At 46.2% G+C, this 44,829-nt stretch carries 40 protein-coding genes, 5 tRNA genes, 1 other RNA gene and 1 pseudogene; 42 read left to right on the plus strand and 5 right to left on the minus strand.

The window, feature by feature from the left end:
• Positions 1-333: 333 nt before the first annotated feature.
• The 3 genes from DW835_RS15670 to DW835_RS17830 form a co-directional block, all read right to left on the minus strand.
• A complete protein-coding gene (locus tag DW835_RS15670) occupies positions 334-954 on the minus strand; it encodes an NUDIX hydrolase (protein WP_118669786.1) in 621 nt (206 codons plus the stop codon).
• Positions 955-1,024: 70 nt separating this feature from the next.
• The gene (locus tag DW835_RS15675) at positions 1,025-1,801 is read right to left on the minus strand and encodes a hypothetical protein (RefSeq protein WP_147353734.1); all 777 of its coding nucleotides are present in this window, start codon (positions 1,799-1,801) and stop codon (positions 1,025-1,027) included.
• Between the two features lie 31 nt (positions 1,802-1,832).
• Positions 1,833-2,033 carry a hypothetical protein gene (locus DW835_RS17830; RefSeq protein WP_147353735.1) on the minus strand — a complete coding sequence of 67 codons (201 nt, stop codon included), beginning with the start codon at positions 2,031-2,033 and terminating at the stop codon, positions 1,833-1,835.
• An 82-nt stretch (positions 2,034-2,115) separates the two neighbouring features.
• Here DW835_RS17830 and DW835_RS18110 point away from each other — a divergent pair, with 82 nt between their 5' ends.
• From DW835_RS18110 to DW835_RS15685, 3 genes are all read left to right on the plus strand, one after another.
• Positions 2,116-2,286: a hypothetical protein gene (locus tag DW835_RS18110; protein WP_182430335.1), complete on the plus strand. Its 171-nt coding sequence runs from the start codon at positions 2,116-2,118 to the stop codon at positions 2,284-2,286.
• 100 nt (positions 2,287-2,386) lie between these two features.
• Positions 2,387-3,130, plus strand: a complete 744-nt coding sequence (locus tag DW835_RS15680; RefSeq protein WP_118669784.1) for a plasmid recombination protein — start codon at positions 2,387-2,389, stop codon at positions 3,128-3,130.
• Positions 3,131-3,481: 351 nt separating this feature from the next.
• Positions 3,482-4,801 carry a tyrosine-type recombinase/integrase gene (locus tag DW835_RS15685; RefSeq protein ID WP_118669783.1) on the plus strand — a complete coding sequence of 440 codons (1,320 nt, stop codon included), beginning with the start codon at positions 3,482-3,484 and terminating at the stop codon, positions 4,799-4,801.
• 67 nt (positions 4,802-4,868) lie between these two features.
• Here DW835_RS15685 and DW835_RS15690 read toward each other — a convergent pair.
• Positions 4,869-4,952: transfer RNA gene (locus DW835_RS15690), tRNA-Leu, on the minus strand.
• Between the two features lie 245 nt (positions 4,953-5,197).
• On the opposite strand from DW835_RS15690, the gene DW835_RS15695 reads away from it, so the two are divergent.
• From DW835_RS15695 to DW835_RS15715, 5 genes are all read left to right on the plus strand, one after another.
• Entirely contained in the window at positions 5,198-5,614 is a 417-nt protein-coding gene (locus tag DW835_RS15695) for a C-GCAxxG-C-C family protein (RefSeq protein ID WP_118669532.1), read from the plus strand.
• A gap of 12 nt (positions 5,615-5,626) precedes the next feature.
• Positions 5,627-6,199: a TetR/AcrR family transcriptional regulator C-terminal domain-containing protein gene (locus DW835_RS15700; RefSeq protein ID WP_118669533.1), complete on the plus strand. Its 573-nt coding sequence runs from the start codon at positions 5,627-5,629 to the stop codon at positions 6,197-6,199.
• Between the two features lie 172 nt (positions 6,200-6,371).
• Positions 6,372-7,517, plus strand: a complete 1,146-nt coding sequence (gene fucO / locus DW835_RS15705; protein ID WP_118669534.1) for a lactaldehyde reductase — start codon at positions 6,372-6,374, stop codon at positions 7,515-7,517.
• 87 nt (positions 7,518-7,604) lie between these two features.
• A complete protein-coding gene (locus tag DW835_RS15710) occupies positions 7,605-8,990 on the plus strand; it encodes an MFS transporter (RefSeq protein ID WP_118669535.1) in 1,386 nt (461 codons plus the stop codon).
• Between the two features lies 1 nt (position 8,991).
• On the plus strand, positions 8,992-9,891 hold the full coding sequence (locus tag DW835_RS15715) for an alpha/beta hydrolase (protein WP_118669536.1): 900 nt from the start codon (positions 8,992-8,994) through the stop codon (positions 9,889-9,891).
• 91 nt (positions 9,892-9,982) lie between these two features.
• Here DW835_RS15715 and DW835_RS15720 read toward each other — a convergent pair whose 3' ends face one another.
• The gene (locus tag DW835_RS15720; protein ID WP_243037215.1) at positions 9,983-10,684 is read right to left on the minus strand and encodes a DUF885 family protein; all 702 of its coding nucleotides are present in this window, start codon (positions 10,682-10,684) and stop codon (positions 9,983-9,985) included.
• Between the two features lie 147 nt (positions 10,685-10,831).
• Between DW835_RS15720 and DW835_RS15725 the strand changes: the two genes are divergently transcribed.
• From DW835_RS15725 to DW835_RS15885, 34 genes and pseudogenes are all read left to right on the plus strand, one after another.
• Positions 10,832-11,260 (plus strand): hypothetical protein, encoded by a 429-nt coding sequence (locus DW835_RS15725; RefSeq protein WP_147353736.1) that lies wholly within the window; start codon positions 10,832-10,834, stop codon positions 11,258-11,260.
• Complete coding sequence (locus DW835_RS15730; protein WP_118669538.1) at positions 11,257-11,493, plus strand: hypothetical protein; 237 nt, start codon at positions 11,257-11,259, stop codon at positions 11,491-11,493. The genes DW835_RS15725 and DW835_RS15730 overlap by 4 nt, the downstream gene beginning before the upstream one ends.
• A 91-nt stretch (positions 11,494-11,584) precedes the next feature.
• Positions 11,585-11,752: pseudogene (locus DW835_RS15735) on the plus strand (chromosome partitioning protein ParB); the annotation flags it as partial.
• Positions 11,753-11,797: 45 nt separating this feature from the next.
• On the plus strand, positions 11,798-11,953 hold the full coding sequence (locus DW835_RS18115) for a hypothetical protein (protein WP_182430336.1): 156 nt from the start codon (positions 11,798-11,800) through the stop codon (positions 11,951-11,953).
• 573 nt (positions 11,954-12,526) lie between these two features.
• Positions 12,527-14,341 carry a bifunctional homocysteine S-methyltransferase/methylenetetrahydrofolate reductase gene (locus DW835_RS15740; RefSeq protein ID WP_118731414.1) on the plus strand — a complete coding sequence of 605 codons (1,815 nt, stop codon included), beginning with the start codon at positions 12,527-12,529 and terminating at the stop codon, positions 14,339-14,341.
• A gap of 127 nt (positions 14,342-14,468) precedes the next feature.
• A complete protein-coding gene (gene fliD / locus DW835_RS15745) occupies positions 14,469-15,239 on the plus strand; it encodes a flagellar filament capping protein FliD (RefSeq protein WP_118731401.1) in 771 nt (256 codons plus the stop codon).
• Positions 15,240-15,498: 259 nt separating this feature from the next.
• Positions 15,499-15,582: transfer RNA gene (locus tag DW835_RS15750), tRNA-Leu, on the plus strand.
• Between the two features lie 79 nt (positions 15,583-15,661).
• Positions 15,662-15,745 (plus strand) — tRNA-Leu (locus DW835_RS15755).
• 79 nt (positions 15,746-15,824) lie between these two features.
• Positions 15,825-15,908, plus strand: a tRNA-Leu gene (locus DW835_RS15760).
• A gap of 79 nt (positions 15,909-15,987) precedes the next feature.
• A tRNA-Leu gene (locus tag DW835_RS15765) sits at positions 15,988-16,073 on the plus strand.
• A gap of 80 nt (positions 16,074-16,153) precedes the next feature.
• Complete coding sequence (locus DW835_RS15770; protein WP_243037217.1) at positions 16,154-17,470, plus strand: alcohol acetyltransferase; 1,317 nt, start codon at positions 16,154-16,156, stop codon at positions 17,468-17,470.
• A 26-nt stretch (positions 17,471-17,496) separates the two neighbouring features.
• Positions 17,497-18,201: a DUF6320 domain-containing protein gene (locus tag DW835_RS15775; RefSeq protein ID WP_118731402.1), complete on the plus strand. Its 705-nt coding sequence runs from the start codon at positions 17,497-17,499 to the stop codon at positions 18,199-18,201.
• A gap of 202 nt (positions 18,202-18,403) precedes the next feature.
• Entirely contained in the window at positions 18,404-19,312 is a 909-nt protein-coding gene (locus tag DW835_RS15780) for an alpha/beta hydrolase (protein ID WP_118731403.1), read from the plus strand.
• A 92-nt stretch (positions 19,313-19,404) separates the two neighbouring features.
• Positions 19,405-20,409 carry a deoxyguanosinetriphosphate triphosphohydrolase gene (locus tag DW835_RS15785; RefSeq protein WP_022313269.1) on the plus strand — a complete coding sequence of 335 codons (1,005 nt, stop codon included), beginning with the start codon at positions 19,405-19,407 and terminating at the stop codon, positions 20,407-20,409.
• A 28-nt stretch (positions 20,410-20,437) separates the two neighbouring features.
• A complete protein-coding gene (dnaG, locus tag DW835_RS15790) occupies positions 20,438-22,210 on the plus strand; it encodes a DNA primase (RefSeq protein WP_118504767.1) in 1,773 nt (590 codons plus the stop codon).
• Between the two features lie 81 nt (positions 22,211-22,291).
• The gene (gene rpoD, locus DW835_RS15795) at positions 22,292-23,404 is read left to right on the plus strand and encodes an RNA polymerase sigma factor RpoD (protein WP_022313271.1); all 1,113 of its coding nucleotides are present in this window, start codon (positions 22,292-22,294) and stop codon (positions 23,402-23,404) included.
• A complete protein-coding gene (locus DW835_RS15800; RefSeq protein WP_118731404.1) occupies positions 23,404-24,189 on the plus strand; it encodes a class I SAM-dependent methyltransferase in 786 nt (261 codons plus the stop codon). The genes rpoD and DW835_RS15800 overlap by 1 nt, the downstream gene beginning before the upstream one ends.
• Before the next feature lie 47 nt (positions 24,190-24,236).
• Positions 24,237-25,892: a nucleoside kinase gene (locus DW835_RS15805; protein ID WP_118731416.1), complete on the plus strand. Its 1,656-nt coding sequence runs from the start codon at positions 24,237-24,239 to the stop codon at positions 25,890-25,892.
• A gap of 176 nt (positions 25,893-26,068) precedes the next feature.
• Positions 26,069-27,637 carry a glycosyltransferase family 39 protein gene (locus DW835_RS15810; RefSeq protein WP_118731405.1) on the plus strand — a complete coding sequence of 523 codons (1,569 nt, stop codon included), beginning with the start codon at positions 26,069-26,071 and terminating at the stop codon, positions 27,635-27,637.
• A gap of 11 nt (positions 27,638-27,648) precedes the next feature.
• Positions 27,649-27,987, plus strand: an RNA gene (gene rnpB / locus DW835_RS15815) — RNase P RNA component class A.
• Positions 27,988-28,081: 94 nt separating this feature from the next.
• Positions 28,082-28,858 carry a serine protease gene (locus tag DW835_RS15820; protein WP_117466879.1) on the plus strand — a complete coding sequence of 259 codons (777 nt, stop codon included), beginning with the start codon at positions 28,082-28,084 and terminating at the stop codon, positions 28,856-28,858.
• 148 nt (positions 28,859-29,006) lie between these two features.
• A complete protein-coding gene (locus DW835_RS15825) occupies positions 29,007-30,167 on the plus strand; it encodes a GTP-binding protein (RefSeq protein ID WP_117466881.1) in 1,161 nt (386 codons plus the stop codon).
• Positions 30,168-30,221: 54 nt separating this feature from the next.
• Entirely contained in the window at positions 30,222-31,154 is a 933-nt protein-coding gene (locus tag DW835_RS15830) for a GTP-binding protein (RefSeq protein ID WP_118731406.1), read from the plus strand.
• Positions 31,155-31,168: 14 nt separating this feature from the next.
• Complete coding sequence (locus DW835_RS15835; protein WP_118731407.1) at positions 31,169-32,443, plus strand: hypothetical protein; 1,275 nt, start codon at positions 31,169-31,171, stop codon at positions 32,441-32,443.
• A 79-nt stretch (positions 32,444-32,522) separates the two neighbouring features.
• Entirely contained in the window at positions 32,523-33,305 is a 783-nt protein-coding gene (locus DW835_RS15840; RefSeq protein WP_118731408.1) for a ZIP family metal transporter, read from the plus strand.
• A 58-nt stretch (positions 33,306-33,363) separates the two neighbouring features.
• Entirely contained in the window at positions 33,364-34,134 is a 771-nt protein-coding gene (locus tag DW835_RS15845) for a YlmH/Sll1252 family protein (protein ID WP_118731409.1), read from the plus strand.
• Between the two features lie 69 nt (positions 34,135-34,203).
• Complete coding sequence (locus DW835_RS15850; protein WP_118731410.1) at positions 34,204-35,160, plus strand: putative ABC transporter permease; 957 nt, start codon at positions 34,204-34,206, stop codon at positions 35,158-35,160.
• Between the two features lie 187 nt (positions 35,161-35,347).
• A complete protein-coding gene (locus DW835_RS15855; RefSeq protein ID WP_118731411.1) occupies positions 35,348-36,358 on the plus strand; it encodes a hypothetical protein in 1,011 nt (336 codons plus the stop codon).
• A gap of 94 nt (positions 36,359-36,452) precedes the next feature.
• Positions 36,453-37,970: an O-antigen ligase family protein gene (locus DW835_RS15860; RefSeq protein ID WP_118731412.1), complete on the plus strand. Its 1,518-nt coding sequence runs from the start codon at positions 36,453-36,455 to the stop codon at positions 37,968-37,970.
• Positions 37,971-38,106: 136 nt separating this feature from the next.
• Complete coding sequence (locus DW835_RS15865) at positions 38,107-38,799, plus strand: response regulator transcription factor (protein WP_117466902.1); 693 nt, start codon at positions 38,107-38,109, stop codon at positions 38,797-38,799.
• A 48-nt stretch (positions 38,800-38,847) separates the two neighbouring features.
• The gene (locus tag DW835_RS15870) at positions 38,848-41,268 is read left to right on the plus strand and encodes a sensor histidine kinase (protein ID WP_118731413.1); all 2,421 of its coding nucleotides are present in this window, start codon (positions 38,848-38,850) and stop codon (positions 41,266-41,268) included.
• Positions 41,269-41,879: 611 nt separating this feature from the next.
• Positions 41,880-42,881: an ABC transporter substrate-binding protein gene (locus DW835_RS15875; RefSeq protein WP_117466904.1), complete on the plus strand. Its 1,002-nt coding sequence runs from the start codon at positions 41,880-41,882 to the stop codon at positions 42,879-42,881.
• 75 nt (positions 42,882-42,956) lie between these two features.
• Positions 42,957-43,838 carry an ABC transporter permease gene (locus DW835_RS15880; protein ID WP_118505643.1) on the plus strand — a complete coding sequence of 294 codons (882 nt, stop codon included), beginning with the start codon at positions 42,957-42,959 and terminating at the stop codon, positions 43,836-43,838.
• A complete protein-coding gene (locus tag DW835_RS15885) occupies positions 43,832-44,605 on the plus strand; it encodes an ATP-binding cassette domain-containing protein (RefSeq protein WP_022312941.1) in 774 nt (257 codons plus the stop codon). Before DW835_RS15880 ends, DW835_RS15885 begins: the two co-directional genes overlap by 7 nt.
• Positions 44,606-44,829: the final 224 nt, after the last annotated feature.

A 44,829-nucleotide genomic window follows, 5' to 3' on the forward strand; every position in this document is an offset into this window, starting at 1 on the left:
TCCCGAGGAATGCCGGAAACCACGCCGCTCATAAAAGCGGCATTAAATTTAAGGGTAGGCGCAGGATTTGACGTTTACGCTTGAAAGAGTCTCACCCTAATATCATTATTTTTACAAATGAAAAAAGCTCAGGAACACCCTATTCCTGAACTTTTTAAAGTAAAAAATAATGCGGAAGATGGGACTTGAATGAATTTGTACCTCAAAAAATACGATAGAAAGGGGCTTTTCAGCACATCATTTTCAAAAGTAACAAAAAAGTAACAAAACCATCTCCACATTATTTTGAACAAGCCGACAAATTGGGGTTTGTCGGTTTCAACAAACTGGGAACTAATCAAATAAAGCTTCCCACGTATCTGATTGCATGGCTTTAAAACACATCTCAATTTGTTCCCTATTGTTTTTTTCTTCTGCAAGTTTTGGAAGTTCATCAATTCCAAAATAGTCAAAACCTATTGTTTCAATATTAGTTGTAAATTCACCACCAATCACTTCACATTGCATGAATATCTTGCACACCTTATATGCATATATAGGAAGATTATGTTTCTCTCTATCTTGAACTGCAATAACACGTTTTACTATAACATCAAGCCCCGCTTCTTCTTTGACTTCCTTTATTGTATTTTCCTCTGCTGAAATATCGACATCACACCAGCCACCTGGCAATGACCACGTGCCATTAGCTTCATGAACTAACAATATTTTTCCATTCTTAAATATTGCAGCTCTTGTATCAATTTTAGGAGTTTGATATCCTATATCATTGCAGAATAAATCTTTTACTTTATCAATAGATATTTCTGTTTTAAAGCTAATCATTTCGGCTGAAATATCTCGAATTCTTTCATAACGTTCTAAATCAAATTTATCTTTCCCATAAAACAAACCACCTTGAGCAATAGCTTGTAATTCTACCGCCCATTGCAACCACTGTTCGTTTTTATCCATATAAATCACCTCTGCGAATTCTTATTTGTAAAGTTAATTATATCACGCCAAGCTATGAGAATATAGAAAATTATTTTTTAACTTTGATATATGTAATTTCTTGCCCTGTTTCCTCGTTGGTGTATTTCTTTTGGTTGCAGACTTTGGGATTTAGTTCAACGGATTTCATAAAGTTTTCAACATCATCAAGCATGATGTTCTCCACTTCTGCGGTGTCAAGATTTCTGCTACATAAATAGCGGTGCTTTCCTTTGGTGGCGGTAATCATTTCTTTTGTGATGTACTTGGTTATATAACTGCTCACTTTCTGGGTGTCTTCAATTTTTGAAACTGTTGTAAATCCATATCTGAAAGTTTTGGAATTGACATTATAAATCTTCTTCCCGTTCTTTTTTATTCCACTATCTTCAAGTTTTAACCTATCGCAATTTGTACCGATACCATGAAAATGAATTCTCCCAGATTTATGGAATTCTGGAACAAAGATATATTTAAAATCTGGGTTCTGGTCTTTTATATTTTTGAGAAATTGGTGTAATCGTTTATAGCATTTATCATAATCAAAACTATCTACTTGCTTTGGATCAAATGTGATTGTGAAAAATAATCCATTGCTCCAATCGTTAGAAAAAGCATAATTATAGATTTTTTGCTTGGTTCTGCTTAAAGATGACTGCTCGCTATGTTCCTTGCTTTCTTTTGTGCGTTCTTTCTTGGTTGCTTTATTATACTCTACTCCGCCGATTTCTTCATATTCAACATGGGCGGAAGTCCTTTTATTACCCGTTTGAAATGGTATCTTAAAAAGTCGATATTCTTCATGGTTTAAATACTTTACATGCTTCATATTATAAAACTGCGGGGTTTCAAATATGGACTTAAATGCTCTGCTTTTGTAGTATCTCCAAGACGCTTCCTCTTTGGTAATCTTTTGGCTTAATGCCAACTCTTTTATTTTCTATTCCTCTTTTTGTTTCTCTATTATCTCTAATAGTGTCATGTGCGTTCTCCCTTTCTGCTACTCCGCCAAAAATGTTGCCTATGTCAAGTAAGGCAACAAGGCTGTTTATTGGTTTCATTAGGAAGTATGCAAGACCGCTTAAACTTCAAATTGTGCTATATAGCCAAATTTCATATTTTTTATGAAGGGAGGGATTTTACATGAATGAAGATGATATGACATTAGACCAGATAATTGCATTTCATACTTTAATGTGTGAAGCGCAAAAGATAATTGATAGTTGGGATGCCGAGGACGATGCAGACCAATGGGGAGATGATTTTGAGAAGTACAACCGACAAACACCCAGTTACAATGATGATGAAAGATAATTTGAGCCCCACCTTTGCAAAAGGTATAGGGGCTTAGACCTTTACAAGATTTAGAAGCATAGGCGGTCTTGTAAATGGTCGCACAGAGAGGAGGAATTATATGGCTTTATTTTCGTTTCACTGCCAGAACTACAAGGCTGGCGCATTAGTTGGCATTGATGGACACAATAGACGATTGCACAAGAACCACAAAAGCAACCCAGATATTGATAATGAACGCTCTGCCAACAATATAGTATATGTAGCACCGAAAAAGAATGTATATGCGGACTGCAAAGCAATCATAAAAGAAAAAGTAATAGACACAGGGCACAGGGTAAGGAAAGACAGTAATTGGATATGTGAATGTATCTTCTCATATCCCGAAGAACTACCGCCCGACAGAATGGATGACTATTTTGAACTAATCATTAAATACATGGGCGCAAGACTTGGCAAAGACAATGTAATTGAAGCGGTGGCTCACTGCGATGAGGGGGGATTGAACCATCTACATCTTGACATTTTGCTTATAACCCCAGAGGGTCGCTTATCTTCAAAAGCACTCATCACCAGGGAATTTATCCAATCTATACATGATAAACTTCCAATCGTTTTGCAAGCCCATGGTTTTGATGTAGAACGTGGCGCAGTTGGTCATGAGGGCGGACTATCTGCAAAAGAATATAAAAAGCAGATGGAAAGCGAAGCAAAAGAAATCAGCCAAAAAATAGATGAGATGGTTGAAGAACATAACCGCCTACTAGAAATTATTAAAAGGCTACGGGAAATAGCCCAACAACTAGAACTTGGCAACCTAGCCAAAGCACGAGATATAGTATGCCATCATCAAAAGGCCAGATAAATCAATTAAGCAAGCACACAAAACGCTTGCTTTTTTTAATGCCCAAATACTGAAAAATTGATTTTTATTTTTGGTGCTTAAAATGTCAAGGAAAAAATGTAACAAAAATAAAAAAATTATCAATCTCAAAACACTGATTTTCTTTCTGTACATCCCTTTCTTTTTCGTTTTTTATAAGTTCATTCTGCTTTTTTGTGCAATGTGCTGTTCTCAATTTTTGACCTCCAAAAATCAATTATCGAGCATGCTACGATAAGGCTGTAACAAGAACACGCGCGCGAGTTCATAACTTCCAGACGCTTCCCAGAGTTGCAAACTGCAAGCGTTTGGCTTCCGAAAAGGAGGTCGTTTATGAATTCAAATGTATGTAATATCGATGGTGTTAAATGCACGAAAGAAGAGTTGCTAGAAGCAACAGAGAGAGCTATGATTAGTAAGAATGATGTGCTGAAAGAATTAGAACTTATGAAAAGAGAAAAAATTCTTTTAAAGCATACTGAAAAATACAAAATCTGGCTCGCTGACGATGGACGATGGAAAACCAAAATTCCAGACGGTAGCAAATATGGGAAGTTAGTAGCCAGAGCCACAAAAGAGAACCTTGAAAATTTCATTGTTGATTTTTACAAAGCAAAGGAAGAAACAGACAAGATAACAATGGCAACTATTTACCCTAACTTTCTTGAATATAAGTATTTATCTTCGGAAAAAGGCACAGCCAATAAATTGCAGTGGGTTTGGAACACCTATTTTAAAGACAGTACCATTATCAAAGTAGAACTTTCAAAAATGACAGTGGGGGATTTATCAGATTGGCTTTTAGAACTAATAGCAAAACGAAACCTTACCAAAAAGAAATATGTAGAAGTCAAAGGGTTAATGAACCAACTCTATGATTATTGCATTAGTCACAATATGGTGCAGATAAATCTACCACGCCAAATTGCTATGCCTTCAAAAAATGTTTTCTTTGAAGCAAAAGCAAAGCCAGAAGAAGAAATTATATATTCCAGCACCACCAAAAGCGACGTTATCAAAGAAGCACTTGCACAATTTGAAAAAACAAAAAACACCGCTTATTTAGCAATCTGTTTAAATTTCAATCTTGCTCTGCGTATTGGCGAACTTGTGGCACTTCGTGAAAGTGATATTGACGGAGATACTATTCATATTAGCAGAGGTGAGGTCAAAAACTACACCAAAGATGAAAATGGTAAAATTGTCCGCAATGGCTACAAAGTTGCACAACACCCCAAAACCGATGCAGGCATTAGAACCTTGGTTTTAACACCAGACGCCAAAAAATATATTAAAATGGCACTTGATGAAAACAAAACCAATGGGCGAAGTGATGAAGATTATATTTTTCTTAGTAAGTCTGGAAAAAGAATGCATGAATATGCTGTGAATAATGTACTTCGTAGATGTAATGGCGTAAGAAATGAAAAAGACCGCTTCATTATCTCTGGTAAACCTAGCGGAAATCACGCAATCAGAAAAACCTGTATCTCTGAACTGCATGACAGCCAATTATTACCAGATAGAATGATTTCCGATTTTGCTGGTCACAAGGATATATCAACCACTCAAAAATATTATATTCACTCTGTTACTCCACTCACAGAAAAAGCGGATGTATTCGCCAAGGTTTTCGGGTCAAAGGCAATGTAACAAAGTGTAACAAAAATAGCAAAAGAAAAAAGCCTTGAAAATTCAAGGCTTTTTATTAAAAACGTAATGCGGAAGATGGGACTTGAACCCACACGGTATTGCTACCACAAGATCCTTAGTCTTGCTCGTCTGCCAATTCCGACACTTCCGCATAGCGACACAAAATAATTACTATCTCGCATCACGCAAGAATGATAATAACATCTTCCCACAGCAATGTCAACATGATTTTGAAATTTGTAGGAATTATTTATACACTTAGAACAGTTTGGGAGAAATGTAAAGATAGAAAATTATGACGATGGCGTCTTAGATTTATTTCTGATATAATACATAACAGAAAATACACTACAGATGATTATTGGAAAAATATAAACAGAAGAAGGAACAACAGTTATGGAATCAAGAGTAGAAAAAGCAGCAGAAAGAAAAATGTGTGGCTACAATTGTGCGCAGGCAGTGGCATGCACGTATTGTGATCTGGCGGGAATTGATGAAGAGACGGCTAGGAATCTTACCCAGGGCTTTGCGGCAGGTATCGGTGGCAGCATGGAAGCCACCTGCGGAGCTGTCATCGGAGCGGTCAATGTACTGGGACTGATCAATAAAAATCCGCAGCAGACCATGCAAGGGTCCAGAAGGATAATTCAGAGCTTCAAGGAGCAGAACGGAACCGTGATCTGTAAGGAATTAAAAGGCATCAACGATGGCATTGTAAAGAGAGAATGCATCGACTGCGTCAGAGATGCAGCGGCTTTACTGGAAGCAGAATTACCGGAAAGCTATGGAAAGTCGAAACCGGTAGTACCATAGAGGTGTGACAGCATGAGTACAAAAGAAACTTCAGCGGATAAAACAAAATACCGCCTGGCGGAAGCGGCGAAAAAGTGTATGGCAGCTTCCGGCACCGATGCCATGACCGTGACGCAGATCGTGCAGACCTGCGGCGTGACGAGGCAGACTTTTTACCGGAACTTCCAGGACAAATATGACCTGATCAACTGGTATTTCGACAAGCTCTTACTGGAATCTTTTGCCCAGATGGGAGACGGACTTACTGTATACGAAGGACTGACCAGAAAGTTTGAATTCATTCAAAATGAGAGAGTCTTTTTTGCTGGGGCATTCCGATCGGATGATCATAATTCTCTAAAGGAACATGACTACGAGCTGATCCTGAATTTCTATACACAGCTGATCAGGCGTAAGACCGGCAGACAGCCTGAAGAGAACCTTTTATTTCCCTTGCAGCTTTATTGCAGAGGATCTATTGATATGACTGTGGAATGGATTTTCGCTCCGAGGGAGAGAACGCCGGAGCAGATGGCGGCGCTGTTGGTAAGTGCACTTCCTATGCCGGTGACAGAATTATTTCAGCAGTTGGGTGTATTGCGGTAGTGAAAAAATCACCAAAAATATTTGTGAAAAATTACTAAAATAGATGTACACATTGTGAACTTTCTGTAAAAAGTGACAGTCGGGGCAAACTGTCACTTTCTTTATGCGATGTTTGCAGTTAGAATAAAATTATCAATAAGATTGTTTTTATGTCGAAAGGAGATTATGTATCATGGCAAACAGAATTATGCTCAACCAGACCTCTTATCACGGTGCAGGAGCAATTGCAGAAATCGTAACCGAAGCAAAGGCTCATGCTTTTCAGAAGGCATTCGTATGTTCCGATCCCGACCTGATCAAGTTCGGTGTGACCGGAAAAGTAACCGGACTGCTTGACAAAGAAGGTCTTGCTTATGAAATTTATTCCGATATTAAGGCTAATCCTACTATTGACAATGTGAAAAACGGTGTGGCTGCTTTCAAGGCATCCGGTGCAGATTATATCATCGCCATCGGTGGTGGTTCTTCCATGGATACCTCCAAAGCCATCGGTATCATCATTGCCAACCCTGAATTCGAAGATGTACGCAGCCTGGAAGGCGTAGCACCTACCAAGAAACCCTGTGTACCCATCATCGCAGTACCCACCACAGCCGGTACCGCAGCTGAGGTTACGATCAACTACGTTATCACCGATGTAGAGCGCAAGCGTAAATTCGTCTGTGTAGATCCTCATGACATGCCCATCATCGCTGTGGTAGATCCCGAGATGATGTCTTCTATGCCCAAGGGACTGACTGCTTCTACCGGTATGGATGCTCTGACCCATGCAATCGAAGGTTACACCACCAAGGCGGCATGGGAGATGACCGATATGTTCCACCTGAAGGCAATCGAGATCATTTCCAAGTCCCTGCGCGGCGCTGTAGCCAATACCAAGGAAGGCCGTGAAGGCATGGCTCTGGGCCAGTACATTGCAGGTATGGGCTTCTCCAACGTAGGTCTTGGTATTGCCCATTCCATGGCACATACGCTGGGTGCTGTCTATGATACCCCTCATGGTGTAGCCTGCGCAATGATGCTCCCCATCGTTATGGAGTACAATGCTGACTGCACCGGTGAAAAGTATCGTGAGATCGCTCGTGCTATGGGAGTGGAAGGTGTAGACCAGATGGATCAGGCAACCTATCGTAAGGCTGCTGTAGATGCCGTTCGCAAGCTGTCCGAGGATGTAGGAATTCCTTCCAAGCTGGAAGCACTGAAGGAAGAGGATCTTCCTTTCCTGGCAGAGTCCGCACATGCAGATGCCTGCGCACCCGGTAACCCCAAGGATGCAAGTGTAGAGGATCTGACCGCATTGTTCCGCAAGCTAATGTAATCATTAAATTATTCTCTCATTGACGGTACAATTATATCTGGTATACATGGTATATGTACTATATAATTTATTGTGGAGGAAATTATAATGACACTCGAAAAAAGAAAAGAAAAAGAACAAAAAGAACTAACCAGGCTGCGAAAGATTAATCAAAAGCCGCAAACTGCGAAGTACATCAAATGGATATTCGTACTCGTAATACTTGTACATGTTATTGATGAGATTGCTTCGAACTGTGCAGCTTATGTACAATCATCTGTCGTTAATGACTTTTTTGTTGTCGGACAGGGCATGACCTATGAGAATGGTCTGGCTGTGCTGGCTTCCTTTAGTGGGGTAACACTTCTGCTTCAGCTTGTGGCACCATTCTACAAATCACTGGCGGACAGATTTGGCCGTAAACCGTTCCTTGTGATCAACACTTATGGTATGGCACTTGGATTAGGCTTATGCTTTGTGTCTAAGTCTTTCGGTTCCTATATTATCGGAACAATGATCACTACATTTTTCATTGCACATGATATGCAGGTTGTTTATATTCTTGAAGTTGCTCCTTCAGATAAGAGAACACGTTTCTACGGTATCACGAAATGCATCGGTACTCTGGGACTGGCACTTGTGCCACTGTTTCGAGGAATCTTTATGGGCAACGATCCGACAAAGTGGCGTATGGTATTCTTCGTACCGGTACTGATCGCGATTGCAATTGCAACACTCTGTCTGTTAACTGCCAGAGAGACAAAGGTATACCTTGCAGAAAGAATCAGTGTTCTGGAACGTCCGCTGGAAGAGAGAATTGCTGAAAAAGAAGCTGCAAAAGAGCAGAAGAAATCCGCCAACAAAGTTGGAATGTGGGCTACCATCAAACTGCTCCTTAGACATAAGGATCTGCGTTGGTTAGTACTTTGTGCAAACTTATATATGTTCTCTACTATGGCGATGACAGGTTATTATGAATCAATCATGACAACAAACGGAATGGCTACAGAAGAAGTTACAAAAGCACTGTTTGCATTCCCATTCATGTTTGCAGCGTTGTTACTGCTTTGTGGTTTCATGGGAGACAGTCTTGGAAGAAAGAAAACAGCAGTTATCATGGGTTCAACTTCCATCATTGCATTTATGCTTTTTGCATTAGGATGTAAAAACGGCTGGGGTGCAATCCCGGTAGGTCTTCTTTATGGTCTCTACCTTGGTTCTTATTATCAGGTTGGAGATTACATGTGGATCATGGCTGCAGAGAAGGCACCAACGGAAAACAGAGCATCTTCAACAGCTGCGATCACTCTGTTATCTTATGTGGGTCTGTTTACAGGATTAATCCTTCTGACAGTTATGCTGGCTGGTGGCATGGCTATTACGACAGCCTGTCTCATCATCACAATGCCTACATTGATCACTTCCATGATTCTTCTGATGACAAAGGTGAAAGAAACAAAAGGTACAGATTTGGAAAGCGTAGGAAGAGAATAAAATGCGTCCGGATTTATTACTCCGTTATTTGAGAAAGAAACAGATCAAAGATAATAAAAAACGTTTTGAACAAAAGAATCTGCAGTTTTCTGTAGATAGCCTATATGACTTAAACTATATGGGAGATTCCAATCCTGATCACAATCTGGATATACATAGTCCGCAGAATACAGTCGGTGAACTGCCGGTTCTTCTGGTGATCCATGGGGGTGGTTATACCCAGTGTGAAAAATTTGTTAACGACGCATACAGTAAAGTTTTTGCAGAGAAAGGATACCGTGTCGTTAATATGAATTATTCGCTTCAGCCGGAAGCTGATTTTATCGAAGTAATGCGTGAGATATTTGCGGCACTTCACTGGATTGAGGCGAATGCACAAAATTATGGCTTTGACTGTTCCCGCTTATTTGTAACAGGTGACAGTGCGGGTGGCCATTATGCAATGCTGGTAGCTGCAATTCAAAAGAGTGTACAGCTGCAGGAGTATTATCAGATACGTCCGGTTGATTCCGGGATCCGTGGGGTGGTTGCCAACTGCCCTATGACGGAGTTATATACAGCAAAAGACGGCAAAGATACGACAAGTCGTTTTCTTCGCAAATATGTCCTTAAAGATCATGTGAACGATGAGACATATATAAAGAATATATCCATTCCATATTTGCTGGATAAAACGGACTTATCAGGCATTATGATCATTACATCTAAGACAGATCCGTTACTTTATGAGGAAGACTGCAGGCTTCATAAGATTTTTGTTGATGCAGGGGTTTCACACGTATACAAAGAGTATGTCGGAAGAGAACATGTATTAGGCCATGTATTTAATGTATTAGATCCTGATTGGGAAGAGTCGCAGGAAGCGTGTCAGGATATGTGCGAGTATTTTTCAAAGTGCTAAGTTTAAATTCCTGAAAGAGAATTTTATAAAGACGATAGCAAGAACCGGGTGACTTAAAAAGCACCCGGTTCTTGCTATTTCAACCAAAATCCTACTCTATATATGTGTAATAAGCCGGCAGATATTTTTCAATCAGATCAAATGGTGCAGGTCCGATGGAGAGCACTGCCTGGTGGAAGGATTTGTCATTATAATTATTAATATTGAGAAGCTTTGTTTCTGTTTTTAATTCTTCAAATTCCAGAAAACCAATATAATACTTCAGATAATGAGTTGGTTCTTCTACAATAAGCTCAAAAATATTTTCGATTGCTTCATCATTGTTGATCCCGTAATTATTCCAGAATTCTCTGGTGTCTTCAATCGTCCACTCTTTGTAATGGATACCAATGTCGGTGGATGCATAGAGACTTAAGGTGGCATCCTGATTTAATTCCATTAAAGTCGCTACATCTTCATTCAGAGTGGCATAATGGTAAGAATGCAGCTCGGCATAAGTAGCCCAGCCTTCAACATAACCGGAATAATTGAGCAGTGAGCGTACCGGCTGGATGCCGGACTGATACGTCATAACTGTCTGATAGAGATGCCCAGGGAATCCTTCGTGAGCAAGTGTGGTAAAATAAGAAATGTCAGACGTATCCGTTGTTTCATTTATGTAGATAGAGTTATTGGAATAATCATCAATTGGTGTAACTACGTAATAGGCGGGAGCCAGATAATCGGCTACGCAGTCATCAATATAACTGACTGTAAAATTCGTATCAGGTGGAGCTGGAAAATCAGCAAGCATCCACGCTTTTAGACAGTAGGGCTCACGGCGGACCATTGACCTGTGGAAGAAATGAATGCAAAAGTAGAAGCGTATAATCTTTTTTATCAGCGATTTGAGGATGTGCGAGGACCATTGGAAATCCCTGCAAAGTAAGATAAAAGTTCAATGAAAGAATTTGAAAAATCGTTTCAGGGAAGATTATCCTGTTATAGTGTTAATACAAGAGGTAAATTTATTCGTTCATACAGTTCACTGGAGGAAGCGAAAAAGGGAGCTATGTATTGGCTTAAGGTCTGGGGAGGTATTGACAGCGAGAATGTCATTCCGCATGGAAGTATCCGCTATGATGCATTTGAGATTCACAAACGGGAGCTTCGTGCGGCTGAATTGTATATGACTTTTATTACAAGATATGCAGATGTTATTGAGGTGATCAAAAAATATGATTATCCGGGAAATGCTGTAGATGAAGTGGCAGAGGTACTTGGAATTACCAGAGACGAGGTTGGATTCATATACGGTTTGTTTGATCCGGTATTGTTTTCTACTTCAAGACTCCAGACAATAAAGAAAATGCTAGGAGAAAATCTATGAGATATTATAATTTCGCACTGTATGCAAGTGCAGAACAGATAAGAGAGAATACAACAATTAATCTTCGGGAATACGCTTATGAGAATACTTATGCTGCTTTAAATAATTATATGTATAAAAGACTAGATAATTATATATATTTTTATGCATATCGTGAGGAGGGAAATACAACTTTTGCAGTTTATGCGTATGATGAAAAGAAAGTTGTGTTTGGTCAGCAAATATATAATTAATCTTCTGAAGAAATATAGGAATGAATGTCTGTTCATTTTTACCTATAATATGGATAATCCTGGATTTTCATATCAGATATTGCCTGAGATAGAAAAATATGTAGTTCCGGTAATGCTTGTGATAAGGGAATTGGATGATGATCAGGCAGTTGTGGCAATGGTTGACTCTAACCTGCATAGAGAGAATCTGAAGCCAAGTGAGAAAGCATTTGCATATAAGATGAAGCTGGATGCAATGAAGCATCAGGGAAAGCGGACAGCAGAAAAAAAGCATTAGTTTTAAATGAAAGGGAGGGTGCGGTTGATGGCTGATGTATTACTGAAGACTGAAAAATTAAGCAGAAAATTTGCACAGGGAAATACAGGGAATACCGTATTAAACGAAGTAGATATAGAAATCTATCAGGATGATTTTACGTATATCAATAAGCTGGGGGGCTTTTTGTGCTCCACGTCTTAATGAGTTATATTCCAAGATTATTCAATATATGTAAGGGACGATATAGACACATTTACCCGTTGTAGCCAATCCCCATATCACCTCGGCTTTACCAACGAGCCACTGCGCAGCTGTTACGCTCCTGACACGACAGAAGAAGTAACTGATAAGTCAGTTTGGTGTAAATAGTATAAAAACATTGGATTCCGTACAAAAAAGTTCCGAAATCAGGAATTTTTGTACGGAATTTCTTTTATTTGCAACTTGGCGAAAATAAAGCATTTTTATAATACAAAATTACCTGCTTTTGTATTTTTTTCGCCGATATTGGTGTTTTAAATACAAGAAAATTCGTAGGAATCTGCAAGGCACTTTTACATTAGCTTTTTACAGTCATCATTAAATTTGCTACTGTTTTTCTGAAAAATAATATGGTATGCTGTAACTATTCAGAGCAAAAAGTAAGCTCTGAAAGAGCGGTTTTGCGAATGTGGTTCTGAATAGTTACGGAAGCTGATTAACGAGCAGGCTTGCGGAAGCAGACCTGCTCGTTTTGACAGAGGAGAGTTGTGAAAAGACGAAAAGGATATGATCATGAATAATACAAAACATACCAAAGAACAGATCCGTGAAAGAATCCAACAGAAAAAGATTCTGTTTGACGGAGCTTTCGGCACTTATTACGGAGGAAAACACGACACGAGGCAGCTACCGGAGCTGGCGAATCTGGAGGCTCCGGAGCGGGTAAAGGAGATCCACAGAGAGTATCTGGAAGCAGGAGCACAGATTTTACGAACCAATACCTTTGCTGCTAACAGCTTCTGCATGGATATACCCCGGGAACAGATCGGAGAGACACTGCGCAGTGGGCTTCGACTGGCAAGGGAAGCAGTGGCAGAGTGGAGAGAGACCACCGGAGAGACGAAAGAGATCTACATAGCGGCGGACATTGGCCAGATTCCAGGGGAGGCCATGGCACAGAAAGATGCTTTAAGCAGAGAATATGAAGAAATTTGTAATATTTTTCTGGAAGAGGGAGCGGACTTTTTTGTCTTTGAAACTTTTTCCGAGATGGAAGAGCTCCTGCCTGCGATCAAAATGATCGGGGAACAGGCATTTATTACGGTACAATTCTCTGTAAACCAGTTCGGCTACAGCAATGCAGGATTAAGTGCCAGAAAGCTTTTACAGAGAGCGGGTGAGGCAAAGGAGATCGATGCCGTGGGCTTTAACTGCGGTGTGGGTCCGTCCCATATGCACCGGATCCTGCAGATACTGGAAAAACCGGAAGGAAAACTTCTCACAGCCCTTCCCAATGCGGGGTATCCTCAGATGGTCACCGGCCGTATGCTCTTCACCGGGGATAACAAAGACTATTTTGTGGACAGAATGCAGCAGATGACTGCCCTTGGAGTGGATATGGCAGGCGGCTGCTGCGGTACGACACCGGAATATATCGCGGAGCTTGCCGGAAAGCTGGATCTGACCCAGTACCCACAGGCAAAAAAAGACACAGAACCGGAGAAACAGCAGGCACCGAAGGAAGACCGTTCTTTTTATCATACCAAAGAGGCGGAGGGCAGGAACCGAAAGCTGATCGCCGTGGAACTGGCACCTCCCATGGGAATCGATGACGAAAAACTGATGGATGCGGCACATCTGCTACAGAAGAGCGGAGTGGATGTGCTGACTTTCCCGGATTCCCCTTCGGGACGTACCAGAGCGGATTCTATTCTCATGGCGGAAAAAGTAGCGCGGGAGACCGGTATGTGTGTCATGCCCCATATCTGTTGCCGGGATAAAAATGCCATCGCTATGCGCTCCCAGTTATTAGGAGCTTATATCAATGGGATTCACAATTTCCTTGTGATCACCGGTGATCCGATCCCCTCCATGGTGCGTACCACGGTAAAGAGTGTGTTCAATTTTGACTCCGTAGGTCTCATGCAGATCCTTGCGGACATGAACGAGGAGCAGTTCACGCAGGCACCGGTAAGCTACGGCGGAGCCATCAATCAGGGCAGGCGTAATCTTGAAGTGGAGATCGGCAGAGTGAAGAAGAAAATGGCGGCAGGAGCCACATTTTTCCTGACGCAGCCCATATCCACGAAGGAGAGCGCGGACAGAGTGCGCCGGATCAAAGAGGAGACCGGAGCAAGGATTCTCTGCGGGATCATGCCTTTCGTGAGTCTTAAAAATGCCACCTTTATGAAGAACGAGATGGCAGGCATCGACGTGACGGACGAAGTACTGGCAAGATACCGGGCGGACATGACCAGAGAAGAGGGAGAGCAGGCCGGTGTGCAGCTTGCAAAGGAAGTAATCACCATGACGGAGGATTTTGCGGACGGCTATTATTTCTCCTTTCCCTTCAACCGGGTGGCCATGCTGGAAAAAATACTCAATTAATGGGATTTTTTCAAAAAACAGTTAACAAACCTTGGAAAAATCTGAAATAAGTAGTATACTGTAACTGATATAAAAGGACTAATGGCTGAAAGGCCGATTCAAAACAGTTGACACGGAGGTGACTGTGATGAGTATTAATATTCAGGCAAAGACCAATTATTCATTTCTGTTTTCCGGTTTGAGCTCTACGGCATCCAATGCGGCAAGCAGCAACTGGCTGGCAGATTATGCAAGTATTAAGAACGGCAGCTATGCCAAGCTGATGAAGGCTTATTACGGCAAGGAGAACAACGCATCCAAAACCGCAGCTTCCGACATAACGAAGAAAGACACCACGACGGAGACCGCGAAGAAAGCACTGGCCAAGGTAGAGACCGCCACTGATGCTTTGAAGGAATCCGCAGATACATTACTGGCTGCCGGTAAAAATGATCTGTTCGCACAAAAGGATATCACCACCAAGGATGAGAATGGTATAGAGACCACGACCAAGGGCTATGATACCAGTGCCATCTACAATGCGGTGAACAGCTTTGTGAAGAATTACAACAGCGTGATGGCTGCTGTGGATGATGTGAGCGATACCACAGTGAACAACCGCACGGAATCGCTGGGGAATACCACCATTGCCAACAGTAAGCAGCTGGCGAAGATCGGTATCACTATGAAAAATGACGGCACCCTGTCTCTGGACAAGGATACCTTTATGAAAGCCGATATGAATACTGTGAAGAACCTGTTCCAGGGGAACGGTTCCTATGGTTATCGTGTATCCGCACAGAGTTCCATGATCAATTTTGCAGCAGACCATGCTTCCGCCAGAAGCAGTCTGTACACCGGAACAGCAGGATATATCGGCACTTACAATGCAGGCAATCTGTTCAGTTCCTACATGTAAATGTAAAATAATTGGTAACTATTCAGAGCCATGCAAAACTGTGTTCTGCGAATGCTTGCATTCAGGCAGATAAGCAGTTTTACATGGCGAAGTAACCTCATGAGCAAAAAGGAAGCCTCGTAGAGGCGATTTTGCGAATGGGGTCTGAATAGTTACAAGGCCGAAGAACGCAGAAATCGTAATTATTTTGCATACAGTTTAAATAATTCGAAAAATAGTGTTGACATTTGGAGCCGGTTGTTGTAATATACATTTGTTCGCAGAAATGGCGGAATTGGCAGACGCGCACGGTTCAGGTCCGTGTGGTAGTGATACCATGAGGGTTCAAGTCCCTCTTTCTGCATCACTTTTTCAAGTGACTTAAAGTAATTTGAAAAAAGTGTTGACATTTTTAATTAAATACTGTAAGATATATCTTGTTCGCAGAAATGGCGGAATTGGCAGACGCGCACGGTTCAGGTCCGTGTGGTAGTGATACCATGAGGGTTCAAGTCCCTCTTTCTGCATCACTTTTTCAAGTGACTTAAAGTAATTTGAAAAAAGTGTTGACATTTTTAATTAAATACTGTAAGATATATCTTGTTCGCAGAAATGGCGGAATTGGCAGACGCGCACGGTTCAGGTCCGTGTGGTAGTGATACCATGAGGGTTCAAGTCCCTCTTTCTGCATCACTTTTTCAAGTGACTTAAAGTAATTTGAAAAAAGTGTTGACATTTTTAATTAAATACTGTAAGATATATCTTGTTCGCAGAAATGGCGGAATTGGCAGACGCGCACCCGGTTCAGGTCCGTGTGGTAGTGATACCATGAGGGTTCAAGTCCCTCTTTCTGCATCACATGGCGGTGACCGAAAGGTTGCCGCCTTTGTCGTTTCTGAAAAATATAATACAAAACCAGGAAAGGGGTGAAAACCGTGGCAATTAATAGAAGAGACAAAACGAAGACAGACAGGGCATCGAAAGTACACAAGGACTGGTACAAACTGGATCTGTCGGCCATCGTATACCCGACCTTACAGAGAAGAGATTTTTCTTCCGTTTATCGTTTGTCCGTTCTTTTAAAGGAGGAGATCAATCCCGAGATGCTGCAGCGGGCGGTGAATCTGACAATGCCTCGTTTTCCGACGTATAAGGCGGCTATCCGCAAGGGTGTCTTCTGGAGATACCTGGAGCCCAATGACCGCCCCGGCCCATTTGTGCAGGAGGACGTGAAAAATCCCTGTCAGCCCATGTATTTCAAGGCCAATAACCGGTATCTGGTAAGAATCTATTATTACCGGAACCGGATCGCTCTGGAGGCCCATCACAGTCTGGGAGACGGTACCGGAGGCATGTGCGTATTGCAGACTCTGACGGCCACTTATCTGCGCCTGAAGGGGCATACGGAGATTGAGAACGGCGGTTTTGTGCTGGATATTTTAGAGACGCCGGATCCGGGAGAACTGGAAGATGCCTACATGAAATATGCCAATGCCAAGGTGTGCCCGCCCAGACCGGGGGAGAAGACTTACCGTGTCCGGGGAACCAAGGAGCCCTTTTATACCCTGAACATCATAGACGGTATTATGTCGGTGGCAGAGGTCATGAAGGTGGCAAAAAGCTATAATGCCACCATTACGGAATATCTCAATGCGGTTCTGCTCTATGCACTGATGCAGAAGCAGGAGAGTGAGTGGCATTTAAAATTACGTCCGGTAAAGATTGCCATGCCGGTGAATCTGCGGCGCTTTTTCCCATCGAAGACTCTGCGGAATTTTATCACCATGATCTATCCGGGGATCGACCCAAGACTGGGAGAATACACTTTTGAAGAGATCGTGATCCAGGTGCACAATTACATGCGGTATTATCTGAATGAAAAGCTGTTGCGGGGCGATATCACCACCAACGCAGAGACCCAGAGGAACCCGTTTATCCGTGTGGTACCGCTGTTTATCAAGGATCTGGTGGTTCGCCAGTTCTATACGAAGATCCAGGACAAAAACTCTTCGGCGGGACTGACCAACATGGGAGCTTTGAAAGTGCCGGAGACCATGAAGCCATACATCGAACGTTTTGATATCTATATGGGACAGCCGTTCTCCACAAGAACCAACTGTGCCATTGCCAGCTTTGAAGATATTCTGACCATCAATTTTGCCAGCAGTATTGCGGAGACGGATGTGGAACGACTGTTTTTCCGCAAGCTGGTACAGGACGGTATTCATGTGAAGATCGAGAGTAACCGGTAGATCCTCCGGTTGGAAAGGAAATGCTTATGTCATATTGTGTGAACTGCGGTGTGGAACTGGATGCTTCGGCAACGAAGTGCCCTCTGTGCGACACACCGGTCTATAATCCCAAGGCACCGGAACCGGAGAAGCAGCCCTCCCCGTTCCCGAGGGAAAAGGGACAGGTGGAAGTGGTAAAAAGGAAAGACCTGGGAGTACTGTTGACGGTTATTGTACTGGCCACGGCAGTAACCTGTGGGCTGTTAAACGCTTTTGTGTTCCGCAGCAGTCTGTGGTCTCTGGCGGTGATCGGCGTAGTCCTGGTATTGTGGGTTATTATGATCCCTGTGGTTATTTATACGAGACAGCCCATTTATGTGTCGATCCTTCTGGATGGAGTGGCAGTGATCGTGTATCTATATCTGCTGACTTATCTGACGGGACATAACAGCTGGTTCTATGGACTGGGACTGCCGATCGTATTGCTGGTGACGGCAGTGGTGGAAGCGGTGATGTTCTGTATCCGCAAGCTCCCCATGTCCTTCCTGACAGGGGCCCTGTACCTGATCTCGGGAATCGCTGTTTTGTGCGTGGGACTGGAACTTCTGATCGACCGGTTTCTGAGACAGGAGATCGCACTGGGATGGTCGGCTATCGTGCTGACGATCTGCGTGATCGTCGATATCACCATCGCCACCCTTTTATCCCGGAGGAGACTGCGCAATGCAGTGCGCAGAAGATTGCACTTTTGATCACTATTCAGAGCCATGAAATATTGGCAAAGCCTCGTCGAATGCTCGCATTCGTAAGACGGCTGGACAATATTTCTTTGGCGAAGCAGCCTCAGATGAGCAAACAACAAGTGAACTTGTTGTTCGGGAAAGCATCGGAGATGCGATTTTGCGAATGAGGCGCTGAATAGTTACGAGAAAACTTGGTGAACAGGAGGAACTTATGACACTGGTAGGAAAAAACAGTGAGAGGAACAACCAGAATCTGATGCAGCTCATTCGCAGGGCCCATGGACTTGTGGAGAATCCGGATCTGGAGAAGCACAGACAATCCCAGGATCACATCGGCGAGCTGCTTGGCAACAGTAAAGAGATCCAGTACCGTCCCGTGGACATCGATGGCATGGATGCGGAGTGGGTCAGTGTGAACCGGGCTCATATGAAAAAGTATGTGATCCTGCATTGCCACGGTGGCGGATATTCCACCGGCAGCAGTATCTATGCCAGAACCCTGACATCGAAGCTGGCGGCGGGTACTTCCATGGATGTGCTGTGCTTTGATTACAGACTGGCACCGGAGCATCCGTATCCGGCAGCTGCGGAGGATGCCATGAAAGCCTGGAACTATCTGATGCTTTTGGGCTACGGAGCAAGAGATGTGATCATTACCGGAGATTCGGCCGGAGGTAATCTGGCACTTTCACTGGTGTTGAAATTAAAAGAGCAGGAGCGCTTGCTTCCCAGAGGAATCGTGCTGATGTCTCCCTGGACGGATCTTACCGGCGAGGGCAAGACTTTCCAGACCAAGGCGGAACTGGATCCGGTACTGGATAAAGAGTACATCGACCGTATGACCAGGGCCTATGCCCCGGACAGAGACCTGACGGATCCTTATATTTCTCCGCTGTTTGGAGACTTTCATGGTTTCCCGCCCGTCTATATTCAGGTGGGAGAGAATGAAATCCTGTTGGACGATTCTCTGCGGCTATATAAAAATCTGATCAAAGCCGGGGTCGCTGCCCATATCGACCGATTCCCCGGAATGTGGCATGTTTTTCAGATGTCACCCTTCAAAAAGGCCAGTGAGGCCATGGATAAGAATGCGGAATTCATCTATTCTGTGTGCAGATAATTTAAATCAGAAAAAATGACTATTTTTTTCAAAAGAAAGAAAAGGATTTTTAAGACAGGCACAGAATATTAGAAGTAGGGGCAGGAGGAACTATGACGATCAGAGAAAACTTGGAACAGTGGGAAAAGGATTATTTAAGTCCGTACGCATCCTTGAGTGTGAACTCCAAAGGACGTCTGCGACCGGAAGAACAATGTGATATCCGGCCGGTGTTTCAGAGAGACAGAGACCGTATTATCCATTGCAAGGCCTTTCGAAGGCTAAAGGATAAGACCCAGGTATTTCTGACACCTGAGGGTGACCATTACCGTACCAGACTGACACATACGCTGGAGGTATCCCAGACGGCCAGAACCATAGCCAAGGCATTAAAGCTGAACGAGGATCTGGTGGAAGCCATTGCGCTGGGACACGATCTGGGACACACGCCTTTCGGACATGCCGGAGAGCGTGCGCTGAACAGAGTATGCCCTTTTGGCTTCGAACATGCCGAACAGAGCGTCCGCACCGTGGACATTCTGGAGAAGGATGGCAAGGGGCTGAATCTGACCTACGAGGTGCGAGACGGTATAAGAAACCACCAGACCATTGGAAAGCCCCACACCCTGGAGGGCAAGATCGTCAGACTTTCCGATAAAATTGCCTATATTCATCACGATATGGATGACGCCATCCGCGGAGGAATCCTCACGGAAGCGGATGTGCCGAAGGACATCTGTGAGGTGATCGGCAGCAGTCCCACCGAGAGACTGGATCATTTCATTCATGACATCGTGACCAACAGCATGGACAAGGGAGACATCCTGATGTCGGAGCCGGTGGCGGAAGCCATGACGAAGATACGACAGTTCATGTTTGAGAGAGTTTACAAGAACCCGGTAGCGAAGAGCGAAGAGGGGAAAGCAGAGATGCTGATGGAGACATTGTACCAGCATTTCCTGAAGCATCTGGATGATCTGCCGGAAGAATATCTCAATCTTCTTTCCGTGGGAGAACCGAGAGAGAAGGTCGTCTGCGACTATGTGGGAGCGATGACGGATCGGTTTGCCATAGCGGTATACGAGGATATTTACATACCGAAATCCTGGCAGAGATAGGTACAAGATAAAATAGGAGTTAAAAAACGTGTATTATCCCGAAGAACTGGTAGAAGAAGTCAGAGCCAGAAATGACATCGTGGATGTGATATCGGGCTATGTCTCATTGAAAAAAAAGGGAAGCAACTATTGGGGCTGCTGTCCTTTTCATAACGAAAAAACACCTTCCTTTTCGGTGTCTTCGAACAAACAGATGTATTATTGCTTCGGATGCCATGCCAGCGGAAATGTATATACGTTTCTTATGAAATATGAAAACGATACCTTCCCGGAGGCTATTAAGATCCTGGCGGACCGCGCCGGGGTAAAGCTTCCCGAAGTGGAGGAGACACCGGAACAGAAGAAAAAAGCCGGCAAACGTATGCGGCTGCTGGAAGTCAATAAGGAAGCGGCAAAATATTTTTATTATATGCTGCGGGATCCCCGCGGCGAAGTGGGAATGCGGTATCTGACGGGGCGGAAGCTGACCGATGAGACCATGCATCATTTCGGACTGGGTTATGCCGGGAAAAACGGCGAGCAGGTGGTACAGTACCTGCGGAAAAAGGGCTTTACGGACGAAGAGATCAAAGACTCCGGACTGGCAATGTTTTCTGAACAGCGGGGACTGCGAAGCCAGTTCTGGAATCGTGTCATGTTCCCCATACAGGATATCAACCACCGGGTCATCGGCTTCGGCGGCAGAGTCATGGGAGACGGGGAACCGAAATACCTGAATTCACCGGAGACCATGATCTTCGATAAGAGAAGGAATCTTTATGGACTGAATTTCGCAAGGACTGCCCGGACGGGCAATATTATCCTGTGCGAGGGCTACATGGATGTCATAGCCATGCATCAGGCGGGATTTACCCAGGCGGTGGCATCCCTGGGAACGGCATTTACGGTGGAACAGGCTAACCTTTTACACCGTTATGCGGAAAACATCCTGCTGGCCTACGACAGCGACGGTGCCGGAACCAAGGCGGCACTACGGGGCATCGGTATTCTCAGGGAGGCCGGGCTTACCGGTAAAGTCATCAATATGCGTCCTTATAAGGACCCGGATGAATTTATCAAGAATCTGGGGAAAGAGGCTTTTCAGGAGAGAATCGATCAGGCGGAGAACAGTTTCTACTTCGAGATCCGTATCCTGAGTGAACAATACGATCAGAGTGATCCGGAACAGCGGACGAAGTTCCACCGGGAGATCGCACAGAAACTGTGCGAATTTTCGGAAGATCTGGAGCGGGAGAATTATTTGCAGGCCATTGCCGAAAAATATATGATCCGTCCCGATGATCTGCGCAAAATGGTCATAGGATATGCTTCCCAGACGGGAATCGCCAGACCGATTCCCCGTCCCCGCAGCGGAGTGCAGAACAAGAGCGATCCTTCGGAGAGCGGACGGAAGTCCCAGAGACTGCTGATCACCTGGATCGGAGATGATCCTTCTCTGTATACGATTGTACGTAAGTACATTTCTCTGGAGGATTTCACGGAGGAATTGTATCGCAAGGTGGCGGAGAAGATGTTCGCAGAGCTGGACAACGGACAGTTTCAGCCGGCGGGGATCATCAGCATGTTTGAGGATGAAGAGGAGCAGAGGCAGGCAGCGGAGCTGTTCCATACAACGCTCCCCGAATTGTCCACGAAGCAGGAGAGAGAAAGAGCTTTCCATGACATTCTGGTGTCAGTCAAACGCAACAGCTACCAGTACTATATGGCGCAGCTGGGTACGGATGTCAACGCGGTCAAAAAAGCGGTGGAAGGCAAAAAAGCACTGGAAGAATTACAAAGAGCCCGCATTTCTCTGGAATAATAGGGTTTGCGGCTCGGGACAGTTATAAAAAATACGAAATATGGCTATAAATAATGGCAATGAAAGGATGGAACCACGAAAATGGATGAAAACACACAGGCAAAATTTGCGGAGAAGATAAAAGAGCTCCTGAATATGGCGAAAAAGAAAAAGAATGTGCTGGAGTATCAGGAAATCAGTGACTTCTTTGCGGACATGCCTCTGGAAGAGGAACAGATGGAGAAGGTTCTGGAGTATCTGGACCAGAACAACGTAGATGTGCTGCGTATTACCGATGACGATGATGTGGATGACGAAGAGATCATTCTGACCGATGAGGACGAAGTGGATGTGGAGAACATCGACCTGTCCGTACCGGAAGGCGTCAGCATTGAGGATCCTGTCCGTATGTACTTAAAGGAGATCGGCAAGGTGCCCCTGTTAAGTGCTGAGGAAGAGATCGAACTGGCCCAGAGAATGGAAGAGGGCGACCAGGAAGCGAAAAAGCGTCTGGCAGAGGCCAACTTACGTCTGGTAGTCAGCATTGCCAAGAGATATGTAGGCCGTGGAATGCTGTTCTTAGACCTGATCCAGGAAGGTAACCTGGGTCTGATCAAAGCTGTAGAGAAATTCGATTATCGTAAAGGATATAAGTTCTCCACCTATGCGACCTGGTGGATCCGTCAGGCCATCACCAGAGCAATCGCCGATCAGGCGAGAACCATCCGTATCCCGGTGCATATGGTAGAGACCATCAACAAACTGATCCGCGTGAGCAGACAGCTGCTGCAGGAGCTGGGAAGAGAACCGACCCCCGAAGAGATCGCGGAAGAGATGAACATGCCGGTAGACAGAGTGCGTGAGATCTTAAAGATCAGCCAGGAGCCCGTATCCCTGGAGACTCCTATCGGCGAAGAGGAAGACAGCCATTTAGGCGACTTCATTCAGGATGATAATGTACCGGTTCCTTCCGATGCTGCAGCATTTACCCTGCTGAAGGAACAGCTGGTGGAAGTGCTGGGTACTCTGACAGAGAGAGAACAGAAAGTACTGAGACTCCGTTTCGGTCTGGATGACGGACGGGCCCGTACTCTGGAGGAAGTAGGTAAGGAATTCAACGTTACCCGTGAACGTATCCGTCAGATCGAAGCAAAGGCATTGCGCAAACTGCGTCATCCCAGCCGCAGCCGCAAGCTGAAGGATTATCTGGATTAATGGCGGAAGTTATATTATCCAATCGAATGCAGGCTTTAACAGACATGGTCACTCCCGGCACTGTGATAACAGATGTGGGGTGTGACCATGGTTTTGTATCGGTCTATCTCGTGCAGAGGGGGCTCTCCCCACGGGTGATCGCCATGGATGTGCGGTCAGGGCCCCTGGAGCGTGCCAGAGAGCATATCCGGGAATATGGTCTGCAGGACAGGATAGAGACCAGACTTTCCGACGGTCTGCACGGCCTGAAGACCGGAGAGGCGAACGGGATGATCTGTGCCGGCATGGGCGGACCTCTCATGGAGAAGATTCTTACCGAAGGAAGAGAACAGGCACAGGGATTTGCAGAGCTGATCCTGCAGCCACAGTCGGAGATCCCGCATTTTCGGACATTCCTGATGGATGAGGGATATCTTCTGCTGGATGAGAATATCATCTACGAAGAAGGAAAATATTATTTTATGATGAAGGTGCGCTGGCTGGGTGCGATGACGGACGATGCGGTACGGCAGAAGGTCGGGGACTCCTGGAAGACGGAAGGTCTGGATCCCGGACTGGCGGAAAAGTTCGGCCCGCTGCTTTTATCCCGCAGAGACCGGATACTTCGGGAGTATCTGGAATGGATGCTGACCGAGCGAAGGCAGATCGTGGGACGCATGGAGCAAAAGGCAGATGCGGACAATCCCAGAACCATATGCCGCAGACAGGAGATCGCAGACGAGATCACCCTGATTACCCGTGCACTGGATTGGTATGATAATGGCAAGGAACCGGATTGCGTTTGAAAAATAAGACCTGTAAAAGCAGATTACAGAAGGACAGGGTGAGAAAAATGATCACAGTGAAGATAAACGGGGAAGAGAGACAATATCCTCAGGGAGCCACTTACGAGGATGTGGCCAACGATTATCAGCAGGAGTATGAGAATCTGATCGCACTGGCAGCCAGAGACGGCAAGATCAGAGAATTGTTCAAGAAACTGACAAGGGATTGCGAGGTTACCTTTTTTACCTTGAAGGATGATGTGGGAAACAAGACTTATGTGCGTTCTGCCACAATGCTGTTTTTGAAAGCGGTATTTGATGTCTACGGCAGAGAGGCGGCCCAGAGCTGTCGTGTGGAATTTGCCATCGGCAATGGCTCCTACATCTCTCCAAAAGGGAAGATCAATGCAACGGAAGAAAATGCTGCAAAGATCCGTAACCGGATGCGGGAGCTGGTGGAGGCAAAGACACCTTTTCTGAAGAGATCCTATTCCCTGGATAATGCCATGGAACTGTTTCGGAAAGAGGGGATGCAGGATAAGGAAAAGCTGTTCCGTTACCGCAGAGGCTCTTTCGTAAATATTTATGAAATGGACGGTTATTACGATTATTATTACGGCTATATGCTGCCCAATGCCGGCTATGTAAAGTGGTTCGATGTCATAGCGTATGAAGATGGATTTATGCTGCTGCTGCCGGATAAAAAAGATCCTACACATGTTAAGCCGTTTCAAGAGAGAAAGCTGTTATTCCGGACGTTGAAAGAATCTGAGGAATGGGGAAAGGAGATCGGTATTGAGACCGTAGGTGATCTGAATGATCAGATCTGCCGAGGGTCGCTGAGTGAACTGATCCTGGTACAGGAAGCGCAGCAGGAGCGTAAGATCGGCGAGATTGCCAAGAGCATCGTAGATAGGGGCGGCGTGAAATTTGTCATGATCGCCGGCCCCTCTTCTTCCGGCAAGACCAGTTTTTCCCACAGATTATCCATTCAGTTGAAGACCCTGGGGAAGACACCGCACCCCATTGCACTGGATGACTATTTCGTGAACAGAGAATTCACGCCAAGGGATGAGAACGGTGATTACAATTTCGAATGTCTGGAAGCGATTGATGTAAAGCAGTTCAATGACGACATGTGCAGATTGTTAGCCGGTGAACGTGTGGAACTGCCTTCCTTTAACTTCAAGACCGGAAAGCGGGAATATAAGGGCAATTTCAAACAACTGGGACCGGATGATATTCTGGTGATCGAAGGTATCCACGGTCTGAATGAGAAGACATCTTATGCACTTCCCGAGGAGAGTAAATACAAGATCTATATCAGTGCATTGACCAATATCAATATTGATGAGCATAACCGGATCCCGACTACGGACGGAAGACTTCTCCGCCGTATGGTCAGAGATGCGAGGACCAGAGGTGCGGATGCGAGACGCACCATCGATATGTGGGCTTCTGTACGGCGGGGTGAGGAACAGAATATTTTCCCGTTCCAGGAGGATGCGGATGCCATGTTTAATTCCGTCCTGATCTATGAACTGGCAGTGTTAAAGCAGTTCGCAGAGCCGTTATTGTTCCAGATCGATAAGGGAGAACCGGAATATTACGAGGCCAAGAGACTGTTAAAATTCCTGGAGTATTTCCTGGGTGTGACCAGTGAAAGCCTTCCCAATAATTCTCTGTGCAGGGAATTTGTGGGTGGAAGCTGCTTCAACGTGTAAACTATTCAGAGTAGCGCAATTCTGCTGACAGGCGTCGAATGCTCGCATTCGTAAGACTGTGCGGCAGAATTGATGCGACGAAGTAACCACATGAGCAAAAAGTAAGCATCGTCAGATGCGATTTTGCGAATGTGGTGCTGAATAGTTTACTCTACAGTAAGAAAAGGAGAATACCTGTGGAGAGTCGTTTACCAAAGATAAAATCGATAGTAAAGCAGACAGCAAACTGGGTGATCCGGATCGTGGGCAGCCTGATCCTTCTGTTCCTTGTATGGTATGCCATGCGTACCCTGCAGTATATGCTTCCGGTGGCAGGTCATGAAGATCTGGTGGAGATTCCGGATTCTGTAATACGGAATCTGGCGGCAGCAGCGCTGATATTGCTATTGTATGCAGCTCTGACGGCAGTGGAAAAAAAGGCCGGTGACAAAATCGTCATCTGGTGCAAAAGAATTGCCGTAACGCTCGGCATGCTTTGGCAGGGAATCGCAGGATTGTGCTGGGTTCTGGCGGCAGACAGAGTGCCGAGTGCAGATCAGGCATCGGTTATTGGTGCGGCCATAGATTTTATACAGGGTGACTATGGGACGCTGGCTCCGGATCATTATTGCGGTCTGTATGCTCATCAGCTGGGACCGGCGGCCATGGAAGAGATGCTGTTCCGGATTCTTGGAGAGGCGGATTATCATGTGATCCAGATAGTGTTCGTACTTCTGAACGTGGCGGGTATCTATTGCATTTACGGCATTCTGAAGGAAGTTTCCGGCAGACTTGCGGTGGTGGCCATGGGGACACTGCTTGCGGGCAGCTGTATGGCATCTGTCTTTTATACCAGCTGGGTCTACGGAGAGATTCCCTGGGTATTCTGTTCCCTGTTTTCCGCATGGATGCTGGTCCGATATATCAAATATGGAAAAACGGGATCACTGGTGGGCATTGTGACAGCTCTTACACTGGGAACTCTGCTGCGTAAGAACACACTGGTCCTGGTGGTGGCATATTGCATGGTCGGCGCGGTACGGATATTCTCAAAATGGGACAGACGCCTGTTGATTTCACTGGTGCTGGCGTTGGCACTGCCACTCTTGTGCTATCAGGGAATCTATAAAATGTATGAGATGAGATCCGGAATGGAGCATTCCCGGGGATTGCCCACATCGGCTTACCTGTATCTGGGAATGGAAGAGATCGGTGGCCGGTACGGCTGGTATTACAGCGATTGCTGGGCACAATATTATGCAACGGACTGTAATACAGAGCAGAGCGATCAGATCTACCGGGAGATGATGCAGGAGCGCATGCAGGCCATGAAAGCACAGCCGGGGTATCTGAGAGGTTTTTATCAGGGAAAACTTCTGTCCCAGTGGAATGTCCCGACCTATCAGTCACTGTATTTCAACTTTAACCACGGGGATGTGTACCATGAGAAACTGGCGGCACTGGAAGACCGGCTGAGTGGAGATCTGTTTGACAGTGTGGTGAGGATGGCAGATCGTTTACAGTTCATTATCTATCTGGGGTGTCTGTTTTACTTTATCTTCTGTGTCCGAAAAGACAGTGAGATCACACAGCATCTGTTGGCAGTGGCTGTGATCGGGGGCTTTTTGTTCAGTATTTTCTGGGAAGCAAAGGCCAGGTATATGTATGCCTATTACATGATGATGTTCCCGCTGGCAGCGCTGGGATATGGGGAAATCATACGTCTGGCAGAAAAATATTGCTTTTTCCGGAAGAAAAAGATATAATCGAACAGGTGTAAGTAAGATAGATGATCGCGGCTGCTTTATGCAGGTGAGGAAAGTCCGGGCTTCACAGGGCAGGATGCCAGATAACGTCTGGTGGAGGTGACTCCAAGGCTAGTGCAACAGAGATATACCGCCGGCTTTTGGCCGGTAAGGGTGGAAAGGCAGTGTAAGAGACTACCGTCCGGCTGGTAACAGACGGAGCCATGTAAACCCCATCCGAAGCAAGACCAAACAGAGAGCTATAGACCGGCCCGGTCTGCTTTCAGGTAGGTCGCTTGATGCGGCTGGTGACAGTCGTACTAGATAGATGATCGTCATATACAGAACTCGGCTTATTTTTTGCTTACACCTTTTGAGAAAAATGCGGACTGCGGATGCGGTCCGTTTTCTGTTATAAGCGACTGAAATGCAGAGCATGTTTCGCGGAGAAACTATGGAGAAGTCATGGAGAAAAAAGAGAGAATGTGGATAAAAGGGATCGCTGTGATACTGAGCTGCCTGTTACTTTTCGCCGGCTGCGGGGAAAACGGTGGGAGTGAGGAAAATGTCTCCACGGAGACCGCAGGCCAGAAGGTTTCGGAAGAAAACAGTGGCATGGGACAGGCTGACGCAGGAATGGAATTTGTGGAACTGCCGGTGCATACAGAGCAGAAACTGACGGAGAATGATTTTAAGGTAATGAAATCCCTGGTGGGAATTCAGACGGGAGAGCGGCAGGGCAGCGGTGTGATCTATGATGAAGAGGAAAACAGGATTCTGATCGCAACGGCAGGGCACGTACTGGCGGACGATACCGGAGAGGCCCGGGTGACATTTCCGGACGGAACACAGGTGGCTGCCACCGGCGTGGAGACAGTGGACAGCTGCGATCTGGCTTTCCTGTGGGTGGACAAGGCGGAACTGTCAGAGGAAGCATGGAAGGTCTGTCTGCCGGTGCAGACGGATCGGGAAGTATTCGATGCACTGAAGGAATATGACGATGTATGGATGTACGGAGGGGAGAGTGGGCTGCCGGTCTATGCTTTCGTGGTGGATCCCTGGATCTATGTGGAGGATTTTGACCAGTATATGCTTCTGCTGCAGGGACTGATCGCTCCCGGAATGTCAGGAGGCGGAGCCTTTACGGAGGACGGTGTGTTCGTAGGAATCCTGTGTGGCGGTGATGAAGAGGGAAAAGTGGCCGTGGTGCCTTACAGCATGATCGAGACGGAGAAACCGTAGCACAGTTGCGTATGCGAGCATCCGCACAGTGTCTGACGAACATTATGGCTTAGTTGATAAAAATTTAATAATCGTTTTATTGACAATACTGTAAATATGATAGAAAATAAAAAGGATGGGTCTTAGACTCAGATTGGAGGAAAAAACAATGACGAAAATAGATGTAGTATCCGGATTCCTGGGTGCCGGTAAGACCACCCTGATCAAGAAGCTGTTAAAAGAAGCTCTGGACGGCAGCAAGACCGTTCTGATCGAGAATGAGTTTGGTGAGATCGGTATCGACGGCGGTTTCTTAAAAGAGGCCGGTATCGAGATCAAAGAGATGAACTCCGGCTGTATCTGCTGCTCTCTGGTAGGTGATTTCGGTACTTCCCTGAAGGAAGTTATCAGCACTTATGCTCCCGAGCGTATTCTGATCGAGCCCTCCGGTGTCGGCAAGCTGTCCGATGTCCTGAAGGCTGTGGAGAACGTGGCAGGAGATCTGGATGTGGAGATCAACAGTGCGGTAGCAGTAGTAGATGCATCCAAGTGCAAGATGTATATGAAGAACTTCGGCGAATTCTTCAGCAACCAGATCGAGTACGCCGGAACCATTATCTTAAGCAGAACCGACAAAGTGGATCAGGCAAAGCTGAATGCCTGCGTGGAGATGATCCGTGAGCATAACGACAAGGCTACCATTATCACCACTCCTCTTGATCAGCTGGATGGCAGGGAAGTACTGAAGACCATCGAAGGCGCTGACAAGCTGGAAGATATGATGAAGGAAATGCTGGAGCATATCCATGACGATCACGATGAGGATGAGTGCTGTGACCACGAGCATCATCACCATCACGACCATGACGAGGATGACCACGACCATGAGTGCTGCTGTGGACATCACCACGATGACGACGATGATGAAGACGAGCATGAGCATCATCATGACCATGATGAAGACCATGACCATGAGCATCATCATGAGCATGACGAGAACTGCACCTGCGGCTGCCACGATCATGATCATGACCACCACCATCATCACCATCACGCAGACGAAGTATTCACCAGTTGGGGTATCGAGACACCCAACACCTACAGCGCAGAGGACATCGAGAAGATCCTTACTGCGCTGGACAGCGGAGAGTACGGTGCAATCCTGCGTGCCAAGGGTATGGTACCCGCTCCCGACGGAACCTGGGTATATTATGATTATGTTCCCGAAGAGCATGACATCAGAAGCGGTAAGCCGGAAGTTACCGGTAAGATCTGTGTCATCGGTTCCAAACTGGACGAGGACAAGCTGGCAGAACTGTTCCGTAAATAAATTGCCGGAACGGATTTTACAGGCAGCAGGATAAGAAAGAGAAAGGTATGAATTATGACGAAACCAGTCTATATCATAAATGGTTTTCTGGAGAGCGGTAAGACAGAATTTATCACATTTACACTGGGACAGCCGTATTTCCAGATCAAAGGAAAGACACTGCTCATCCTCTGTGAAGAGGGCGAGAATGAATACGATCCCGCTTTATTAAAAAAGAGTCATACGGATGTCGTATTGATCGAAGAGGAAGAGGAGTTTACTCCGAATCATCTGATCGAGCTGGAGAAGCAGTACAAGCCCGCCCGTATCATCATCGAGTATAACGGTATGTGGAATTGTAAGAACATGACGCTTCCCTGGTACTGGAAAGTAGAGCAGCAGATCACGACCATTGACGGCTCCACCTTCCCTATGTACTACACAAATATGAAATCTCTGCTGGCGGAGATGATCCGTAAGTCCGAGATGATCATTTTCAACCGTTGCGACGGTATCAAGGATCTGAATGTATACAAGCGCAACATCAAAGCGGTGAATCCTTCCGCAGATGTGATCTTCGAGGATTCCAACGGTGAGATCGATGAGATCTTCGAGGAGGATCTGCCCTACGATCTGAATCAGGATCCTATTGTACTGGACAACCAGGGCTATGGCATCTGGTATCTGGATTCCATGGATCATCTGGAGCGCTATGAAGGCAAAAATATCCAGTTTCTGGCCATGGTACTGAAGCCCGAGGAATATCCCGACGGCTATTTCGTACCGGGACGCATGGCAATGACCTGCTGTGCGGAAGATATGGCATTTCTGGGCTATGCCTGTGAGTTTGCAGGCACGAAAGACCTGAAGCAGAAGGAATGGGTCAAAGTGACAGCGAAGGTTGCCAGAGAATACTTCGCAGACTATAAGGGAGAGGGCCCTGTACTCCATGCCATCAGTGTGGAGAAGGCAAAGGCTCCCAAAGATCCCGTGATCAGTTTCAACTAGAAAGGATCGGCTCTATGAAAAAGAATCCCATAAAGAGCGGCCTGCGGGAGACAATGGCAGGAAAAGTGACATTTCTTTTCCTGCTGTTTTTGTATACCGGGGTTATGTTATATCTGTTTTGGATGGAGTGCTATCAGGTGCCGGGCTTTCAGTCGGATATGCCGGACTATGTGAATAAGGTGGCAGGTATTGCGGGAAATTATGAGTTTCCCTATCCGATCCTGTTCTGGACAGCCAGACTTTCCGCCTGGCTGATCGGAGCGAAAGCGGCCATGGCCATCACCACCGCGCTGTTCAATCTGGCAGCGGTAGTGATCACAAAATATTATATGAACCGGGAGATCCGGAAAGTAAGTCATTATGATGACTTAACTCAGGGAAGACAGGCTATGACGGACATTCTTGTGACCCTGCTTGTCTTTTCGCTATTTTTGCTTTCTAACCTGTATTCTCCCAAGAATACAGCTTTTTTCGGCTTTGATTATGCGTATCGCTGTATGGGGATTTATACGCCGAATCCTTTCTGGAATGCCACTTATCTGGCCACCAGACCTTTTGCGATTATCTGCTTTTTTGAGACGGTGAAGGTGCTGTCGGAATATCAGAAGGATTTTCAGTGGAAGAACTGCGTTCTCTTCGCAGTCAGCCTTCTGCTGACCACCATGACCAAACCAAGCTATACGATGGTAGTGGTGCCTCTGATCGGTCTGATCCTCCTGATCCAGCTGATCGTAAGCAGAGGAAAAAGTTTTCGCAATGCCTTCTGTCTGTGTGTGACCATGATCCCCACGGGAATTGCCCTGCTGTACCAGTTTTCCGGAATTTTCACCGGGACGAATGCCATGGGAGAGGAGACAGGCATCGCCATCGGCTTTGCCAAAGTATGGAGCAATTATTGCAAAAGCATTCCTTTAAGTATTATCATGGGAATGGCATTGCCCATCGGCGTACTTTTCCTGAATCTGGTATTTGATTTCAAAAATATAAAGTCCAACAGATATTACTGGTTTGCATGGCTGAATTATCTTATGGGTACAGTAATGTTCCTGATCTTCTATGAAAAAGGATTCCGCATGATGCATGCCAACTTTTCCTGGGGCTATATGCACGGTATGTTCTTTGTCTTCCTGATGACGTTGATCGTTATGGTGCGGAATATCAGGGAGTGGTGGAAGAGCTGGAAGGTGATCTTCGTCGTGGGCGAGATTGCGGTATTCTGCTACCATCTGGTGTGTGGTGTGAATTTCCTGATGTATGCCGTCCTGGGCAACGATCTGGCGGGATTTTAGTAAAAATGATTTGAAAAGGCAGACAAGATACCATCTTGCTGCGAGTTACATAGAATAATGAAAGAAAGGAGAGTGTTTCATGGATTTAAGCATTGTAGCCGGTCTTCTGATTCCGTTTCTGGGAACGACTGCAGGGGCAGCCTGTGTGTTTTTCCTGAAAAAACAGATTGGCGGCAATATTCAGAGAATATTTACCGGATTCGCTGCCGGTGTCATGGTGGCAGCTTCGGTGTGGTCTTTGCTGATACCGGCCATGGATATGTGCGAAGAGATGGGGAAGCTTGCATTTCTTCCCGCAGTGATCGGATTCCTGATCGGTATTGTTTTTTTGTTGTTCATCGATAGCATGGTACCCCATCTGCATGTGGGAAGCGATGCACCGGAAGGCCATAAGAGCAGTCTGAACCGCACAGCCATGCTGATGCTGGCGGTGACCATTCACAATTTTCCAGAAGGTGCGGCGTGTGGTGCTATTTTCGCCGGAGTGTTAAACGGGGACGGAACTGTTACGATGGCGGGAGCCCTGACGCTGGCCATCGGTATCGCCATTCAGAATTTCCCGGAGGGAGCCATTATTTCCCTGCCTCTTCGGAGTGAAGGAAATAAGAGAGGAAAGTCCTTTGCTTTAGGCGTATTGTCGGGAGCAGTGGAACCGGTGGGAGCAATCCTGGCCATTGCACTGGCAAGCATTGTGACAACTATTTTACCTTATATGCTGGCTTTTGCAGCCGGAGCCATGATCTATGTGGTCGTGGAGGAACTGATTCCGGAAGCCAGTGAGGGAGAGCATTCCAACCTGGGAACCATTGCCTTTGCGATTGGTTTTGCGTTGATGATGATGTTGGATGTGGCACTGGGATAATGTGTACAGTGTAATATTTGCAAAAGCAAAGTGAGAACAGCAGGAAGGATGTACGGGAATGTCCGTGGAAAATGAAAAAGAAATACAACAGCTGAAAAACCGGATCCGTGAACTGGCAGATAAATCCTACAACCAGAACCAGTACACATTTACCGGATTCTTAGGACTGGCGGAGCAGGATGCCCTGTGGCAGGTGGAACGGGAAGTGAAGTTTGCAGGGATCACCTTATACGGCGGCAGGGAAGAGGCAGAGCGGAAGCTCCTTCGCTTCGGCAGTGAGGCGGAGCTGGGCTATGAACAGCCCTTTCCTATCTGCTGTATCCGGATCAGACCTCTATCCGCGAAATTTGCAGACAAGCTGTCCCACAGGGATTATCTGGGGGCACTGATGAACCTGGGTATTGAACGCAGCACCATCGGTGATATCCTGCCGGGAGAGGGCGAAGCATTTTTGTTCTGTCTGGATACCATTGCAGAATTTATCTGTGACAATCTGGAGCAGATCCGCCACACCCACGTGAAGTGTGAGGTGGTGGATGCGGCGGCAGAAGTACCGCAGGAAGAACCGGTGCGTCAGGTCATTCAGGTGGCAAGTCCACGTGTTGATGCTGTCATTTCCAAGGTATATAATAAATCCAGAAGTGACTGCCTGGAGCTGTTCCGGGCGGGAAAGGTATATGTGAACGGCAGGCTGTGTGAAAATAATTCCAAGCCCCTGGAGACGGGGGATGTGGTAAATGCCAGAGGTTACGGTAAATTCCGCATAAGTGGAGAACCCCATGCCACGAGGAAGGGGAAGCTTGCCATGGAGGCTGAGGTATATCCGTAGCGGTTCGGTCATGAGATGACAGCTACCTTGCTCGTAAGGAAAAAACGAAGACGTGAAGGAGGTTAAACAGTGTATCATTATACTGCGATCCAATGGTTATTTTTCTTTTATTTTTACTGCTTTTTCGGCTGGTGCTTTGAATCCACCTATGTATCCCTGAAAAGCAGGAAGCTGGTCAACCGTGGTTTCTGCCGCGGACCGTTTCTGCCGCTGTACGGCAGCGGCGCCATCATGATGTTAGTGGTGTCCATGCCGTTCCAGGATAATCTGGTGATGGTCTACATCGCCGGATGTATTGGGGCTACGGTGCTGGAGTATGTCACAGGCGTGACCATGGAGGCGTTATTTAAAGTCAGATATTGGGACTATTCCAAGAATAAATTCAATTTCCAGGGACATATCTGCCTGGGGTCCTCGCTGGCATGGGGTGGTCTGACGATCCTGATGACGGAGTTTATCCATAAGCCCATTGAACATCTGGTATTGTCCATTCCGGACAGCATCCTCACTCCTGTGACACTGGTGCTGACGGCGCTGATCGGTGCGGATTTCGCATTATCCTTCAAGGCAGCCCTGGATCTGCGGGATGTACTGGAGAAGATGGAGAAGGCAAAAGAAGATATGCTGCGGATCCAGAAACGGCTGGATGTCATTATTGCTGTGACCAGTGAGGATCTGGAGAACCGCAAGGAGGGATTCAGCGAGAGTCTGGCCCAGAAGAAGGAAGACTTTACGGAGGGGATTACTACGAGAGTAGAGGATCTGAAGTCCAGTATTGAGCAGAAGCTGGAAAGCATCCGCACTTCTTCCCAGAAATCTCCCGGTCAGTATCTGGACAGCGTGAAGAATGAAGTGCTGGAGCTGAAACAGAAGTACACCAGAAGCGTGGCAGACAGAGAGAATGTCAGCAGCTTAAGAGATTTCTTCCAGCGTGACATGATCCGTTCCAATCCGACCATGAGTTCTGAGAAGTTCAAGGAAGCTCTGGAAGAACTGAAAGAGCACTCCAATAAGAAAAATGAATAAAAAGCAGAAAAAGCATGTCTGTGATGCCCGTTTTTAGGGGGGCGGAAGGGCATGCTTTTTTTGCACATGGAAAATGAGAAAAAAAGGAAAAAATAGGAAGAAATAGGGTTGACAATATAGCGGGGGGGGTAAACTAAATAACGGTAAAAATAAAATCCATAACATTATACTTAGGAGGAATGAGATAATGAAAAAGAAATTAATCATTGCCGCAGCCATTGCATTCGCAGTATTTGCAATTCCTTACGGCAGCAGTGCACTGTCTACCGTATCTGTAGCAAGTGAGAATAATACGGTGGTTACACCGACCCCTGCACCGAGCACCAAACCGGTAGAAGAGGTAAAGAATGCGGTAGATGCTATTGATGCATCCAAGATTACTGATGCGGCATCTGCAGATAATGCGGCAGTTGCTTTGATAAAGATCGGTTCTCAGGATCTGAAGGAAGCAATGAATGCAGGACAGGATACTGTTAATGATGTTGCAGCCATCGAAGCAGCATACAAAAAGGCAAAGGGAATTAAGGATACTACTCTTGCTAACTCCGGCGCTGTAAAGGCTGTAGGCATTGTTGGTGCAGCATTTGTTGCTCCTGACACAACACTGAGTGTAGAAGCACCGGCGGCTACACCTGAGATTACTTCTTCTACATACGCAGTAACTTCTACTCCCGTATATGTAGAAATCAGCCTGAAGGCTGGTACTTATTCAGTTGAATCTCTGCCTATTCCCGTAGCAGTTACCATTGAGACTCCTGCAGGTGTAGATGGTAATAAGGCAGTGATTTTCCACTTTGTAAATGGTGGACTGGAAGAAATCAAGCCTATTTACAATGCTTCCGCAAACACTTTGACCTTTACTGTAAATCACTTCTCCACTTTTGCTATTGCAGAAGCTAATAATACCGCAACAGCAGAAGGTACTGACAACGCATTTGGAAGATATCGTGACAATGTGGCAAGCGAGATCGCTAATGCCAAGGACGGTGCTACTGTCAAGATCAGCAGAGACAAGAATATCAATGCTCTGCCCAACGATATCATGCAGGCTCTGTACAAGAAGCAGACGGTAGCTCTGGAGCTGGAGTACACCTTCGAAGGCAATGAGTATACGGTAACCATCCCTGCCGGTAAGGCAGAAGACAATGCTATTGAATGGTATGGTCCTCTGTACCTGCAGATGCGTTACGGCAAATAAGTAACCGTAAGGAAATAAAATAACCGGGAAATATAAGGCACTCTTCAGTTAATGAGGGGTGCCTTGTTTTTCAGTCTGAAGGATAATGTAAGCTATGAAGAAACAGGAACAAAATACAAAAGAGACCGTGAGTATGCTGGTTTATGGGTATCTGGTGATTCTTTTTGCCGGTTTACCGCTGTATATGCAGAACAAGCTGGTGATGATCGGAAATGCAAAATATTTGTTTTTCCGGAATACTACGCTGGTGCTGGGGGCTTTTGTGGTGCTGGCTGTGCTGTGGCAGAGGATCCGGGGAGAACGGACAACGAAACGGATGTGGAAGAAAACGGATGTGTTTATGCTGTTGTATCTGGTGTCTGCAATCTTTTCTTATGGAATCAGTCCCTGCAGGGAGGATGTCCTTTTAGGGTATCCCGGCTGGTATATGGGGCTGGTGACCCAGGGATTGCTGGTGGGGATCTATTTTGCGGTATCCCGGTATTATGACGGCAGCAGAAGTATCTGGTGGATCGCCGGGATCACAGCGGGAATCGTGACACTGATCGGACTGTTGAACCGTCTGGACATCGATGTGCTGGGAACTTTCCGCGGAATGGAAAACGGAGAATGGAACCGGACGCAGCTGTTGTCCACCATCGGCAACAATAACTGGTATGCAGGCTATATCAGTGTGACTGCAGGTATCTCTCTGGCAGCTGCTTTTATGGGAAAACGGCAGGTCAGAGTACTGGGGATGATTGGGAGCTTTGTGTTTTTTGCATCGGCCATTACTTCCAACAGTACTACAGCTATACTGGCAGCCTGCGGATTAAGCCTGCTGTTACTGTTGCTTTCTCTGCGGAAGAGAGGCCGGCTGCTGCGGGCGTTGGAGATCCTGATGCTTTTACCGCTTTCGGTATTTATGGTCAGGATGTTTTTGCTGTTACATCTGACCGGCCTGGTGCTGGCAGGGGATGCCGAAAAAAGACTCTTTTTTACTCCGGCCTGGTATGTGGTGTTTGTTGTGGAAGTGGCGGTATATCTGATTTTGCAGCTGCGGGAGAGACAGGAGAGAAGTGACCGGCTGGAGAGCGGCCGGGTTTTTCGGACCGTTGTGGGGCTTGCGGTTGCGGTGACGCTGGCGGCACTGCTTCTTGGCTGTCTGCTGGTGGCGGGATATCTGCCCGGCAGTGATAAAGTGTCGGAAGTTGCCAACGGCCGACTGGCACTGTGGAAGGTCACGATTCTTACTTATGGAAAAGAGGGACTCCTGTTTCAGATATTCGGTATGGGCCCTGACAGCTTCTATTATGCGCTCTATCAATGGGGCAGTGACGCCATGGACTGGATCAACCGGGGACTTCTGGACAACAATATCTATTCCAATGCCCATAACGAATGGCTGACCCTCCTGGTACAGCAGGGAATTCTGGGAGTCATTGCCTACGGTGGGATCTTCCTCACCGCATTCCGGAACCTTCGAATCTCCGCAACCAGGGATCCCCGGGCACTTGCAGTTTTCCTCGGCCTCACCGGCTATTTGATCTGCTCACTGTTCACTTTTCAACATGTGTTGTCCACACCCTTTGCCTTTGCTCTTCTGGGAATGGCAGAGGGTGTTTTTATGTAAAGTCATCTTAATAAAGTTTTAAAGGTTTTTCCTGTTTTTTATTAATCTGGATTCTGTTACAATGATTTTAGCGTAAGGGAAGCCCTTGCGGAAAAGGTGCCGGGCGGCAATGGCCGGTATGGAAATGAGGGAGAGTATGTACAATATATTGATCTGTGATGATGAGAAGGATATCGTAAACGCGTTAAAGATATACTTAAATGACACCAATTATCATTTTCTGGAGGCTTTTGACGGTGAGGAAGCCGTACATATGGTAGAGACGAATGAGGTGCATCTGGTACTGATGGATATTATGATGCCGAAGCTGGACGGCATTCAGGCTATGATCAAGATTCGGGAAAGGAGTAACGTGCCGGTGATCCTGCTGACTGCCAAGGGCGAGGATTCCGACAAGGTGCTGGGACTTACGGTAGGAGCGGATGACTATATCACGAAGCCTTTTAACCCCATCGAAGTATCCGCCAGAGTCAAATCCCAACTGCGTCGCTATATGCAGCTGGGTGGAGGTACTGTCCGACCGGATGTGATAAGAGTCGGTGGTATCGAACTGGATGACAAGGAGAAAAGGGTGATGCTGGACGGCGAGCTGGTAGCACTGACGCCCACGGAGTATGAGATCTTAAAGCTTCTGATCCAGAATCCGGGACAGGTATTTTCCCCGAAGGAGATCTATACCAGAATCTGGAACGACCTGCCCCTGGGCAGCGAGAATACCGTGGCGGTACATATCCGGCATTTACGGGAAAAGTTGGAAATCAATCCGGCAGAACCCAGATACTTAAAAGTAGTCTGGGGCCAGGGATACAAATGTGAGAAGCAGGGATAAGAGCAGGCAGGTGAGCGGAGCAGCTTGAGGAAATAAGGAGACAGGAATATGGATAACAGGGAAGAAAACAGCAGGAGCACAGAACAGGACAGAGTGGCAAATCCGGTGGAAGAAACAGTGAGTACGACGGTAGAACCAGCATTGTCAGAGAATAAAAGGGAACGGAAAAAAAGAGAAAAAGCAGAGAAAAAAAAGAATGCACCGGCACAGGGAAACAGCCTGTTGGGCAGCACAATGGCAAAGGTTGTGGCATTTGTTCTGATGATCGCAGCCGCAATTGTGGGGGTGTTGGGACTCTATGGTACCTGTATGCTTGCAGACAGTGGAGCGTATTCCTCCGGTGAAAGGATGTTTATCCATGATCAGCTGTTGTACCGGCAGGTCAATCAGGATCTGTATCGGATACGCGACTGGTATGAGAATGAGAGCTTGCAGACCATGGAAGCTTATTGCAGGCAGCGGAACATCTGGGTAAAGGTGGAGAGCTACGATCTGGATACGGATGAATTCCTGGGAGAATGGAAGAACGAGGATTATGTAGACAAGACAAATGATCTGACTTACCGGCTGGAGTCCCAGGTGCAGCATAGGAATGATAACACCTATATCAACACAGAAACTTCCTCTGCCTCTGATAGCTATGAAAGTTACGGAAGCTCTGAAAGCTCTGATATCATGGAGCTTGAACCATCTGTCAATACCGGGTCTGATGTGGAAAGCATAACGGCAGCGGAGCAGGAAGCCCTTTCCTCCGGCAATCTGGAGAAATATCTGGATCTGGGGGACAGCGTATCCTTAGGTGGAGAGATTTATGTGCCGGTTGAACGGGCGGAACAATATGCAAAATGGATGATCAAGGATGCCTTAAGTGAGACAGAACGGCAGCAGGAAGAGGCTGCAGAGGAAGCATTAGCAGAGCGTAACAAGCGTATTGTGGTTACCCTGACAGTGAATCCCAGCCTGCCGAAGGAAGACGAATATGCCCTGATCTATCATCAGGCAGAGCAGTTTTATGATAACCGAAATGTGATCCCTGTGGTATGCTGTACGGGAACGATACTGGCATTATTATGCTTTATCTTCCTGTTGTGCAGTGCCGGACATAAGAATGGCAGGGAGGGTATTACCCCCAGTGCGATCCATGATATCCACCTGGATGTGTATACAGTGGTCGTTATTGTTGGAGCTTTTACCGGTCTGTACCTGGCTTTTGGATGGATCGGTATGAACTCAAGTATGATCAATCTGATCGTTCTGGTGGTACTGTTTGCCGCAGAGGTGATATGGTGCACCCTGTACTGCATGGAGTTGGCTATTCGCCTGAAAATGGGAAAATGGTGGCAGAATACGATCCTGTATAGAGTGTTCCGGTTCTTCGGAAGATTCTGCAAGAGAGTTTTCCACGGTATTGTGAAATTGATCCGTGGGATTCCTATGGTATGGAGAACAGCACTTTTGTGCCTTGCAGTCTGCGTGGTAGAGTTTTTCGGTTTAATGCTGTTTTATAATGATACAGATGTATTACTCTTTTTCTGGGCCATAGAGAAATTTATTCTGTGCGGTGCGATTACTTTTGTGGCATTGATGTGCAAAGAACTGCAGGAGGGCAGTGAAGCATTGGCGGACGGAGATCTGAATTATAAGCTGGATACCTCCCATATGGTATTGTCCTTCAAGGAGCACGGAGAGAATCTGAACCGCATCGGCGAGGGAATTTCCGCAGCCGTGGAACAGAGGATGAAAAGCGAACATTTAAAGACGGAGCTCATTACCAATGTCTCCCATGACATTAAGACACCACTGACTTCCATTATCAATTATGCGGATCTCATCGGAAAAGAAGTGGAAGAGAACGACGCAGTCACAGGGAGCAGCCCGACGGATCCGGATTCTGAAAAGAAACAGCGGATCTCGGAGTATGCGGAAGTGTTGTTACGCCAGTCCAAGAAGTTGAAAAAACTGTTGGACGATCTGCTGGAGGCTTCCAAAGCCACCACAGGCAATCTGGAAGTACACCCGGAAGTCTGCGATGTATCGGTACTGTTGTCACAGGCGGCGGGGGAATACGAGCAGCGATTCTCTGACAAGAAGCTGGAAACTATCGTAAAACAGCCGGAGGAGACCGTAAAGGTCATGGCGGACGGCAGGCATCTGTGGAGAGTGTTTGACAATCTGCTGAATAATATTTACAAATATGCCCAGGCAGGCAGCCGCGTCTACCTGAACGTGGAACATGACGGTCAGGATGTGAGAATCATTTTCCGGAATATGTCAGCCTTCCCGCTGGAGATGTCACCGGAGGAACTGGAAGAGCGGTTCACCAGAGGAGACAAATCCCGCCACATGGAGGGCAACGGTCTGGGATTATCCATAGCCAAGAGCCTGACGGAACTGCAGAATGGTGATATGCAGATTGTCACGGACGGCGACCTGTTCAAGGTGGTGATCACTCTGCCAGAGACAGAGTAACAGTTGTTCGTTGGATTCGTTGGGTTTACGAATGTAAGTATGTGACAGTACGGATAAGATTTGTAAATTTTCTAAAAATAGTATTGACAAAATAGAAAATAGAGATTATTCTAAGACACATAAACAACATTCATAAGTTTACCAAACCTGTGAGGAAGAGTAGTAAGCCTTAGGGAATTTTACAGAGAGCCGTGGATGGTGGGATCACGGTAAAGGAACTTTCGCCGAATGGACTTCCGAGGCTGGCCCGAGAACAGATCAGTTTTAGGCGTCAGCGGGATTCGGACCCGTTATCAAGCCGATGGATATGATAGTATCCAGAGAAAAGTGGACATAATTCTCAGGGATTTGTCAAATTGAGTGGCACCACGATGATGAGCAAGAGCTTATTACCGTCTCAAGTGTATAGCAATATACATTTGAGGCGGTTTTTTGTTATGAAAGTCTTTCAATCCACATGACGCTTGTATGCAATACGAATGTGGGTACAGATGCGAAAGCATCTGGCTTTCATGACAGTGAAAGGTTCAGTAATCTTATGAGCAAACTATTTTATGGTATGCGCTGCATATCATGGTACGCAGGACGTACAGAAAGCGAGGAATAAGATTATGAAGAAGAGAATTTTGGCAGCAGTATTAACCGCAGTTATGGCAATGGGTGCCCTCACCGGATGTGGCAGCACCGCAGGCAAGGACAATTACACCATTGGTATCATGCAGTACGCCGTACATGGTTCCCTGGACAACTGTCGTGAAGGATTTATTCAGGGGCTGGCAGAGGAAGGTATTGTAGAGGGTGAGAACCTGACGATCGAATATGTCAATGCACAGGCAGACAACGGAACTTCCGCCATGACCGCCAGCAACTTCGTAAGTAAGAAAGTAGATATGATCTGTGCTATCGCAACTCCTTGCGCTATGGCAGCATACAATGCTACAATGAATACAGATATTCCCGTGATCTACACTGCAGTATCTGATCCTGTGGAAGCAGGTCTGGCCAATGAGGATGGTACTCCCGTAGGCAACATCACCGGTACTTCCGATGCACTGGCAGTAGATGCACAGTTGAAAATGATCCGTGAGGTACTTCCTGAAGCGAAGACCATCGGTATCATCTACACCACCAGCGAAGCAAACTCCATCAGTACCATCGCAGAGTACAAGGCTCTGGCAGGCAACTACGGATTCGAGATCGTGGACAGCGGTGTTACCGCAATGTCTGAGGTAGCTCTGGCAGCAGCGGATATCGCATCCAAGGTAGACTGCATTACCAACCTGACCGACAACACCGTAGTAAGCGCACTGCAGACGGTATTGGATGAGGCTGGCAAGGCAGGCATCCCCGTATTTGGTTCCGAAGTAGAGCAGGTTAAGGCTGGCTGCGTGGCATCCATGGGTCTGGAATACATCGAACTCGGCAAGCAGACCGGTAAGATGGCAGCAAGAGTCCTGAAGGGAGAGGCAGAAGCTTCCGAACTGAATTTCGAAGTAATCTCCGAGCCCAGCCTGTATGTGAACTTTGCAGCAGCAGAGAAGATCAACCTGGAACTTCCCGAGAATTACAAGACCGATGCTTACCAGTCCTTTGATGAGATCGTAGTACAGTAATCAGGAAATAGCTGCCGACAGGCAGAAAATAATAGAGTAATCCGGATATACAGGATTTTAAGAATGGAGAAAAATATGGCGTTATTATTAAGCGTACTGGAACAAGGAATGATCTACGGCATCCTGGCACTGGGTGTCTACATTACCTATAAAATACTGGATTTCCCGGATCTTACGGTCGATGGCAGCTTCCCCTTTGGGGCTGCCATCACTGTGCGTCTGATCAACGGTTTCGGCGTCCCGGCAATCCTCACCCTTCCCATTGCATTCTTAGGCGGAGCACTGGTGGGAATCTGTACCGGATTGATCCATGTGAAGTTGAAAGTAAGAGACCTGCTTTCCGGTATCATTATGATGACCGGTCTGTATACCATCAATCTGTGGGTGGCAGGCTCCGGCTATGTAGCTATTTTTGATAAGGAAAATATTTTCAACAACAGCTTTGTGAACAGCATTACCCCCTCTTTTTTGTCGAATTTCAAAAATGTGATCATTATTTTCCTGATCACCATGGTGGCAAAATATCTTTTAGACTGGTACATGAGTACCAAGTCCGGATTCCTGTTGCGTGCCGTAGGTGACAATGATACTATCGTTACCAGCCTCGGTGTGGATAAAGGAATGGTGAAGATTGTGGGACTGTCCATTGCCAATGGTCTGGTATCCTTAAGCGGTTGTATCTATGCACAGCAGCAGAGAAGTTTTGAGATTTCCATCGGAACCGGTGCGGTAGTCATCGGTCTGGCCAGCGTTATCATCGGCACCAGCCTGTTCAAGAAGGTAACATTTTTCCGTGTGACCAGCAGTGTTGTGGTGGGATCCATTCTGTATAAGGCATGTGTGGCAGTAGCCATGTTCGCAGGTATCAGCCCTAATGCCATCAAGCTGATCACAGCAGTCCTGTTCCTGATCATTCTGGTGGTCAGCATGGACAGAAAGAAGGTGAAAGCATGCTAGAACTTATCAATATCAACAAGAATTACAATCCCGGTTCGGTCAACGAGCTGTGCCTGTTCAGGGATTTCAACCTTACGGTAAAGGACGGAGAATTCGTATCCGTTGTAGGAAGCAACGGTTCCGGTAAGACTTCCATGCTGAACATCATCTGTGGAAGCATTGCGGTGGACAGCGGCAAGATCCTGATCCACGGAGAAGATATTACGAGACAGAAGGATTATATTCGCCAGCGTCGGATCGGCAGAGTCTATCAGGATCCTTCCAAGGGAACCTGCCCCGGCATGACGATTTTAGAGAACATGTCCATTGCGGAGAATAAGGGCAAGCCTTATAACCTGGGACGTGGTGTGAATAAAGCAAAGCTGGAAGAGTATCGCGAGATGTTACGTCCCTTAAATCTGGGACTGGAAGATAAGATGGGTGTGCAGGTCGGCTCCCTCTCCGGAGGACAGAGACAGGCACTGGCGTTGCTCATGGCTACTATGACACCGATTGATTTCCTCATTCTGGATGAGCATACCGCTGCGCTGGATCCCAAGACTGCGGAGATCATCATGGAGCTCACCGATCAGGTCGTAAAGGAGAAGAAAGTGACCACTATTATGGTCACCCACAATCTGCGCTATGCCGTGGAATACGGTAACCGCCTGATCATGATGCACGAAGGAAAAGCCATCCTCGACAAAGCCGGAGAAGAGAAGAAGACCATCAACACCGAGGAGATCATGGCGATCTTCAACCGCATCAGCGTAGAGTGCGGTAACTAAATGGAAAGTTACGCGAGCAATGAGCCGCGCATAGGCATAGTGAAGACAGCGATGGGCGCTTGCGCACAATTCGCTGTCTTTACTTATGCCGAGATGCGGCGAACGCCGCGCTATTCATAAGATTGGCAGCGTTCTTTGCTGACAATCTTATGAATAGCGTGGCTCATTGCGGATGGTAGTTTCAAATCCACGAATGTCCACAGCAAACGGAACATCCTTCCGCA

It is taken from the genome of Clostridium sp. AM34-9AC (genome assembly GCF_003480225.1).
GTDB classification, from domain to species: domain Bacteria; phylum Bacillota; class Clostridia; order Lachnospirales; family Lachnospiraceae; genus Acetatifactor; species Acetatifactor acetigignens.

What these genes read in the sequence shown, in the direction of transcription:
- DW835_RS15670 (WP_118669786.1), bottom strand. Translation starts at nt 954, where the DNA reads ATGGATAAAAACGAACAGTGGTTGCAATGGGCGGTAGAATTACAAGCT.
- DW835_RS15675 (WP_147353734.1), bottom strand. Translation starts at nt 1,801, where the DNA reads ATGAAGCATGTAAAGTATTTAAACCATGAAGAATATCGACTTTTTAAG.
- DW835_RS17830 (WP_147353735.1), bottom strand. Translation starts at nt 2,033, where the DNA reads ATGAAACCAATAAACAGCCTTGTTGCCTTACTTGACATAGGCAACATT.
- DW835_RS18110 (WP_182430335.1), top strand. Translation starts at nt 2,116, where the DNA reads ATGAATGAAGATGATATGACATTAGACCAGATAATTGCATTTCATACT.
- DW835_RS15680 (WP_118669784.1), top strand. Translation starts at nt 2,387, where the DNA reads ATGGCTTTATTTTCGTTTCACTGCCAGAACTACAAGGCTGGCGCATTA.
- DW835_RS15685 (WP_118669783.1), top strand. Translation starts at nt 3,482, where the DNA reads ATGAATTCAAATGTATGTAATATCGATGGTGTTAAATGCACGAAAGAA.
- DW835_RS15695 (WP_118669532.1), top strand. Translation starts at nt 5,198, where the DNA reads ATGGAATCAAGAGTAGAAAAAGCAGCAGAAAGAAAAATGTGTGGCTAC.
- DW835_RS15700 (WP_118669533.1), top strand. Translation starts at nt 5,627, where the DNA reads ATGAGTACAAAAGAAACTTCAGCGGATAAAACAAAATACCGCCTGGCG.
- fucO (WP_118669534.1), top strand. Translation starts at nt 6,372, where the DNA reads ATGGCAAACAGAATTATGCTCAACCAGACCTCTTATCACGGTGCAGGA.
- DW835_RS15710 (WP_118669535.1), top strand. Translation starts at nt 7,605, where the DNA reads ATGACACTCGAAAAAAGAAAAGAAAAAGAACAAAAAGAACTAACCAGG.
- DW835_RS15715 (WP_118669536.1), top strand. Translation starts at nt 8,992, where the DNA reads ATGCGTCCGGATTTATTACTCCGTTATTTGAGAAAGAAACAGATCAAA.
- DW835_RS15720 (WP_243037215.1), bottom strand. Translation starts at nt 10,684, where the DNA reads ATGCTTGCTGATTTTCCAGCTCCACCTGATACGAATTTTACAGTCAGT.
- DW835_RS15725 (WP_147353736.1), top strand. Translation starts at nt 10,832, where the DNA reads ATGAAAGAATTTGAAAAATCGTTTCAGGGAAGATTATCCTGTTATAGT.
- DW835_RS15730 (WP_118669538.1), top strand. Translation starts at nt 11,257, where the DNA reads ATGAGATATTATAATTTCGCACTGTATGCAAGTGCAGAACAGATAAGA.
- DW835_RS18115 (WP_182430336.1), top strand. Translation starts at nt 11,798, where the DNA reads ATGGCTGATGTATTACTGAAGACTGAAAAATTAAGCAGAAAATTTGCA.
- DW835_RS15740 (WP_118731414.1), top strand. Translation starts at nt 12,527, where the DNA reads ATGAATAATACAAAACATACCAAAGAACAGATCCGTGAAAGAATCCAA.
- fliD (WP_118731401.1), top strand. Translation starts at nt 14,469, where the DNA reads ATGAGTATTAATATTCAGGCAAAGACCAATTATTCATTTCTGTTTTCC.
- DW835_RS15775 (WP_118731402.1), top strand. Translation starts at nt 17,497, where the DNA reads ATGTCATATTGTGTGAACTGCGGTGTGGAACTGGATGCTTCGGCAACG.
- DW835_RS15780 (WP_118731403.1), top strand. Translation starts at nt 18,404, where the DNA reads ATGACACTGGTAGGAAAAAACAGTGAGAGGAACAACCAGAATCTGATG.
- DW835_RS15785 (WP_022313269.1), top strand. Translation starts at nt 19,405, where the DNA reads ATGACGATCAGAGAAAACTTGGAACAGTGGGAAAAGGATTATTTAAGT.
- rpoD (WP_022313271.1), top strand. Translation starts at nt 22,292, where the DNA reads ATGGATGAAAACACACAGGCAAAATTTGCGGAGAAGATAAAAGAGCTC.
- DW835_RS15800 (WP_118731404.1), top strand. Translation starts at nt 23,404, where the DNA reads ATGGCGGAAGTTATATTATCCAATCGAATGCAGGCTTTAACAGACATG.
- DW835_RS15805 (WP_118731416.1), top strand. Translation starts at nt 24,237, where the DNA reads ATGATCACAGTGAAGATAAACGGGGAAGAGAGACAATATCCTCAGGGA.
- DW835_RS15820 (WP_117466879.1), top strand. Translation starts at nt 28,082, where the DNA reads ATGGAGAAAAAAGAGAGAATGTGGATAAAAGGGATCGCTGTGATACTG.
- DW835_RS15825 (WP_117466881.1), top strand. Translation starts at nt 29,007, where the DNA reads ATGACGAAAATAGATGTAGTATCCGGATTCCTGGGTGCCGGTAAGACC.
- DW835_RS15830 (WP_118731406.1), top strand. Translation starts at nt 30,222, where the DNA reads ATGACGAAACCAGTCTATATCATAAATGGTTTTCTGGAGAGCGGTAAG.
- DW835_RS15835 (WP_118731407.1), top strand. Translation starts at nt 31,169, where the DNA reads ATGAAAAAGAATCCCATAAAGAGCGGCCTGCGGGAGACAATGGCAGGA.
- DW835_RS15840 (WP_118731408.1), top strand. Translation starts at nt 32,523, where the DNA reads ATGGATTTAAGCATTGTAGCCGGTCTTCTGATTCCGTTTCTGGGAACG.
- DW835_RS15845 (WP_118731409.1), top strand. Translation starts at nt 33,364, where the DNA reads ATGTCCGTGGAAAATGAAAAAGAAATACAACAGCTGAAAAACCGGATC.
- DW835_RS15855 (WP_118731411.1), top strand. Translation starts at nt 35,348, where the DNA reads ATGAAAAAGAAATTAATCATTGCCGCAGCCATTGCATTCGCAGTATTT.
- DW835_RS15860 (WP_118731412.1), top strand. Translation starts at nt 36,453, where the DNA reads ATGAAGAAACAGGAACAAAATACAAAAGAGACCGTGAGTATGCTGGTT.
- DW835_RS15865 (WP_117466902.1), top strand. Translation starts at nt 38,107, where the DNA reads ATGTACAATATATTGATCTGTGATGATGAGAAGGATATCGTAAACGCG.
- DW835_RS15870 (WP_118731413.1), top strand. Translation starts at nt 38,848, where the DNA reads ATGGATAACAGGGAAGAAAACAGCAGGAGCACAGAACAGGACAGAGTG.
- DW835_RS15875 (WP_117466904.1), top strand. Translation starts at nt 41,880, where the DNA reads ATGAAGAAGAGAATTTTGGCAGCAGTATTAACCGCAGTTATGGCAATG.
- DW835_RS15880 (WP_118505643.1), top strand. Translation starts at nt 42,957, where the DNA reads ATGGCGTTATTATTAAGCGTACTGGAACAAGGAATGATCTACGGCATC.
- DW835_RS15885 (WP_022312941.1), top strand. Translation starts at nt 43,832, where the DNA reads ATGCTAGAACTTATCAATATCAACAAGAATTACAATCCCGGTTCGGTC.